The organism is Streptomyces sp. NPDC005866 (genome assembly GCF_040629895.1).
In the GTDB taxonomy this organism is placed as follows: Bacteria; Actinomycetota; Actinomycetes; order Streptomycetales; family Streptomycetaceae; genus Streptomyces.
The window spans coordinates 172303-229973 of sequence record NZ_JBEXWP010000009.1; the positions used below are offsets into that span (position 1 = coordinate 172303).

A 57671-nucleotide genomic window follows, 5' to 3' on the forward strand; every position below is an offset into this window, starting at 1 on the left:
GCGGCGTTCGGGTCCCTGCTGCTGAACTACTTCTACACCCCGCCCCTGCACCGGCTGACCATCGCCGATCCGAAGAACATCGTGGCCATCGTGATCTTCTTCGGGGTCGCGCTGTCCGTCGCCTCGGTCGTGGACCTCGCCGCCCGCCGCACCCACCAGGCCGCCCGGCTGCGCGCCGAGTCCGAGATCCTCTCCTTCCTCGCCGGCAACGTGCTGCGCGGTGAGACCAGCCTGGAGGAGCTCCTTGAGCGGGTACGGGAGACCTTCGGCATGGAGTCCGCCGCCCTCCTGGAGCGGGCGGGCGACGTCGAGCCGTGGTGCTGCGCCGGGCGCGCCGGATTCGGGCCCGCCCTGGAGCGGCCCGAGGACGCCGACGTCGACATGCCCATAGGCGACCACATGGCCCTCGCGCTGACCGGCCGGGTGCTGCCCGCCGAGGACCGCCGGGTGCTCGCCGCCTTCGCCGCCCAGGCAGCGGTCGTACTGGACCGCAGGCGGCTTCGGGAGGAGGCCGACCAGGCCCGCGCGCTCGCCGAGGGCAACCGGATCCGTACGGCCCTGCTGGCCGCCGTCAGCCATGATCTGCGCACCCCGCTCGCCGGGATCAAGGCGGCGGTGTCGTCGCTGCGCTCGGACGACGTGGCATGGTCCGAGGAGGACCAGGCGGAGCTGCTGGAAGGCATCGAGGAGGGTGCCGACCGGCTCGACCACCTCGTCGGCAACCTGCTCGACATGTCCCGCCTGCAGACCGGCACCGTCACCCCGATCGTCCGTGAGATCGACCTCGATGAGGTGGTCCCGATGGCGCTGGTCGGCGTGCCCGAGAACAGCGTGGAGCTGGACGTCCCCGAGACCCTGCCCATGGTCGAGGCCGACGCCGGACTCCTGGAGCGGGCGGTGGCCAACCTGGTCGAGAACGCCGTCAAGTACAGCCCGGCCGGCCGGCCCGTCCTCGCCTCCGCCAGCGCCATCGCGGACCGCGTCGAGCTGCGGATCGTGGACCGCGGGCCCGGCGTGCCCGACGACGCCAAAGACCGCATATTCGAGCCCTTCCAGCGTTACGGTGACGCTCCGCGCGGTGCCGGGGTCGGTCTGGGGCTCGCGGTCGCCCGGGGCTTCGCCGAGGCGATGTGCGGCACCCTCAACGCCGAGGACACGCCCGGCGGCGGCCTCACCATGGTCCTCAGCCTCCGGGCGGCAGGATCGGTCGCCGCAGCAGCGGAACCCGTGGCGGAAGCCGTGGCAGAACCGGAAAGGCAGGCCTCATGACCCGTGTGCTCGTGGTCGACGACGAGCCGCAGATCGTGCGCGCCCTCGTGATCAACCTCAAGGCGCGCAAGTACGAGGTCGACGCGGCCCCCGACGGCCGTACCGCCCTCGAACTGGCCGCCTCCCGCCACCCCGACGTGGTCGTCCTCGACCTCGGCCTGCCCGACATGGACGGCGTCGAGGTGATCAAGGGACTGCGCGGCTGGACCCGGGTGCCGATCCTGGTGCTGTCCGCCCGCCACTCCTCGGACGAGAAGGTCGAGGCGCTCGACGCGGGCGCCGACGACTACGTCACCAAGCCCTTCGGCATGGATGAGCTGCTGGCCAGGCTGCGGGCCGCCGTCCGCCGTGCCGAGCCGGTCGCCGGGGGCGGCGAGGACGACGTGCTGGTGGAGACCGAGGGGTTCACCGTCGACCTGGCCGCGAAGAAGGTCAACCGGGCCGGCAAGGATGTCCGGCTGACCCCCACCGAGTGGCACCTGCTGGAGGTGCTGGTCCGCAACACCGGCCGGCTGGTCAGCCAGAAGCAGCTGTTGCAGGAGGTGTGGGGGCCGTCGTACGGGACGGAGACCAACTACCTGCGCGTGTACATGGCGCAACTGCGCCGGAAGCTGGAGGCCGACCCCTCGCACCCCAAGCACTTCATCACGGAGCCGGGCATGGGGTACCGGTTCGAGAAGTGAGCTGGACTACGACGGTGTCTGTGAGCCCCGGTACGCTTCAGACATGAGTGCTGTTCCTCGTTCCGAAAAGCCGGCCGGCCGGTTCCGGCGCATGCTCGGCCGGCTGTCCTCGTCGCAGGAGGACCTGGAGTCCGAGGAACTGCGCGAGGACGCCGACACGGCGGGCTGCATCCGGATCGGCGACTGCCAGGACCGGCAGATCGTCACCGTAACTGGTACCTTGCGCACGGTCACCCTGCGGCCGCGTGCCGGAGTCCCCGCCCTGGAGGCCGAGCTGTTCGACGGCTCCGCCGCGCTGGACGTGGTCTGGCTGGGCAGGCGCTCCATCGTGGGCATAGAACCGGGGCGCAGGCTGATCGCATCGGGCCGGATCTCGATGAGCCGGGGCCGCCGGGTGCTGTTCAACCCCAAGTACGAACTGAGACCCCTCGGTAGGGAGTAGCCGGTGACGTCGCTCGACAAGCCGACCGAAGACACTCAGGCGGAGAACGATGCGCGGGCGGTGACCGAGGCCGCGCTGTTCGAGGCCTTCGGCGGCGTACGCGGCATGGTCGAGACGGTGCTGCCCGGCCTGCTGTTCGTCACGATCTTCACCATCAACAAGGACCTGCACTGGTCGGCGATCGCCGCCCTCGCCGTCTCCGTGGTGCTGGTCGTGGTGCGCCTGGCCATGAGGGGCACCGTCAAGCACGCCTTCAGCGGTGTCTTCGGCGTCGCCTTCGGTGTCGTCTTCGCGATGATGACCGGCAACGCCAAGGACTTCTACCTGCCCGGCATGCTCTACACGCTGGGCCTGGCGCTGGCGTACATCGTCACCACGCTGTGCGGGGTGCCACTGATCGGCCTGATCCTCGGCCCGGTCTTCAAGGAGAACCTCTCCTGGCGTACCCGCAACCCCGGCCGCAAGAAGGCCTACGCCAAGGCCAGCTGGGCCTGGGGCCTGATCCTGCTCGCCAAGTGCGCGATCCTCTTCCCGCTGTACTGGTGGGCCAACACCGCCCAGCTCGGCTGGGTGCTGGTCGCGCTGAAGATCCCGCCGTTCCTGCTCGCCGTCTGGCTCACCTGGGTCTTCCTGGCGAAGGCGCCGGCGCCGATCGATGTCTTCGCCGAGATGGAGGCGCAGGAGAAGGCCGAGGAGGAGCGCAAGGCCGCGCCGGCCGAGGAGAGCGGCGAGGCCTCGGGCGGACGCCACCGCAAGTAGCCGGATACGGGAGAAGGGCGCCCTCCACAGCGGAGGGCGCCCTTCTCTCTGTTCCGTGTGCTCCCGTCAGCCGTCTTCCCGCCGTACCGACAGCAGGTCCTCCAGCTGTTCCTCGCGGGCCTGGGCCGCGACGAAGAGGAGTTCGTCGCCCGCCTCCAGGGAGTCCTCGGGGGAGGGGGTGAGGACCCGGGTGCCGCGGATGATCGTGACCAGGGAGGTGTCCTCGGGCCACGCCACATCGCCGACCTGGGTGCCGGCCAGGGCTGACTCCTCGGGCAGGGTCAGCTCGACCAGGTTCGCGTCGCCGTGGCTGAAGCGCAGCAGGCGGACCAGGTCGCCGACGCTCACCGCCTCCTCGACCAGGGCGGACATCAGACGAGGCGTCGAGACGGCGACGTCCACGCCCCAGGCCTCGTTGAACAGCCACTCGTTCTTGGGGTTGTTGACCCGGGCGACGACGCGCGGAACGCCGTACTCCGTCTTCGCGAGGAGCGAGACGACCAGGTTCACCTTGTCGTCGCCCGTCGCGGCGATCACGACGTTGCAGCGCTGCAGCGCCGCCTCGTCCAAGGAGGTGATCTCACAGGCGTCGGCGAGCAGCCACTCCGCCTGCGGGACCCGCTCGACCGAGATGGCGGTCGGGGCCTTGTCGATCAGCAGGACCTCGTGGCCGTTCTCCAGCAGCTCGCCCGCGATCGAGCGGCCGACGGCGCCGGCTCCGGCAATGGCGACCCTCATCAGTGACCGCCCTCCTCTTCCGGACCCCCGGCGAAGGCGGCCTCGACCTTGTCGACGTCGTCCGTCCGCATCATCACATGCACCAGGTCGCCCTCCTGCAGCACCGTCTGCGAGGTGGGCAGCATCGCCTCACCGAGCCGGGTGAGGAAGGCGACCCGGACACCGGTCTCCTCCTGCAACTCGCTGATCTTGTGGCCGACCCACTTCGGGGACACGTGCACCTCGGCCAGCTGGACCCCGCCGGTGGGGTCACGCCACAGCGGCTCCGCGCCCGAGGGCAGCAGCCGGCGCAGCATCTGGTCGGCGGTCCAGCGGACCGTGGCGACGGTGGGGATGCCGAGGCGCTGGTAGACCTCGGCGCGCCGCGGATCGTAGATACGGGCCGCGACGTTCTCCACACCGAACATCTCGCGGGCCACCCGGGCCGAGATGATGTTCGAGTTGTCACCGCTGGAGACGGCGGCGAAGGCGCCTGCCTCCTCGATGCCCGCTTCGCGCAGCGTGTCCTGGTCGAAGCCGACTCCGGTGACCCGGCGGCCGCCGAATCCCGGGCCCAGCCTGCGGAAGGCGGTGGGGTCCTGGTCGATCACGGCGACCGTGTGCCCCTGTTGCTCCAGGGTCTGGGCGAGAGCGGAACCCACTCTGCCGCAGCCCATGATGACGATGTGCACGACCGTCCTTCCGGTGTCCAAAAGTTACTGCTCAGCCCCATCAGGGTCTCAGACCGACGCCCAAGCTACACACGCACCGTCCGGCCCGGGCACCCCTGTGCCACGCTCATCGCCGAGTGATGCTGCGCACGCTCCAGGCAGTGAGGACTCCGAGGCCGACGAGGGCGACCGCGGCACCGATCAGCTCTGCGGTCGCGGGCATAAGACCTCCGAAGTGCGATGACAGGCGGGGTCTGCCATCTAGGCACGAATGACGCGAAGGCAACGGAATCCGCAGTTCCAGCCGTCACCTTTTTCACTCGGGAGGCAGATCCAGTACTGCGGCTGGAGGGTTGGCAGGCCGAAGGCCTACGATCCTTTCTCGTGTCCAAACTGACCGACGTGCCCAAACGGATCCTGATCGGGCGCGCACTGCGCAGTGACCGGCTGGGCGAAACACTCCTGCCGAAGCGCATCGCACTCCCCGTCTTCGCCTCCGACCCGCTGTCCTCCGTCGCCTACGCGCCGGGGGAGGTCCTGCTGGTCCTGTCCATCGCGGGCGTGTCGGCGTACCACTTCAGCCCCTGGATCGCGGTCGCGGTCGTCGTGCTGATGTTCACCGTGGTCGCCTCATACCGGCAGAACGTGCACGCCTACCCGAGCGGCGGCGGCGACTACGAGGTCGCCACCACCAACCTCGGGAACAAGGCCGGCCTGACCGTCGCGAGCGCCCTGCTCGTCGACTACGTCCTGACCGTCGCCGTCTCCATCGCCTCCGGCATCGAGAACCTCGGCTCGGCGGTCCCCTTCGTGGTCGAGCACAAGGTCTTCTGCGCCGTCACCGTGATCGTGCTGCTGACGCTGATGAACCTGCGCGGGGTGAAGGAGTCCGGCAAGCTCTTCGCGATCCCGACGTACGTGTTCGTCGGCGGCGTCTTCATCATGATCGCGTGGGGCGCGTTCCGGGGCCTGGTACTCGGGGACATGATGCGGGCCCCGACCGCCGACTTCCACATCAAGGCCGAACACCAAGGCCTGGCCGGCTTCGCCCTGGTCTTCCTTCTCCTCCGCGCCTTCTCCTCAGGCTGTGCCGCGCTCACCGGTGTCGAGGCGATCTCCAACGGCGTCCCGGCCTTCCGCAAGCCGAAGTCGAAGAACGCGGCGACCACGCTGGCCATGATGGGCCTGCTGGCGGTCACCATGTTCTGCGGCATCATCGCGCTCGCCGCCGTCACCAAGGTCCGCATGGCCGAGAACCCGGCCACGGATCTGATCCACAACGGCGTCGGGGTCGGCGCGGGGTATGTCCAGAACCCGGTGATCTCCCAGGTCGCCGAGGCCGTCTTCGGCAAGGGCAGCTTCCTGTTCATCCTGCTCGCCGCCGCCACCGCCCTGGTCCTCTTCCTGGCGGCGAACACCGCGTACAACGGCTTCCCCCTGCTCGGCTCGATCCTCGCCCAGGACCGCTACCTGCCGCGCCAGCTGCACACCCGCGGCGACCGCCTCGCCTTCTCCAACGGCATCGTGCTGCTCGCCGGCGCCGCCGCCCTGCTGACGGTCATCTACGGCGCCGACTCGACCCGCCTCATCCAGCTCTACATCGTCGGCGTGTTCGTGTCCTTCACGCTCAGCCAGACCGGCATGGTCCGGCACTGGAACCGCCACCTGGCGACCGAGAAGGACCCGGCCAAGCGCAGCCACATGATGCGCTCCCGTGCGATCAACGCGTTCGGCGCCTTCTTCACCGGCCTGGTGCTGGTCGTCGTCCTGGTCACCAAGTTCACGCACGGCGCCTGGGTGGCGCTGCTCGGCATGTGCATCTTCTACGCGACGATGACCGCGATCCGTAAGCACTACGACCGGGTCTCCGAGGAGATCTCGGCCCCCGAGGAGCCGGACGACGACCTGGTACGGCCGTCCCGAGTCCACTCGGTCGTCCTGATCTCCAAGATCCACCGCCCCACCCTGCGCGCCCTCGCCTACGCCAAGCTGATGCGCTCGGACACCCTGGAGGCGCTCACCGTCAACGTCGACCCGGCCGAGACGAAGGCGCTGCGCGAGGAGTGGGAGGGGCGCGGGATAGACGTACCGCTGAAGGTCCTCGACTCGCCCTACCGCGAGATCACCCGGCCGGTCATCGAGTACGTCAAGGGCCTGCGCGCCCAGTCCCCGCGGGACGCGGTCTCCGTGATCATCCCGGAGTACGTCGTCGGCCACTGGTACGAGCATCTGCTGCACAACCAGAGCGCCCTGCGCCTCAAGGGCCGGCTGCTGTTCACGCCGGGTGTCATGGTGACCTCCGTGCCCTACCAGCTGGCGTCCTCGGAGCTGGCGAGGAACCGGGCCCGCAAGCGGCAGGAGTGGAACGCGCCGGGCGCGGTGCGACGCGGTCCGGCCGAACACCGGCCCAAGGAGCACAGCGCGGGCTGAGCGGGACGGGTACCGGTGCCCCTGCGTGGAGTCGGGGCGCCGGTGGGCCTGCGTGGAGTCGGGGCGCCGGTGGCTCTGCGTGTGGAGTCGGGGCGCCGGCGGCGTAGGCCGCGGGGGAGGGGGCTTTCGGCGACCGCGTGTGGGTAGGGGGGCTTCGGCGACCACGTAGACTGGTGGGCTGTCGTCGGCCCATGAGCGGCCGGTCCCCCTCTCGCTGATCTGGAGTCACCCCGCCATGCAGGCAGAACCGAAGAAATCTCTGGTGGGGACGGAGTACGAGGTCGAGGTGGGCCCGGTCGCACACGGCGGCCACTGCATCGCCCGGACCGCCGAGGGCCAGGTGCTGTTCATCCGGCACGCGCTGCCCGGCGAGCGGGTCGTGGCCCGGGTGACCGAGGGCGAGGAGGGGGCCCGCTTCCTGCGCGCCGACGCGGTCGACATCGTGGACGCGTCCAAGGACCGCGTCGAGGCACCCTGCCCCTACGCCGGCCCCGGCCGCTGCGGCGGCTGCGACTGGCAGCACGCCAAGCCGGGCGCCCAGCGCCGGCTCAAGGGCGAGGTGATCGCCGAGCAGTTGTGGCGGCTGGCCGGCCTGACACCGGAGGAGGCGGGCTGGGACGGCACGGTCATGCCCGCCGAGGGCGACAAGCTGCCGGCGGGTGAGGTGCCGCAGTGGCGCACGCGCGTGCAGTACGCGGTCGACGCCGACGGCAACGCGGGGCTGCGCCGGCACCGCTCGCACGAGGTGGAGCCGATCGAGCACTGCATGATCGCCGCGCCGGGTGTCAGCGAACTCGGTATCGAGGAGCGCGACTGGTCGGGCATGGCCTCGGTGGAGGCGATCGCCGCGACCGGCTCCCAGGACCGCATGGTGATCCTGGAGCCCAACCCCGGCGCCCGGCTGCCCCTCGTCGAACTCGACAAGCCGGTCTCGGTCCTGCGGGTGGACGAGAACGACGGCGGCGTCCACCGCGTCCACGGCCGCGCCTTCGTCCGCGAACGCGCCGACGGCCGTACCCACCGCGTGGGTAACGGCGGCTTCTGGCAGGTCCACCCGAAGGCGGCGGACACCCTGGTGACGGCGGTGATGCAGGGCCTGCTGCCGCGCAAGGGCGAGATGGCGCTCGACCTCTACTGCGGTGTCGGCCTGTTCGCCGGCGCCCTCGCCGACCGCCTCGGTGAGAAGGGCGCGGTCCTCGGTATCGAGTCAGGCAAGCGCGCGGTGGAGGACGCCCGCCACAACCTGGCGGACTTCCCGCGGGTACGCATCGAGCAGGGCAAGGTGGAGTCGGTCCTCCCGCGCACCGGCATCACCGAGGTCGACCTCGTCGTCCTCGACCCGCCCCGCGCGGGCGCGGGCCGCAAGACCGTGGAGCACCTGACGTCGCTGGGCGCCCGCAGGATCGCGTACGTCGCCTGCGACCCGGCCGCACTGGCACGGGACCTGGCGTACTTCCGGGACGGCGGGTACCGGGTGCGGACGCTGCGGGCGTTCGATCTGTTTCCGATGACCCATCACGTGGAGTGTGTCGCCATCCTCGAACCGGCCGCAAAGGGCTCCTGACCTGCGGTTTTACCTGTGCGCATTATGTGCGGTGTGGGCGTTACGGGCGATATCTTGACGCTGAAATGACGCTCGTGACGCTCATTTGACGCTCGTTCTGATGGGGTGTCAGGCGAACTATTGGGCAGGTCAGGCCCTGTCGGGTGGCGTATATCGATGGGGGGCCGAGGGCGGGCGACGTTCTGCGCGGAGCTGCTGGTTCCTGATGATCACTTGTCCCGGAAGAGACCAGTGAACGCGGTGACCTGCCCCGATAAGTTGCTAAGGGTCGCTGACCTGCGCGAATGGCCTTTCAGCTGTTTCACGTTCGTGCCGGTTTATGGAGCCGGAAGTCCCAGAAAAGTCCCAGAGGGCTCCCAGCGCTGACGGATGCTCTTTCGGCTCTATACGCCAATGGGGGTTCGTCGATCGCCTCCGCTGTCGACGAGGGTGCTGGAACCTTGGTGTCGGGTGACTGGCGCTCGGCGGATGCCTTGCGGGATCGTAGGTTCCTGATGACCAACGATGACTCTGCGGTCGCCGGTGGCGGTCAGCCGGCGGTGCCTGCCAAGCCTCGGGCGCCCTACAGCGAGCGGCCCGTCGCGCGGGCCCGACGGGCGAAGGTGCAGGAGCTGATCGACGGCTCGTTGCCGAGGGGCGTGTGCGGATCACTGATCCTGATGCCGGCGAGGTCGCGGAGTGGCGGCGTGTCGTCAACTACGCGAAGCGGCACGGTCTGGAGCCGGTGGGCAAGCGCATCGAGAAGGTTCCCTACGGCGGGCGTGGTCTGGAGTTGTTTCTCGCGGAGGACCCGCATCCCGACGCGCGGAGTCAGCGGCCGACGGAGGGCGGGGGTCTTGTTCCCGTACCCACGCGGTTGGGGCACCTCCAGGTCCGCGAGTGTGTGCATGGCGGTGCGCAGCCTGCCCATGGTCGCCGCGGCGTGGATGCCCTGACCGACCACGTCGCCGACGACGAGGGCCACTCGGGCGCCGGACAGCTCGACCACGTCGAACCAGTCACCCCCCACGCCCCGGTCGAGGTCGGCCGGCGCATAGCGGGAGGCCACCTCGACGGCGGCGCCGCCTCGCACGCGCTGGGGGAGCAGGTCACGCTGGAGTGTGAGGGCGGCGGTGCGCTCGCGTGCGTATTGCAGGGCGTTCTCCAGACAGAGCGCGGCCCGGGTGACGAGCCCCTCGGCGAGCAGCAGGTCGTCCTCCTGGAACGGCGCCACCCCGACGCGCGCCTGCTCAGTTGGATCTCTTCGCCCTCCCGGTGCGCGGTTCGGTCTTGTCGCCCTTGGGCTGAATCATCCGGAATACTCCTGTTATTCACCCGGTTGACATCAGGAGCGACGCGGATCCCGGAGACGAAGACGGAAACAGCGACCCAGGCGCTGGAGCCCGGTGACCACCCGACGGGCCGTCACCAGCCTGGCTGCGCCGCCACACCCGCAGTCGTTCACCCTGGCGGAACCGGGGGCCATGATCCAGCAGCATGCACGGGAGCAAGAAGTGAGCGTTGCGACCACCGCGAAGGCGAACAGGACCCTGCGGGCCTGGTGGCGCGCAGCACCGCGCCCGCTCTGGGTGGTCGCCCCGCTGCTCCTGGTCATCTGCGTCCCGGTGGCCGACGCGTTCCTTCCGCCGGACATCCACCTCGCCCATCTGCTGGTCGTCGCCACCGCCGTGACCGCCATCGGCACCGGTCCGCGACCCACGGCAATGATCGGTGCTCTCTCCGTACTCGCGCTGATCGCCGCTGGGGCGGAGCGGCGGGTCCTGAGCACCGAGAGCGTCCTGGTGGAACTCGTCTCACTCGCCACGCTCTGCATCCTCCTGGTCGCCTTCACCCATCTGCGGGACCGGCACCAGCGGGAACTCGTCCGGGCGCGGACCGTCTCCGACACGGCCCAGCGCGTCGTCCTGCGACCGCTCCCGGAGCAGGCCGGAGCGGTGTCGCTCGCAGCGGAGTACCACAGCGCCGAAGCCGACACCTACATCGGCGGCGACCTCTACGCCGCGGCCCGTACTTCCGACTCCACCCGACTGATCATCGGAGACGTCCGCGGCAAAGGCCTCGCCTCGATCAGCGACACGGCGATCGTGCTGGGCGCCTTCCGTGCCGCGGCCCACCGTCAGATCCCGCTGACGGAACTGGTCGCCTACGTCGAGGACGCGGTCTCCTGGGGCCTCGCGGAGTTCTCGGAATCCGACCCCGAGGCCGCCGAACGCTTCGTGACTGCCGTGCTGCTCGACATCCCGGACGACGAACCGGTGGTCCACATGATCAGCTGTGGACATCCACCGCCCCTGCTGCTGCGCCGGGCAGCCCAGACCGCCGCCACCGCTCTCCATGTGACGCAACCCGCCCCACCACTCGGCCTCGCCGCCATGTCCGAGACCGTGTACACGGCGGCGACCTTCCCTTTCCAGGACGGGGACAGGATCCTGCTCTACACGGACGGCGTCACCGAGACGCGCGACAGCGAGGGCACCTTCTATCCGCTCGCCGAACGTGTACAGAGGTGGGCCGAACACGCCCCCGGGCCGCTTCTGCGGCAGATCACCGCCGACGTTCGGGCGTACGCGGGCGGTCTGCTCAACGACGACATGGCCATGATCGTCGTACAGCGGGGCGGGGTACCGGCGCCCGCCTGAATAGAGCCGAGAAGTTCCGCCCAGGCGGCCCGAGCGTTGGCCCCGCGCAACCAGGTCGACCGGGCTGGCGCCATGCCAAGGGAGCCGGCATCCGCCACATCGACGGCCTCGGCGGGCTGGTGGAGCGCCGCCGATTCGAGAACAGCCTCCGGACCTGAGGCTCCCCCCCACAGCACAAGCGTGGAGCGCCACGAGCTTGATGCTCTGGGGCCAGCACTGGATTAAGGTGGGACATCGATACCTGGCTGGACGCTCTATCGCGCTTGATCCGGTCCAAGGCGGATGTGGCGACCGCGGATGCGTGCGCCAACTGTTCTGGTGCCATCCGGGCCGGGAACGTCCTCGTTCCCTACCGCACCACCCGCGAAATCCTGAACCGGGCCATGGAAGTGGTGAACCCCAAGAGCGACCAGATCACCTTCGACGACCTCGACGACGGTACCGACACCCTCGACGGCTACCGCTCGGTTCTGCGCGGTCCGGCCCCTGAACTCGTCCGCTGCGAGAGCTGGGACGACGAACTCGCCCAGCTCGCCACCACTCTGCGGGCCTGGCGCGAGGAACTCGCCACCGGTGGAGCCGACGGCAAGGTCCGCGACCCCCGCGGCACCATCGCGGTGTGCGTCGCCGACCGTGAAGCCGTCAACCAGGTCATGTACTACCTGGCGACCGAGGCCGAGCTGACCGTCGCCTAATCACCAAGGAGGGCGTCAAGGGAGACGGCGACATCCACGTCGGCACCATGCACCGCTTCAAGGGCCTCGAATACCAGAGGCTCGCCATCGTCGGTGCCCGCGACGGCGTCATCCCCCGGGCGTCCGTCGTCCAGCGTTATCGCGACACGGACCCCCGGCGCCTCGCCCGCGAGGAACTGAAAGCCCGGTCACTGCTGTTCGTCGCGGCCACCCGTGCCCGCGACACCCTGCGGATCAGCTGGTACGGGAAGCCGAGCCCGTACCTGCCCAAGTAGAGGTGTGCGTGAGCCCTGCCGTCCTTGATCGGGCGGCAGGGCTCTCGCTTCTCGTACGACCGTCAGGCCTGCCTGACGAGTCCCGCCCACGCTTCGCGGCGCTCGCCACCCGCTGGGGCTGGCACCTCCGGCTCGGAGGCCCGGGCAAGACCGTCTGGGCGGAGTGCGTGTTCACAACTCAGACGTGAGCCCGTGGCCGCGGTGGAAGAATGTGGCGAGATGACCTCCAGCGACTACAGCCCGTTCGCCCACCTCACCGCCCCAAACGCCCCCCTCTACCGCAAGGTCGTGCGGGCGTTCCTCGCCGCCAAGGAGCGGTTCGCGGTGCATCTGCGGCCGGAGGACGTGTACGCGGCGCTGGACGCGGAGAGCCGACCCGGCGACCTCGAAGCGGTGACGCAGGCGCTGGACAAGCTCGTCGAGTGGGGGAACCTGCGGGCCGATCCCGACCACGCGCGGGTGACGGCGGTCGAGGACTTCTACCGCAGGCGGTTCATTTATCAGCTCACCCGGGCCGGTGAGGCGGCCGAGGCGGCGCTGGGGACGTACGACGAGGTGCTGGGGCGGCGCGGTGAACTCCAGGCGGTCGCGCTGCACGACATCGTCACGCAGCTGCGGGCGCTGCTGGTGATCACCGCCGAGGACGAGCCCGATCCGGCCAAGGCGTACGTCGCCCTGTCCGTGCTGACGGCGCGCTTCACCGACCTCGCCGACAACGCCCGTGCCTTCATGGGCTCGCTACAGCGCACCATCGACCTGCACGACATCGACGTCGAGGCGTTCCTCGCCTACAAGGACCGGCTGATCCAGTACCTGGAGCGCTTCATCCAGGACCTCATCACCCTCGGCGGGCGCATCGCCCTGCTGATCGGGGAGCTGGAGGAGCAGGAGCGGGTCGGTCCGCTGCTGCGGCTCGCCGCCGCCCGCGAGGCCGCCGACGCCGCTCCCGAGGACGCCGAGCGGGCGGAGGCGGTGGCGTACGAGCGGTGGGCCGCGCGGTGGTCCGGGCTCGCCGAGTGGTTCGTGTCGGGGGAGGGACGGGAGTCGCAGGCCAGGCTGCTGCGCGGGCGGGCGCTCGGTTCGATCCCGCAACTCCTGGCCGTCGTACGGCAGCTCAACGAGCGGCGGACCGGACGCTCGGACCGCTCGGCCGACTTCCGCACCCTGGCGCGTTGGTTCGCCCAGGCGCCGGACGACGAAGCACGGCACCGGCTGTGGCGGGTGGCGTTCGGGCTGCACTCCTCTCGGCACCTCACCGTCGACGCCGACACCCTCACCGAACGGACGGCCTCCCCGGAGCCGGCCTCCACCCCGTGGAGCGAGGCGCGACCGCTCAAGATCAGCCCCCAGCTGCGCCGCACCGGCAGTTACGAACGGCGCGGCAGGCCGCGCCGGGTGACCGACCGGGGCGAGGCGAAGCGCCGCCTCGCCGAGATCGCCGCCCGGCAGACGGAGGAGACCAGGCGGGCCCGGGACCGTCTCGTCACGGGTGGGCCCGTGCGGCTGTCCCGACTCGGTGAACTCGACCCGCTCGCGTTCCAGTTGTTCCTGCGGCTGCTGGGCGACGCGCTGGCCACCTGGCGGCCGGGCACGACCACCACCACGGCCACCAGCGGGGACGGTGCGATGGAGATCCGGCTGACCGCCCTCGACGACGGATCGACAGCCGAAGTGCGCACCCCTGACGGCGTGTTCAGCGGTCCCGACCACCTGATCGACATCGTCGACCTCACGGTGGGGCGCGGCGACCCCGCCGCACCGGCGTCGGCACCCGTCCCCATTCCCGTTCCCCGACGGGTCACCGCTCCCCAGCTCACGGAGGACCGATGAGCGGCCCCCTCGCCGAGGTCCTCGACGGCCAGCGGCAGGCCGACCTCCGGAAGGCCGCACGCGCCCTGCTGAAGGAGCCGCTGCTCACCGTCGACGGACCGTACGCCGACGAGTTCCGGCTGGTGCGCCGGCACGCCGCCGAGCTGCGGGAGTGGTTCGAACGCAACGTCGGCTGGACGCTGCGCACGGACGCCGACGCCGCACGGCTGCGCAAGACGCCGGGCACCCTCACCGACGCCACGCACCCGGCGCGCGAGGCCGCCCGCAGCGCCCTGCCCTTCACCCGTCGCCGCTACGTCCTGCTCTGCCTGGCCCTGGCCGCGCTGGAGCGGGGCGAGTCGCAGGTGGCCCTCGGACGCCTCGCCGAGCAGGTCGTCCTGGCCGCCGCCGATCCCGAACTCGTCGCCGCAGGGATCACCTTCACTCTGGAGCGGCGCGACGAGCGCCTCGACCTCGCGGCCGTCGTCCGCCTGCTGCTGCGGCTCGGGGTGCTGCGGCGGGTGGCCGGCGACGAGGACGCCTACGTCAGCGGATCGGGTGACGTGCTGTACGACGTGCGGCGGCGCGTGCTGGCCGGGATGCCGGCGTCCCTGCGGGGTCCCTCCATGGTCGAGGCCGAGGGCTTCGAGGAGCGCCTGGTGGAGATGACGGCGTGGACCGCGCTCGACAGCGACGAGCTCAGGTTCCGGGCGGTCCGCTGGAAGCTGACCCGCATCCTCCTGGACGACCCGGTGCTGTACTACGACGACCTGACCGACGACGAACTGGCCTATCTCACCCGGCAGCGCGGCTTCATCACGGCTCGCATCAACGAAGTGACGGGACTCGTCCCGGAGGTCCGGGCCGAGGGCATCGCCATGGTCGACCCGATGGACGACCTCACGGACGCGCGCATGCCGGAACAGGGCACCCACGGTCACATCACGCTGCTGCTGGCCGGGCACCTGGCACGGGCGGACGGGCCCGTGCAACCGGCGGAACTGGCGGCCCGCGTACGGGAACTGGCCGTCGAGCACGGCGGATTCTGGTCCAAGTCGGCGAGGGAGCCGGGAGCGGAGCCCGAACTCGTCGAGCAGGCGCTGACCAAGCTGGTGGCGCTGGGCCTGGCCGAGCGCACCGAACGGGGCGTCGTACCGCGGCCCGCCCTCGCGCGGTACGCGGTCGGCGAGCCCGTCGTCAGGGAGCCCGGACGGGTCCGCAGGCCCCCCGCCACGACCGTGCAGCCCGTGCAGCCCGTGCAGGACGAAAGGTGAACCACCCCGTGACCGCGCTCCCCGGCTCCGAGTTGCCCGGCCTCGCGCTGCCAGCTCCCGCACCCGGCCGCTGGCGGCCCTTGCGCATCGGACTCGTCGATCTCTTCCACTACGACGTCGAGGAGTTCTGGTTCCGCGACGGTCGGCTACTGCTGCGCGGAAACAACGGCACCGGCAAGTCGAAGGTGCTCGCCCTCACCCTGCCGTTCCTCCTGGACGGCGACCTCTCCGCCCGCCGCGTCGAACCCGACGGCGACCCGGGCAAGCGCATGGAGTGGAACCTGCTCCTGGGCGGCGCGCATCCGCATCCCGAACGGCTCGGTTACACCTGGATCGAGTTCGGACGACTCGACGGCACCACGGGCGAGGCTCACTTCCGTACGCTGCTGTGCGGACTGAAGGCGGTCGCCGGACGAGGCATCGCCCGCCACTGGTTCGCGGTCACCGACCAGCGGATCGGCGCCGGCCTCGACCTGCTGGACGCGACCGGGACGGCACTGTCGCGCGACCGGCTCGCCGAGGCCGTCGGTGGCCACGGCATGGTGTACGACACGGCGAAGGCCTACCGCAGGGCGGTCGACGAAGCCCTGTTCGGGCTCGGAGAGCGACGCTACGGCGCCCTCGTCGACCTCCTGATCCAGCTGCGCCAGCCCCAGCTGTCCAAGCGCCCCAGCGAGGCCGCCCTGTCCCGGGCACTGACCGAGGCGCTGCCGCCGATGGACCAGGCAGTCGTCGCCGACGCTGCGGAGGCCTTCCGGTCGCTGGACGAGGAGAAGGAGGAACTGCGGGCTGCCCGCGAGGCCGAACAGGCGTCCTCGGCGTTCCTCGACCACTACCGCCGCTACGCCCGCCTCGCCTCCAGGCGACGCGCCCGCCTGCCCCGCCGCGAACACGCCCGGTACGAGAACCTGCAACGGGAACTCGCCAGGGCACAGGCGGACCGAGACCGGGCCTTGGCGGAACGCGAGGAGGCCGCGGCGAGGGGCGCCGCCCTCGACGAGCGGGCCGCGCGGCTGGCCGCCCAGGAAGCCGCGCTGCGGTCCCGTCCTGAGATGCGCGACGCCCGTGCGCTCGATCGGGCGGCGGACGACGCCTCACGCACGGCCACGGAGCTGAAGCGGGCCGAGACGGACCGGCGTACGGCGGCCGAGGCGCACACCCGGGCCCTGGGCCGGCTCGCCACCGCGGACAACCGGCTCACGGCAGCCCGGGAGGCGCTGGACGGCATCCGGGACCGGGTGGCCGAGAGCGCTGCGGCCGCCCGGCTCGACCTCCCCAGGACGGAGGGAGCCCCCGACGCGGTCCTGCGCCGGCAGGCGGACGAGGCGACCGCGAGCAGGCGGCGCGCCGTCGAGCACGTGGTGGAGCTCGTCACGCGGGCCGAGCAGGCCGAGGAGCGGCTCCGGGCCGCTCGGCTGCGCGTCGACGAGGCCGACGAGGAGGTCGTGCACGGGGAGGAGCGGCTGGCCGAGGCGGAGGAGGTCGTCGCCCTGGCAGGGCGGGCGCTGGTCACAGCCGTGCGTGAGCGTCTTTCCGGGTTCGTCGAGCTGCGGGTGCCCGGGCTGCCCGCGGTCCTGGACGCCGTACAGGACTGGGCGAGCTCACTGGACGGGCCGCTGCCGGCCCGTACGGCGGCGAGCGAGGCGCATCGCGCCGCCGCTTCCCGCCTGGCCGACCGGGCGGCTGCACTGGCCCACCGCGCGGCGGCGACGGCGGAGCGGCAGCGGCTGGCGGTGGAGGAACTGACTGCCCTCGAAACGGGTGGGGAGCGCGGCCCCGCGGCTCCCCCGACGCGCACACCCGGTGTGCGGGACCGGGGCCCCGGTGCTCCGCTGTGGCGGCTGGTCGACTTCCGTCCGCACCTCACCGAGGCCGACCGCGCGGGGTTGGAAGCCGCGCTGGAGGCGTCCGGACTCCTCGACGCCTGGGTGCGGCCGGACGGCTCCGCGGTCGCGGCGGACGGCCACGACGTGCTGCTCGACCCGGTCGGGCTGCACGGCGGAACCGGCCTCGGCCGCGCGCTGTGCCCGGCGGTCGACCCCGCGGACGCGGGGGCCGCGGCCGTGGGGGAGGAGACGGTCGGGCGCCTGCTCGCCTCGATCGGGCTGGCCGCGGGCGACGGCGACGGGCCCGGCGAGGCCTCGTGGGAGGCCGGTGGCCACGACACCTGGGTCTGCGCGGACGGGCGCTTCCGCGTCGGGGCGCTCACCGGAAGCTGGGCCAAGGACAGCGCCCAGTACGTGGGGGAAGGAGCGCGGGAGCAGGCGCGTCGTGTCCGGGTCGGAGAACTGCGCGCCGAGGTCGACGGCTTGGCGGCGGAGCGGGAACGACTGGCCGAGGAGTCCCGCGCCGTGGCCGGGCGCCGTGCCGTGCTGGACGCCGAACTCGCCGCACTGCCCGGCGACGACGACCTGCGGCACGCCCACGCACGCGTCACCGCCGCGACCGAAGCGGTCCGTCGCGCCCGCGCCCGGCGGGACGAACGGGCCGCGGAACTGGCTCCGGCGGCGCAACGGGCCGACCGCGCGGCGGCCGAACTCGACGACACCGCGGCTGCCCTGAACCTCCCCACCGACCACACGGCACTGGGTGCCGTTCGCCAGGCGCTCGCCGACCACACCGCCCTCCTGGCGGCCCTGTGGCCCGCACTGCGCGAACGCGCCGATGCCGAACGCGCGGTGACCGGCGAACAGGAGGAGACCCACCGGGCCGGGCTCCTCGTGTCCGAACTCGCCGAGCGCGCCACGGAGGCGGCTTGGGCGGCCGCGGCGGCGGACGAACATCTCACGACGCTCCGCTCCACTGTCGGAGCGGCCGTCGCCGAGCTGCAGAGGCAACTGGAGGAGACGGCCGAGGCGGCTCGGGTCTGCGAGCACGAGCAGCGGCAGGCCCGGGCGGAGTACGGTGACGCCGACCGGCGGGCCAGCCGCGCCGAGGGACGCATCGAGCGGCTCGCCGAGGACGTCACCGAGGCGACCGCCGCGCGTGAGGAAGCCGTCGCGGCGCTCCGGCGGTTCGCCGCGACGGGGCTGCTCGCTGTCGCGCTGCCCGACATCGATGTACCGGACGACGGCGGAGGGACGTGGGCGGCGACCCCCGCCATCGCCCTCGCGCGGGCGGTGGAGTCACGGCTCTCCTCGGTCGACGACACCGACGCGGCCTGGGAACGCGTGCAGAAGCGGCTGAGCGAGGAGTTCGGCAGGCTCCAGGACGCGCTGTCGCGGCACGGTCACACCGCCACCGCCCGCCCGAGCGAGGACGGCATGCGGGTCGACATCGTCTACCAGGGCCGGGAACGGGCCGTACCCGAACTCGCCGAGGCACTGGCGGCGGAGGTCGCGGAACTGACCCGCATCCTGTCCGCACGCGAGCGCGAGATCCTCCAGACCCATCTGATCACCGAGGTCGCCGGGACGCTCCAGGAACTGATCGGGGCGGCCGAACGGCAGGTGGCCGCCATGAACAGGGAACTGGAGGAGCGCCCGACCTCAACGGGCATGAAGCTGCGGCTGGTGTGGCGAGCGTCCCGCCGAGCCCCGCAGGGACTGGCCCAGGCCCGCGAACGGCTGCGTCAGTCCGCTGACGCGTGGTCGCCCGAGGACCGGGCCGCGGTCGGCACGTTCCTCCAGGAGCAGATCGCCCGCCGGCAGGCCGACGACAGCGCCGGCAGCTGGCTGGAGGACCTCACCGCCGCCCTCGACTACCGGTCCTGGCACGAGTTCGGCGTCGAACGCCACCAGCACGGCAAGTGGGTGCCGGCCACCGGACCCGCCTCGGGCGGGGAGCGGGTACTGGCCGCCTCCGTGCCCCTGTTCGCCGCCGCATCGTCGCACTACGCGAGCGCGGGCGGCGCGCACGCCCCGCGCCTTGTCACCCTGGACGAGGCGTTCGCCGGCGTCGACGACGACTCGCGCGCCAAGTGCCTCGGTCTGCTGCGCGCCTTCGACCTCGACGTCGTCATGACCAGCGAACGCGAATGGGCCTGCTACCCCCAGGTACCGGGCATCGCCATCGCCCAGCTCTCCCGCGTCGACGACATCGACGCCGTACTGGTGACGCGGTGGGAATGGGACGGCAGCGAACGGCAGCGCGGCACGGAGCCCGGTGCCCGGGCGGACGCGCTCGCGGCGGCTGCCAGCGCCGGCGGCTCCGGCGAGGGGGCCGACGGGCCGGTGCGTCCTTCCCGTGAGCCAGGGCAGCCCGCCGTCGTCGACAGCGTCGGCGGACAGGGGGCCCTGTGGACGTAACCCATTCTGCGATCCCGCCCGACCGCGACGGCGGCCGGGCGGCGGCCGGACGCGCGACACCGCCGGACGCCACCGCGGACGCGGCGCCGACCGGGCCGCCGCCGGCAGAAGCCCGGACCGACATCGACACCGAGCGCCTGGGACGTCTGCTCGGCGATCCCGGCCTTGCCTGGTTCGTGGACCGCGTGCGGCATCGCATGGTCCGCGGCCGGCCGCTCACCGGCTCCGTCACCTTGTCCGACCCCGAGGAGTCCCAACGGCGCGCCGCCGATCGCCTGTTGGGACGGGCACCACGATCCAGTGGCTCCCTCAGCATTCGCCTCGCCACCGTGGATGAGATCCTGCGGCGCTCCGGTGTCAGCCCCGACGGACTTGCGGTGGCCGTCGTCGCCCTCACCGGCCCGGTCGTACTCCACGCCGAGACACGGACCAGGGAGGAACGGGCATGGGAGGAGGCGTACGCCCCGCTCGGCATCCTCGACGCGGAGCTGGCCCGCTGGGCCGAGCGAATCCGCGGGGACGGTCTCGTACGGCGCCTCGCTCGGACACCGGAGACCGCGGGCCCCCTGGTGGAGGCTGCCGTGCGCGCGTTGCGTGCGCTGCCCGCGTCACCCCCGACTTCGCGGGCGACGTTCGCTGCACGCAACCTCTCGGGCGCCCATGCCCTGGACGAGGGGACGCCGCTCGCCACTCTCGTCCTGTCCGGCATCCGTTGCCTCACCGGCTTCCCTGACGGCTCCGGTGCGCAGTGGCGGCGGGAGGCGTGGGCCTCGGCGGGCTTGCTCAAGGACGACCTGTCATCGACCGTCCTCACTCTCAACCTGCGCGGTACTCCAGCCCTCGACTGGATGGCCGACGCCGGGGAGCCGGCCGTCCTGACGCTCCGCTCCCTCACCCGTCTCGCACCGGTCGCCTCCGTTGCGGCGGTGGGAACCGTGCACATCTGCGAGAACCCGGCCGTGCTGTCCGCCGCCGCCGACACCCTCGGCCCGGCGTGCCCGCCGATGGTATGCCTCCAGGGGCAGCCGTCGGCCGCCGCGCTCACCTTGCTGCGCGACCTGTCCATGCGGGGAGCCCGCCTCCTCTACCACGGCGATTTCGACTGGGGCGGTGTGCGCATCGCCGCGGCTCTGGCGCGAAGCGTCCCTTGGCGGCCGTGGCGCTATACGGCCGCCGATTACCGGGCGGCGGTGACCGAAGTGGCCGAAGCCCCGGACCTGACGGGACCGCCCGCCGCAACTCCCTGGGACCCTGCCCTGGCCGTCGCTCTCGCCGAGAGCGGTGTCCGGGTCGAGGAGGAAACGGTGCTGGCCGACTTGCTCACGGACCTTGGATCGGGGCCCCGCTGAGCCGCATCCCGAGAGCGCGGTGGGCGCAGATCCGACAAGGACCAAGCATTGGCGAGCACAGCTCTGTCGTCCTGGGAGTCATGACGCTCGTTCGACGCTTCAGGACCCAGCAGCCCACTCGAAGGAGCGATGAACGCCCTCTGAGCTGGTACTTTTTCAAGCCCTTTTCATGGACATGTTCTCGATGACGCATCATGTGGAGTGCGTGGCGATTCTGGAGCCGGTCGCGAAGGGCTCCTGACCTGCGGCCTTGCGCGTACGCGTGATGTGAGGTGCGGGCGTTACGGGCGATGTTTTGACGCTGAAATGGCGCTCAATGGCGGTGAGCGGATGAGGAGCGCACTGCATCGACCTCGTGAGGGCGGTTGGGCAAACGTCTTGACGCTCGTTCGACGCTTTTGTGCCGGGGGGCGGGCTGAAATCACGCGGAGGGCGTGCCAGCCCTCGTCGACGCACCCAACGACTTGGCCTCGCCACCGACCGGTCTGCCCGCCGGCACGGAGCCACTACGTCACTTCCCGTCGGGCCAGTGCCCTCGGACTTCTGACCGGACGGCGTCGATGAACTCGGCAGGTGGTCCGTGGAGGTGGTCGAGGATGGGTGTGGTTCGACCTGAGGGACCGTGATCACGCCGCGAGTTCGAGGCCGTCGCGGTTCCGGACCGCATGCACCCGCAGGTGCTCTCGCTGCACGTGGTACTCCCAGTACGCCTCGAAGTCGCCGTTGCTGATCCCCGCGCGGAGCTTGAGGACGGCCTCGGCGCCTGCCAGGCCCCAGCGGGCGCCGGTGATGTCCATCCCCAACTGGGACTCACCCCCAACCGCCTACGTCGCACGGGGTACGGCTGGAGGCGGCCAAGGCACTGATCCTGTCAGGAGAGAGCGTCACCGCCGCCCGGCGCAGCGGACTGGGCAGCGACGACACCCTGAGGCGGGTCCTCAACAGTTCGGCTGCCAGGGGCTACTGACCGGCTTCTCCGCCCCGTGAGATTCAGTCCCCCGGGATTCAGCCCCGGCAGTGAACCTCTTCGGCGGCGAGCACGTCCGGTCTCGGCCCCTTCGCCTTCGGTTTTGCCGTCCCAAAGCTTTCGGTTACCGCGCCAGGGGCGGGGTGCTGCGCGGAGGCTTGCGGGTCTTCGCGGCCTTCTCGTAGGCATAGGCGAGTGAGAGGAGCAGCGGCTCGTCGAATTCACGCCCGAGCAGCTCCGCGCCCACCGGCACGCCGATCGGAGCTGTCGAGGTGGGGCTCGAGAAACCGCCGGGGAAGCAGACGGCCGGGAAGCCGGAGCCGTTCGACAGGGTGCCGTTGCGCTCCGGCTGCGGCACGCCGACCGGGGAGACGAGCACCTTCTGCAACGGGTAGAGGATCGCCTGGATGTCGAGCTCGGCCATCTTGGCGGACACCGCCAGCCGAAGCTTCTCGCGGTTGACGAAGTGGTCCTTGTACGTCGGGTTGTTCAGGCCGTCGACGATGGCGAGTTCCTGCTCCATCGCCGACTGCGCCTCGGGCGTCGCCGTCTTGGAGGTGACCAGTTGGTCGAAGGTGTGCACCGGGGCGTCCGGGCCGAGGGTCGCGAAGTACGCGTCCATGGCCGTGTGGGCTTCCCAGGTGGAGGTCACCACGATGCTCTGGAGGGTGTCGTACTCCGGAAGGCTGAACCGGACGATGGTCGCGCCCTGTGCCCGCATGATGGAGATGACCTCCTCCATCACGCGGTTGACCTCCTCGTGGCGCGCCTCGGTGCCGAACATGTTGGCCATCACGCCGATGCGCGCGCCCCGGAGCGCGTGCCGGTCCAGGTGGTCCGTGTAGCTGTGCGAAGGACGGCTGACGCCGTAGCCCGTGACGGGGTCGGCCGGGTCAAAACCCGCCATGACGTCGAGCATCCGGGCCGCGTCCTCCACGGTGCGGGTGATGGGGCCCAGCTCGTCCTGGGTGATGCTGGCCGGTATGACACCGCTCCGGCTGATCAGGCCCCTGGTGCAGCGCACCCCGACGAGGCTGTTGGCGGAGGCGGGGGAGCGGACCGACTGGCCCGTGTCACTGCCTGTGCCCAGGACTGCGAAGTTCGACGCGATCGCCGCCCCGGTTCCACCGCTGGAACCACCCGGGGTACGGGTGAGGTCGTAGGGGTTGAGGACCTGTCCGCCCAGTGAGCTGAGCGAGTTGCCGCCCCGCGCGAATTCCTGAAGGTTGGCCTTGGCGAGGATGATCGCGCCGGCCTTGCGCATCTTGGCGACCGTGAAGGCGTCGGTGGGCGGCACGGAGGTACGCATCGCCGTGTTGCCGCCGGTGGTCGGCATGTCGAAGGTGTCGTAGTTGTCCTTGAGGATCACCGGGATGCCGTGCAGCGCGCCGATCAGGCCCGAACGCCGGTACTGGCGGTCGAGTTCGTCGGCGATCTCGAGGGCGCGCGGATTGACGGTGATGAGCGCCTTCAAAGTCGGGCCCTGCTTGTCGTACGCGGCGATCCGGTCGAGGTACTGCTGCACCAACTGGCGACACGTCAGCCAGCCACGGCGGTAGGCGTCGTGGATGTCGGCGACGGTCGCTTCTATCAGCTCGAAGCCGCCTGTGCCGGACCGCGACCCGGACGTACCGGCTGTGGCTCTCGATGCGGCGGACCCCTGCGCGGCGGCCGGGCCCGCGGTCTCGCCGACGATGCTCAGCGCGCCGACGGCGCCCACGGCGCCGATGAAGCCACGCCTGTTCAGATTGCTGTGCTCGCTCACGCGTCCACTGGTCCTCTCTGGTACCGCCGTTGGCGGCGGCAAGGAATGTGCGAGGTGTCGAGTCCGCGGCGGCGAGCGCCGCGGACTGCGGGGCACGGGACGACCGACAAGGTTTCGGCGGTGTCCGATGCCCACGGAATGCCGGCGCGTGAGTCCCGCCGGCCTAGGAGGGGGCGATGTGCGCCCAGCACTCCTACTTGCGGTGCCGAGCGGGGAAGTGCGCCTTCTCGATGACGCCGTGTACTCCGACGGTGCGGTCCACGACCTGGGACACCTCGAAGTCGGCGGCCGCCGACAGATACGCGTACGCCACGGCCCGGTCCATGCCGAGGTCGTGCTCGAGGAAGTCCAGCGCGTTGACCACCGCGCGCCGCATGGCGATGTTCAGGTCGTTGACCTGGCCGTTCAGGCCGCCGTCGGGATCCGACAGGCCCACGGCCACCCAGGCGTCCTGGGTCTCGGCGAAGGGGTAGTGGAAGGCGACGGAGGGGGCGTCGCCGGAGCCCTGTTGGCACACGGTGAGGCGGAAGGTCGTGCGCAGGGAACCCTCCATGGCCGTGAGGGCCACTTCGCCGTTGCCCATGGCCATGTGCGGGTCGCCGGTGTAGAACAGCGCGCCCTCGGAGAAGACGGGAAGGTAGAGCGTCGAGCCCTGCTGGAGCCGGTTGATGTCGATGTTGCCGCCGCCGAGGGTCGGCGGGATCGAGTTGAGCGCCGGGGCCGTGAGGGCATCCGCGGAGGTGAAGGCGACGCCCATCATGCCCATGTGGGGCTTGAGCGGGAAGGCGACCTCACCCGAAGTGCCCAGCGGGACCACGCCGTTGAGCGCGCCGGCGCCACCGTGGCGGACCGGAGTGAAGACCGAGACATTGCCGTAGTGCAGGGGGTCACCCGTGGACCGCCCGTCCGTCGCCACCGGAGGCATGACCTCGTCGGGCGTGATCCCCGCCGGGGCGGAGCCGCCGGCCTGGCGGGCGAGCGCGCCCTTTCCATGGCGACTGGACACGACGCCATAGGGCACCCGCGGCAGCAGCGAGAGAATCTCGATCTTCAGTACGTCGCCTGGTCGCGCCCCCTCGACGTGGATCGGGCCGGTGACCACGTGCGGGCCGTCGACGTCGAAGTTGCGGGTCGTGCGGTCATAGCCCCGGGCGATGGCGACCGCGTCGTCCAGCACCTGATCGGCCGGCACACCGTGGCTCTTGAAATAGGCGGCGGGGTCGCGTCCCTGGTCCTCCAGGAGGCCCTCGTGGGAGACAGTGTCGACGGTCACCGACTCTCCGGACCGCATCCGCAGCACCGGCCGGCTGCCGACCGAGGGAACGTAGCCCCAACGGACCTGTTCCGGAAGGGACGGCACGTAGTGCTTGCCGTGGATGGGTCCCTTGCCGGGCTGGAGGATCTCCTTCGGCAGCGCGACCGTCGGTTGCGCTGCCTGCGCCGGGCCGCTCGACAAGAGTGTCGCGGCGGTGCCCGCCGTGGTCACGGCGGTGGCGGCGCGGAGGAAACTGCGGCGCCCGAGGCCGGCGATGAGCATCTCGCGGGCGTCGCCCGGGTCCATGGCGGAGGTGTTCACGGGTACTCCAGAGTTCGTGTCGTTGGATCGGGTCTGCCGTCGGGTCCGGGCCCGGCGTGGCTGGGAACACGTCACAGCGCCGTGTCGGGAAGCACGCGAACGGAACCGGTGAAAGCAGGACTTGCGGGGGAAGCGCGCTGCCCTGTGGCGGGGCGTAGCGGTTGAGAGGCGGGCCAGGCCCGGACGGGCCGTCATGCCCGGTCGGCGCTGGGGTAGGCCCGGGTGGGGCCGAAGGTCAGGCCTGGTCGGCGGAGGGTGCGCTGTCGTCGCGCGAGCGCCGGATCAGCTGGTCGACGTCGGCGAGGTGAAGGCTCATGGCACGGGCCGCCGCGGCCGGATCACGGGCCTCGATCGCGTCACGGATCGCCTGGTGGCCGGCGAGCGATGCCCGGCGCCCTTCCCGCGTGCTGTGGGAGTCCTTGCGCACCGGGCTGGTCCAAGAACTGACCATCGTGGTGAGCGCGGTGAGCAGCGGGTTGTGGCTCGCTCTGGCCAGCGTCAGGTGGAACTGGATGTCGAGTTCGAGCGACTTGGCGCCCAACAGGTTCTCGTCCGTGGCGTGCAGGATGTCGTCCATCTGCAGCAGGTCGGCGCTGGTGGCGCGCAGTGCCGCGAATTCGGCGATCTTCGGTTCGATGACCGTCCGCAGTTCGGCCACGTTCGTCAGTTCCCGGTCGGCCTCGGCCAACTGGGCCAGATTCGTGTAGAGATCGTCGACCTGGGTGGGCGGGGCCAGCACCACGGTGCCGCGGCCCGGCCGCCGCTCGATGAGGTGCTTGGCCTCCAGCTGGTGCAGGGCTTCCCGCAGGGAGGTCCGCGACACGGACAGCGACTCGGCCAGTTCGCGCTCCGACGGCAGCCTGTCGCCCGGGGTGATTTCGCCCAGCGCGATCATCTGTTCCAGATGCGCGACCAGGGCGTCGCTGACGCTGTGAGCACGGGTCCGCAGCGGCGGTACTTTCGCTACTCCCACGCCCCTTGCCTCCTCGCCGAATGTGCAGCCAGCGTACCGTGTCCGATCACCTCGGCCCTGGGCTTCAACCCACGGCCGGGTCCGGCTCCGACAGCCTTCCACGATCATGTCCACGCGCCGAAGTCGCTCTTGCGGATCAGGCAGTGGACGCCCTTGACGTCGTCCACCACCTGGCTCACGACGAAGTCCGCGGCGGCACTCAGATAGGCGTACCCGATGTCCGTCGGTACCTCGTACAGATCGGCGAGCACCCGGAGGGCCTCGCGGACCGCTTCGCGGAACGCCTCATTGAGGTCGCGGTGCAGCCCGAGCGCGATCCAGTGCTTCGGCGTCTCACCGAAGGGCCGGCGCAGCAACCCCAGCAGAGCGCGGCTTTGCGCCGCGGGAAGCACCGTCGCGCGCAGGTTCGCGCGCAGCGGGGCCTCCAGCGCGGTCAGCGCCACTTCGCCGTGCCCCTGGGCATAGTGCGGGTCTCCGACGTAGAGCCCAGCCTCGTCCACCTGCACTGGCAGATAAAGGCTGGTGCCGGCGACGAGGTCCTTGACGTCCATGTTCCCGCCGAAGGGGCCGGGCGGCACCGAGTTGAGCGGGGTGGCACCGGTGTTCGTCACCCCGACGAGCCCGAGGAACGGTGCGAGGGGGAAGCGCAGTTCCCGGCCTCCCGGCACCGCGATGCTGCCTGTCAGGTCCTCCGAGGCCCGGCAGAACGTGGAGACGGAGCCTGCCTTCCGCGGGTCGCCCGGGTCGGGCACGAAGTCGGGGTGCGGCAGAGGGGGGAGCTCCCCGGCCAGGGCGCCGTACCCGTGCCTGCTGGAGATGACGCCGTACGGGGCGCGCGGCACGAGTTCGAGGAAGTCGACCCGCAGTACGTCGCCGGGTCTCGCCCCGCTGACCGCGATGGGACCGGTGGTGACATGCGGTCCGTCGCCGACGGCGTCTCGGACCGGGTGACCGGCCGCGATGTCCACGGCGTCGCGCAGCACGTCCCCGGGGTCGATCCCGAATTCTCCGAAGAAGGCCACGGGATCCCTGCCCTGGTCTTCCATGATGCCCTCGTGCGACACGGTGTCCACGGTGATGGTCTCCCCGGAGCCGATCCGCGCGACCGGTGCGGCCCCCTCGGCGGGAAGCCATCCCCAGGTGACCGTGTCGCCGGTCGACGCCAGGTAGTGGCGGCCGGGGAGTGGCCCCTCGTGGGGCTGAAGGAGGGGCAGGCTCATGAGTGGTTCCTCTCCGGGATGCCGGCGATGAGGTCGATCTCGACGGTGGCCCCCACGGCGAGGCCGGTGACGCCGACGCATGTACGGCTCGGAAGGGGGCCGTCGAACCAGGTTTCGTAGGCCGTGTTGAAGGCGTCGAAGTCGGCGAAGTCGGTCAGGTAGACCCGGACCATCAGCACGTCGTCGAGCGTGAGGCCGAACTGGCGGAGTACGGCGTTCAGATTGCTGCGTACCTGCTCCGCCTGGGCGAGCAGGCCGCCCTCCACCAACCGGTCGGTGGCCGGGTCGGTGGGCATCTGGCCGGTGACGAAGAGCAGCTGCCCGAAGCGGGTCGCGTGCGCGAAGGGACCGACTTGCGGGGGCACCCCGTCCTCGGGCGAGAAGACGAAGGTCTCCTTCACCGCCGGGGTGTCGGCCGGGACTGTCATGCCACCCCTCCTATGGTCTGCGCGCCCATGACCTGCAGGAACCGCGCGGTCGCCGGATGCCTGGGACGCGTGAGGAGCTCGTCGGCGGGCCCCTCTTCGGTCACGGAGCCGTCGCTCATGAACACCACCCGGTCGGCCACCTCCTGGGCGAAGCGCAGTTGGTGGGTGGCGATGAGCATGGTCAGACCGTCCTCTCTGGCGAGTCGGCGGATCACGTCGAGTACTTCGTGGACGAGTTCCGGGTCGAGGGCCGACGTCGGCTCGTCGAGCAGCAGCACCCGGGGACTGGGCGCGAGCGCACGGGCAATGGCCACCCGCTGCTGCTGCCCTCCCGAGAGGTGCCGCGGCAGTGCTCCCGCCCGGTGGGTGAGACCGACCCTTTCGAGCAGCTCGGCCGCCCTGCGTTCCGCCTCCTCGGCCGGCAGCCGGTGCACCCACCGCAGGGGCCCCGCCACGTTCTCGAGGGCGGTGAGGTGGCCGAAGAGATTGAAGTGCTGGAAGACCATGCCCACCCCCACTTCCGCGCGGGCGTTCGCGATCTTCGCGGGGGAGAGCGGCTTGCCGTCGTTGCGGTAGCCGATGCGGCGGCCGCCGAGCAGGACCGCTCCCGAGTCCGTCTCCTCCAGGTGGTTGATGCTGCGCAGCAGGGTGCTCTTGCCGGATCCGCTGGGACCGAGCAGGGCCACGACCTCGCCGGTACGCACCGTCATGTCGAGCCCGTCGAGGACCACGTGGTCTCCGTACGACTTGTGCAGGGAGCGGACCTCGACCGCGGCCGGAGCGCCGTCGAGTGCGGCCACACGGGCTTCCCGCTCCCACGGCTCGGGCGGGGCCGATGGCTCCCATGGCTCGTCGTCGGCGACGGCGTCCTTCACCACTGCGGCCACCGGTGCGGGAGCGGCGGCGGGCCGCCGGACCGGCAGCAGCCGTTGCGCCCACGACCGGGAGGCGGGGCGGTCCAGATCGAGCGCGCGCTCGGCTGCCAGCTGGATGGCGCTGATGCCGCCGGTGAGGACGAGGTACATCACGCCGGATGCGAAGAATATGGAGAAGAAGTCGAAGGTGGACGAGGCGAGTTGGGTGCTGCGAAGGGTGAGTTCTTGGACGGCGATGAACGAGGCGAGCGAGGAGTTCTTCAGCGTGGTGACGGCTTCGTTGCCGAGAGCCGGGACCATGAGTCGTATCGCCTGCGGAGCGATGACCCTCCTCATGATCACGAGTGGTGTCATGCCGAGCGCCTGCCCGGCGACGACCTGGCCCTTGTCCACCCCGAGCACGCCGGACCGGAAGACCTCCGCGATGAAGGTGGCCTCGTTGGCCGCGAGCGCGAGCCCGGCCGCCGTCAGGGGGCTGAGTGTCAGACCTGCGTGCGGCAGGGCGTCGTAGGCGAAGACCAGCTGGAGGATCAGCGGGGTGCCCCGGAAGATGATCGTGTATCCGCGTGCCACCGCGGACAGCGACCGGTGCCGGGACAGCTGCATGCTCGCCAGTACGAAGCCCAGTACCAGACCGCCGAGCAGGCCCAGCGCTGTCAGCTCCAGGGTGATCAGGATGCCCTGAAGCAGGTACGGCAGTTCGAGGTAGTGGAGGAACTGGGACATCAGCCGGTCACCAGCCGCGGCGCCTCCAGAGTGCCCGTCTCCAGCGACCACTTCTTGAGCAGCTTGGTCTGGGTGCCGTCCTTCTGGATCTCCGCGAGAGCGGCCTTGATGGCGTCCCGGAACTGCGTCTTGTCCTTCGGCACGGCGATGCCGATGGAGTAGGGCAGCGTCACGGCGGTCGCCTTGCCCAGCTCGTTCGGGTGCGCCTCGACCGCCTGCGTCACCGTGTTCACGTCGTTGATGTAGGTGTCGGCGCGGCCGGCGAGGATCGCCTGGATGCACTGGGCGTTGTTGTCGTACAGCTGGACCTGCGCAGCGGGACGACCGGCTGCTTTGCACGCGCCTGCCAGGCCCTGGACGAGGGGCACCTCGACGAACCCGGTGTTGAGCGCGGCGGTGGCCCCGCACAGCGAGGTGTTGATGCCGGTGAGCTTCTTCGGGTTGCCCTTCTTCACCAGCACCCCGTCGTAGACCTTCGAGTACGTCACGAAGTCCGCGGCCTTGGCGCGGTCCTTGGTGGCGTAGATGTCGGAGATGACGAGGTCGGCCTGGCCGCTCTGTAGCGTGGGCAGCAGCGCCGGGAAGGCCACCGGCTTGTAGTTCAGCTTGAAACCCAGACACTGGCCCAGAGCGGTGCCGAGATCGATGTCGAACCCGACGTATCTGCTCGGATCATTGGGATCGAGCGCCTCATAGCCGGGCGTGTGCGGGTTGATCGCGTTGGTGAAGGTCTTGCCAGTGAGATCCGGGTGGGCGGACTGCAGCTGCTTGCAGGCGGGCGAAACCGTGGTGGTCGAGGCGGCGGCGTTCGACGTCGACCCGGCACCGCAGGCCGTCAGGAGGGCGACGGAGGCGGCGGACACCGCGGCTGTCGGCAGAAGAGGGCGCATGGAGGCATTCCTCTCGTTCGCTGGGGATGGAGGAGGAATCTGGTCCGATGGTCCGACCAAGTGCGCTCACCTTACGAACGGCCCGCAGGCCAGTCAGCAGTCCCGCGTAAACGTCATGGCGTTCTTACGGGGACGCAACAAATCGCGGTTGTCACCGGGCTCCCGGACACGTGGGAGAAACCGGACGGCCTTGGGCGGTGAAGTTCAGGAAATGATCGATGGCCGAGCTCGGCCGCCGCGGTACCACCGTCTTCGTCCACCCCGCCGAACTGCCCGGCCCGCTCGTCCCCGGTGTTCCGCCCTACGCCGCCGACTTCCTGCTCGACACCACCCGCGCCGCGATGAACCTCGTCCTGTCCGGCACCACCACCCGCCACCCGGACATCCGATTCATCCTCTCCCACGGCGGCGGCTTCGTCCCCTACGCCGCCCACCGCATCAGCTTCACCCTCCAACTCCACCAGCAGGTCATCAGCGGCATTCAGCCCGTCATGGACCACGAAACGGTCCTCGCCGAACTGCGGCGCTTCTACTTCGACACCGCCCTGAGTGCCAACCCCGACACCCTCCCCACTCTCCTCGCCTTCGCCGACCCCACGCACATCACCTTCGGCAGCGATTTCCCCTACGCCACCCCCGAAGTCTCCGCCGACTTCACCCAGCAGCTCGACACATACCCCCTCGACGACCACCAGCGCACCGCCGTCAACCACGGCAACTCCCAAGCCCTCTTCCCCCGCCTGCGCGACAACTCGTGAGGGCCCCTGGGCCCCGCTTAATGTCCGGGCCGTGTCCCGAACTGCCGCTCCTGCCCCGGGCCCGGGGCTTCCTCACTCCTGCGCGGCCCATACTCACACCGGCCCGGTCGTGTACGAGCGCCTCGCTGAAACCGGCTCCACCGGCCTGGGCGTCACGGGGCGTCGTGGAAGATCACGCCGAGGACGTGCCGTTGGCCGTCGTGCACCCCACTCACCCCGTGGCGCAGCATGAAACGGCTCCAGCCCCGCGTCGACGGGACCGGACGGTCGTGCACGGCGAAGATCAGCCCCTGCCCCTGGCCAGGCCGCTTCACTATCGGACGGGACTGGGCGCGCGGACGCTGCTCGACGAAGACGCTCTCACCACCGGTGAAGTCGACGTCTGGACGGTCCAGCATCACTGCCACCTGTAGCGGGAACGTCAGCTCCCCGTAGACGTCCTGGTGCAGGCAGTTGTAGTCGCCCGGGCCGTAGCGCAACAGCAGGGGCGTGGGCCGCAGCTGTCCGGCCGCGGCGCACGCCGCCGTCAGTTCGGAGTGAGTCTCGGGGAAACGGGGCCGGTCCAGACGCTCCGCCCACTGGTTGGCGATCCGGGCCAGCGGCGGATACAGCTGCCTGCGCAGGGCGGTCACCAGCGGAGGCAGGGGGGCGGCGAAATAGCGGTAGCGGCCGCTTCCGAAGCGGTGGCGGCCCATGTCGACGGTGCTGCGGAACACGTCGTCCCGGTCGAACAGCGCGCGGACCTCCTCGCAGGCGCGCGGCGACAGCAGGGGCGGGGTGACGGCGACGCCCTCGGCGTCCAGTGCCGTGGTCAGCGCGGGCCAGTCCAGAGCGTCCACGGCGGGCAGTTCGATCGTGTCGCCGGTGCCGGTGCCGGTGCCGGTGCCGGGCGCGGCGGGGTTGCGGCCGTGTTCCAGGCCCGGCAGCTGAGGGGTGTCGTAGCTGGTCAACGTTGGCTCCGCGGTCGTGGAAGGAGACGGGCGCCGGAGGCGGGGGATGTGCTCCGGCGCCCGCCGGTTCAAAGGGAGGCCGCGGGTGTGCGGCCGGACTCCAGGTCGAGCAGGAACTGCTTGGCCGCGACACCGCCGGCGTAGCCGGTCAGGCGACCGCCCGAGCCAACCACCCGATGGCAGGGAAGCACGACGCACAGGGGGTTCGCGCCGAGTGCGGTGCCCACGGCCCGCGCGGCTCGCGGCCGTCCGAGCGCGGCGGCCAGCGCGGCGTAGGTGCCCGTCACCCCGTACGGAAGGAGTTCGCCCAGTCGTTCCACGGTCGTGCGGCTGAATGGTGTGGCCAGGCGAAGGTCCATTGGTACGGTGAACGAGCGGCTGCGGCCTCCGAGGTATGCGTCCAGCTGGCGGCGCGCCTCCTCGATCATCCGCAGCTGGGCGGGGGCGGCGACGTCGGCGTCCACGACGGTGAGGCCACCTCGGGTGACCCGGGCCACCGCCTGCTCGCGGTCGTCGAAGGCGCACAGCACCAGCGCGTCGTCGGTGGCCGCGAGGGTCAGGGGGCCCAGTGGGGTGTGGTGCGAGGCGAGTGCCGCGGTGGATGGGGTGCGCATGGGGGAACCTCTCTGCGCTGCTCTGTGGCGCGCCGGGTCAGACGGTGATGGGCCGGCAGCTCTTGCAGGCCCGGTAACCCGCCTCGCGGGCGTCCTGCGCGGTGCGGAAGTGCACCCGGTGCCCAGGGGTGATGCGGCGGGCGTGGGCGCATGTTGGGTGGCAGTAGATGAAGGTGGTGTCGCTGCCGAGGAACACCGCGCCGGCCCGGGACAGCTCCGTCACCCGGCGCATGTCGATGTGCTCGGCCCGGCGCAGGGCCGCGCCGGCCTTCGGCAGGTATGCGGCGTCGCACGGCGATCCGTTGTCGTGCGTGACCCGGTGGCACGGTATGAGCACGACGACGGGGTTGGCCGCCAGCGCGCGCAGGACGTCGGAGGCCGAGGGCGGAATCTCGGTGTCGGCCTCGCGGGCGATCCAGCTGAGTGGCCGCAGCTGCCCCGCGGGGATGTTGCGTACGGCCTCCAGGACCGCGCGCTGCTCCTGCGGCAGATCGGACAGGTCGATCGCCAGCCGGTTGGCCCGGCCCGTGCGCAGCGCGGGGATGAGCCCGGGCAACGGCTTGCTGCCCGGGATCGCCGAGCGGCCGGTGCGCGCGCGGTGCAGTTCCTCGAAGGCGGTCCCGGTCAGGCCCGCCGAGTCCAGGCAGGCACCGGTCACGGCCTGAGGGCTTGCGGCCACGAACAGCCCGCCCGCGGCCGTGTCGAGGCGCACGTAGCTGTCGTAGCGGTCCGCGGAGATGCCCACACGGCGCAGCACGCGCAGCGCGAAGTCCTCCGGTGCGGCCGATGCGAGATCCGGCAGACGCCGCGTGACGGCGTCGCCGTTGCTTTCGTTCACATCGTCACCTCCTTCAGCGCCGTCGGCTCCAGTTCAAGCAGGCGTCGCAGGCCGGCCAGCCCGCGGGAGACCTGAGCCTTGGCGGTGCCGACCGCGCAGCCCTGCACCTCGGCCACCTCTGCGTAACTCATCCCGATGACATGGTGAAGCACGACCGGTATGCGATGGTGCTCGGGTAAGGCCGACAGCGCCGTCACCAGGCGCGACCGATCCTCCGTTGTCGCCGCACGCTCCTCCGGACCGGGGCTGTGGTCCGGCCAGACGTCCATGGTCTCCTCGACGGGCAGCCCGGCCGTGACCGGACGTCGTTTCCGTGTACGGACGTGATTGCGCCACACGTTTGCTGCGATGGTCATCAGCCACGCACGGGGACGCAGCTCACGTCGCCGTGTGGGGGCGTACTCCTGCAGGGCCGTGTAGGCGCGCAGAAACGTGTCCTGTCCCAGGTCGTCCGCCTCGGCGACGGAGCCGGAGACCCGGTACAGGAACGCGTGCACCGCCCCGGCGTGCACTCGGACCAGCTCGGTGAAGCCGGCTTCGAGGTGCGCCGCCAGGAGTTCGGTCAGCTGCTCTGCCTTGTCGTCCATCACTGAAACAAACACCGTCCAGGGGCCAGGTGTTGCAGACGTCCAGGAGCGGTCATCGATGGGTGACCGGAGCGTCCAGCGCCGAGCTGCCGACCAGGACCGCCTGATGCAGGCGCCGCATCCGGGGGACGGGCTCGATCCCCAGGGAGTCGCCGAGCGTCCGGCGCAGGCGGTGGAAGACATCACTGGCACGTTTGGGCTCGCCCGAGCGGTACAGCGCCACCATCAACTGGGCGTGCACGTTCTCGTGGGTGGGGTGGCGTGCGGCGAGATCCCTCAGCTCGTCGACCAGCTCACGATGCTTGCCGAGTGCCAGATCGGCTTCTATGCGCTGTTCCAGGACCACCTGCCGGGTCTCCGCCAGTTCCGCCAGGTGCGGTGAGCTGAGGGGGCCCGCGCTGACGTCGGACAGCGCAGGCCCGCGCCACTGCGCGAGGGCCAGGTTGAACATCTCCGACGCCGTCCGGTGGTCGCCGGCGGCGGCTGCGAGGCGTCCCAGCCTGGTCAGCTCCGTGAACCGGAAGCGGTCGAAATCGGTCGTTTCGAGGGTGAGCTGATAGCCCTGGTTCCTGGTCAGCAGCAGATGGCTGCGGTCCCTGCGGGGGCCGCGCAGGGCTTGCCGTATGTGGAGCACGTAGGTCTGGAGCGTGGACATCGCGCTCTTGGGGGGCGTCGAACCCCACAACTCGGTGATGCAGTCGCTGGCCCGCACCATCTGCGGCGTGTGCAGCATCAGGAATGCGAGGAGCTGGCGCGGTTTCGGTGCGCTCGGTACCAGATTTTCCTCGGTATCGGACAGTAAGAGGGAGCCGAGAATACCTGAGTTCATGAAGAGTTTCCATCCCCGTAAATGCCGTGACGCTTCGAACTGGCATTCGATCTTTTTCGAGTGAAGTCCGGCGAGTGCAGTATCGCGGTCAAACCATTATTCGGACAACGAAATCTGGCGGCTATGAGTTCCGCGGCTGCCGCCGGTGCGCACCCGGGCTGTGCCCCCCGCTCGGCGCACCACTCCCGGACGGCACCTGTCGGAAAGCCGGCGCAGAACGCCTGGGAGGTCCCGGCGACCCGGGTACCGACGTCAGCTGCTCTGCCTCGTCCATCACTGAAACAAACACCGTTCAGGGGCAGGGTGTTGCAGGTGTGCAGGAGTGTTCATCGATGGGTGACCGGAGCGCCCGGTACCGAAGCCGACCGGGACCGCCTGACGCGGGCGCCGCATCCGGGGGACGGGCGTGATCCCCAGGGATTCGCAAGCCCGGCGCAGGCCGTGGAGGACGTCACGGGCGCGCGGCCGGATCACTCGGCTCATTCGTACCGGTGTCAAGCCGAAGGGGCAGGGAAAGTGAATAAGGTCGACTGGCCGGTTCTTTTTTCAATTATTCAGGAAGGTAATTTGGCGGCTATTTGTTCCGCGGCGGCGGGGCCGTAGGCGCACTGTATGCGGGCCGTCAATCGCTCCCGCACCAGTGGGTAGCCCTGGGCGTCGGGTGACTCGAGCGCGGCCGCCGCCAGGGCGCACCCCAGCTGCGCCCCGCGTTCGGCGCACCACCCCCAGGCGGCACCCGCCAGAAAGCCGGCGCGGAACGCCTCGGAGGTCCCCGACGGATCGCCCCCCTGCTCCGCGTACACCGCCTCGACACGGGCCACGGGGCGCCCGCGCCGCACGATGGCCACTCCCCGCAGCCCGCGTGTGACGACCCAGGTGCCCACCCGGCCGAGCAGTTCCGCCTCGTCCCACCCGGTGAGTTCGAGCAGCAGCGGCACGTCGAACTCGTCCGTGAACGCGTAGCGGGCTCCGTCGACGAGTCTGCGGGCCTGGCGCCCGGTGAGGCGGGACAGACGGTCGCCGGGGTCGGCAGCGAAGGGGATGCCGAGCCGTCTGCATTCCTCGGTGTGCCGCACCATGGCCTCCACGTCCCCCGCCGCCACCACCACGAGCCCCAGCCCGCCGATGCGGCGTGCGGCAGGCAGCAGGGTGATGCGCCGGGACTCCGGCTGTGCGCCGTCGTACGACAGCCTGAGCCGGGCGTTCCCGGCGTCCCTGATCTCCACCGCCGCCGCCGTGTCCAGTTCCTCGCTGACGCGGACGAGTTCGAGGTCCACTCCGTACGACAGCAAGGAACGGCCGTAGTCGGCGAAGTCCTTGCCGACCGCCCCGGCCAGGAGGGGGCGCAGGGCGAGCCGGCCCAGTCCCACGGCGATGTTGGCGCCCGCCCCGCCACGGCGCATTCGCAGGGTCTCGGCAGGCACCGCGGCGGGGCCGCGGCCCAGCGCCGTGCCGTCGGTGAGCCGGCCCGCGACGGTCAGCACCTGGTCGGTCGCGATGGCGCCGGTCACGGCTATACGCATGGTGATCAACTCCTAGGGAGCGCGGGCCCGGCAGGAAGCGACGACGCGGCCCCGGACCACGAGGGTCCGGGGCCGCGTTCGGGCGGACGGTTACCGCCCGGCGGCCCGGCGCAGCGCGTCGACGCGGTCGGTCCGCTCCCAGGTGAAGTCGGGCAGTTCGCGGCCGAAGTGCCCGTAGGCGGCGGTCTGGGCGTAGATGGGGCGCAGCAGGTCCAGGTCGCGGATGATGGCGGCCGGGCGGAGGTCGAAGACCTCGGCCACGGCCTTCTCGATGGTGGCCTGCGGGACGGTGGCGGTACCGAAGGTCTCGACGAAGAGACCGACGGGTTCGGCCTTGCCGATGGCGTAGGCGATCTGCATCTCGCAGCGGCCGGCCAGTCCCGCGGCGACGACGTTCTTGGCCACCCAGCGCATCGCGTAGGCGGCGGAACGGTCGACCTTGGAGGGGTCCTTGCCGGAGAAGGCGCCGCCGCCGTGGCGGGCGTAGCCGCCGTAGGTGTCGATGATGATCTTGCGGCCGGTGAGGCCGGCGTCGCCCATCGGGCCGCCGATCTCGAAGCGGCCCGTGGGATTGACCAGCAGGCGGTAGCCCTCGGTCTCCAGCTTGATGCCCTCCTGGGCAAGCTCGTCCAGGATGTGCTCGACGACGTGTTCGCGCACATCGGGGGTGAGCAGGGAGTCCAGGTCGATGTCACCGGCGTGCTGGGAGGAGACGACGACGGTGTCGAGGCGCTTGGGCTTGTTGCCCAGGTACTCGATGGTGACCTGGGTCTTGCCGTCCGGGCGCAGGTAGGGCACGGTCCCGTCGCGCCGCACCTCCGACAGACGCCGTGACAGGCGGTGGGCCAGGTGGATGGGCAGTGGCATGAGGCTGGGCGTCTCGTCGCAGGCGTAACCGAACATCAGGCCCTGGTCGCCGGCGCCCTGGTGGGCCAGCCGGTCCTCCTCCGCCGACGAGGCGCCGTCGAGCCGCCGCTCGTAGGCGGTGTCGACGCCCTGGGCGATGTCGGGGGACTGGGATCCGATGGAGACGGACACGCCGCAGGAGGCGCCGTCGAAGCCCTTGGCGGAGGAGTCGTAGCCGATCTCCAGGACGGCTTCGCGGACGAGGGCGGGGATGTCGGCGTACGCGCTGGTGGTGACCTCGCCCGCGACATGGACCTGACCGGTGGTGATCAGGGTCTCCACCGCGACGCGGGCCGTGGGGTCCTGGGCGAGGAGGGCGTCGAGGATAGTGTCGCTGATACGGTCGGCGATCTTGTCGGGATGACCTTCGGTGACCGATTCCGAGGTGAAGAGCCGGGCAGACATGAGAACTCCTGGTGTCGGGACGACGAGGCGTGCATCAGGATGTGCGGTGACGTTCCAGGGCGTGGTCCACCAGGGAGGCGGCCGCGCCCGTGTAGGTGGCGGGATCGAGCAGATCCGCCAGTTCGCCGGGGCTGAGTGCGGGGCCGATCCGGGGGTGTTCGGCGAGGACGTCGGCCAGGGGCCGTCCGGTGCGCGCGGCCGTCTCGGCCGACTCGGACAGCAGCCGCTTCGCCGCGGCCTTGCCGAACGTGGGCGCCAGGACCGCGGCGATCCGCTCGGACGACATCAGGGCGCCGGTCACGGCCGCGTTGGCCCGCATCCGCTCCTCGTGGACGACGAGCCCCTCGCACAACTCGACGGCGGTGTGCGAGGCGCCCCCCGCCAGCCGCAGGCACTCGCGGAGCAGCAGCCACTCCGCGTGCCAGACACCGGCCGAGCGTTCGTCCTCGGTCACCAGGCACTGCGTCAGCGCACCTGCCAGCGCGGGAACCTGGAGCGCGGCCGAACGGATCAGGGTGGCCAGCACCGGATTGCGTTTGTGGGGCATGGCCGAGGAGGCACCCCGCCCGGCCACGGGAGGCTCGGCCACCTCACCGACCTCGGTGCGGCCCATCGACTGCACGTCCACGGCGATCTTCCCGAGCGCCCCGGTCACGAAGGCCAGGGCCGCGGCCGCGTCGGCGACGGGGCCGCGCAGCGCGTGCCAGGGCAGCGGGGCCGTGGCCAGCCCGGTCTCGGCCGCGAATGCCCTCGACAGCGCCGCCGAGTACGCCGCCGCGTCCGCGGCCGGGGCGCCGGCCACCGCCGAGTACTGCAGATATCCGGCCAGAGTGCCCGCCGCACCGCCGAGCGAGACGGGCAGTCGGCCGTCGAGCAGCCGGCCCGCGCGGTCGGCCGCCTCGCGCACCAGCAGCCCCCAGCCGGCCGCCTTGAGCCCGAAGGTGGTCGGAACGGCGTGCAGGGTCAGCGTCCGCCCGGCCATCAGCGTGTCCCGGTGCCGCGCCGCCAGCCGGTCCAATGCCGCCGCCGTGCGCAGCAGGTCGGTGTGGACCAGGCGCAGCGCCCGGTCGCAGACCAGCATGGCCCCGGTGTCGAAGATGTCCTGACTGGTCGAACCCCGGTGCACGAACTCGGCGGCCTCCGGGTCCTCCTCGGCGACGACCGTGGCGAACGCGCGGACCAGGCCCACCACCGGGTTGGCGCTCTCCCGCGCGGCGACGGCGAGCCCGCGCAGGTCGAGCCGCTCCGCGCGGGCGGCCCTGGTGATCGCCGCGGCGGCCCGCGCCGGCAGCGTGCCCAGCCCGGCCTGGGCGCGCGCCAGCGCCGCCTCCGCGTCCAGCATCGCCTGGAGCCAGGCCTCGTCGCCGACCGCCTGCTCCACCGGGGTGCCCGCCCGCACCGGGGAGAGCAGCCCGGAGTCCAGCCCCGCCGGGTGTGCCGTCATGCCGGTGCCTCCGTCAGCGTCATGCCGGAACGCCGTCGGGAGGCGTCCGCGGTGGGGGCGAGGGCCAGTACCGCCCGGGCGATGGCGTCGGAGTCGACGAGGGTCACCGAGTTGACCCCGGGCCTGATGCCGGCCGCGGTCACCCAGTGCACCGCCTCCGTCGGCACCCCGTACGCGAAGCGCCGTGGATGCCTGCGGCCGTAGGCATCCACCAGGTGGTACGGGCGCTCGGTGACCTCCAGCCCGCCCGTCTCGTAACTCGTGCCGCACGCACCGGGGATGCGGAACGGACGGCACTGCCCCGTGGACAGCAGCCCGCGCAGCAGCGGATCGGAGGTCCGGCGCAGGTCCGGTGCCGGCAGGCGCGCCTCGACCAGCACCCTGGCGCGCACGGGGGCGTCCCCCACACCGTCCGACTCTGCGACGAACGCTCCCGCCGTACCGTCGATGCGCACCCGCATGCCCGGACCGATCAGGTCAAGGACACCCGCCTCGAGCAGCCCGATCAGCTCCTCGATGCGGGAGATGGGCGGCCCGATCGACAGGAAGGCGTTGAGCGGGGTGTACCAGCCCTCCACCTCGTCCCGGTAGGAGTTGCCGTCGAGGCCGCCGTGGTCGAGAGCCAACCGCACCTCGTTGCGCAGGTCGCGAAGCACGTCCAGCGCCGCCTTGAGAGGCCCGCTCACGTTGCCAGCCCGGGCCTCGCGCACGTCCTGGCGCAGATGCTCCAGCATCCAGCTGCGGAACTCCGCCCCGTCGGCGAACTCCCCGTCGCCGTGTGGCCGGAAGACCCGGTCCCATTCCCACCGCTCATCGCGTGCGATGCCGTACGCGTCGAGCAGCTCGTCCTTGTGGGCCAGGCCTTCGGGCAGCGAGACGAACCGGTCGACGAACTCCTCCCGTTCGGCCTCCCTGCCCCGGGCGGTCAGCAGCGCCCCGTAGTAGACGCTCTCCACCTCCCGGGTGATCAACGGCCACAGGTCGATGCCGAAGTACACGCGCTCACCGTCCACGGCGCGTTCCCGCAGCGCCGATACCACCTTCTCGGTCAGCACACGCGGCTCGTGACGGCCGTGCGCGCCCTTCTCGTTGGCGCCGCGGGCGTGGTAGGGGATGCCGCGCCGGGAGCCCGCGACGATGCGCGGCTCACGGCCGGAGGGGCGGTAGACGAGACGCTCACCGACACGGTCGAAGCGGCCGCCGCGCCCCACGGTGAGCAGTGCCATGTGGTCGAAGAAGTTCAGGCCGAGCCCGCGCAGCAGCACGGTCTCGCCGGACCGCACGTCCGACAGGTCCAGGTCGGCCGGGTTGGACGGCAGGACGTGCAGCAGCCCGTGGGCCCGCGCGCGCTGCGAGAGCTGCCGCTCGGCGGGGGAGACGTCGGTCGGCACGTGGCCCTGGGAGAGGACGACCGCGTCGAGGCCGTCGAGGACCTGCCCGTCGGACAGGACGACCTGCTGCGCGCCGTCCTCGGGCCGCTCCCGCAGGGCGACGGCCCGGGCTTGGTGTACCCGTACCCGTACGTGCGCAGGGGCGTTGGACACCAACCGGGCGAAGACGTCCTCCAGGTAACGGCCGTAAAAGGCACGGGACGGGTAGTCGTCCGGGCCGAGCCGGTGCGCCTCGGTGAGCACGGCCTCGTCGTAGAGCGTCACCTCGCCGGGCCCGTCGCCGAGCGTGCGTGCCCACTCGTACAGACTGGGCCCCGGCTCCACGGGACCGTCTATCTTCACGCTGTCGTCGGTGAACACGGTCACCTGTGAGGCGACGGTGTTCATCAGCAGCACACGCGACTGTCCGGTGCGCCACACCCGCCCGGCTCCGGGGCGGTAGGGGTCCACGACGTGCACGGTGACCGCCCGGTGAGAGGGCGCGGCGCGTTCGTTGGCGCACAGCCGCTCCAGTACCGACAGACCGCGCGGTCCCGCACCGACAAGGCACAGGTCGAGGTCACCGTTGAGCATAGGTGTACTCCATGGGTGTCAGAGAGGGCTGGGACGGAGGGGGTGCCTCATACCGGTGCGGCGACCAGCAGACTCGTCTCGAGGGCGAGGGAGTGCACGCTCTGCAGGCGCAGGCCCGCGGCGCCCAGGACGGAGCGGTATCCGCCGAGGGTGCGCTCGCGGCCGCTCGCGGCCATCAGCAGGTGCAGGTCCCACAGCAACGGCAGCACCGGTGCCGTGCCGTCGGTGGCGACGACCCTCTCCAGCACCAGCAGTCGGCCCGTGTCCGCCATGGCCTCCCGGATGTTGGCGAGGAGCGTCACACATCGTTCGTCGTCCCAGTCCTGCAGCACCCGGGACAGCAGGTACACGTCGTTGCCCGCGGGGACCTTGTCGAAGACGTCGCCCGCGACGGTGTCGTAGCGGTGAGCGTCGACGGTGGCGCTCAGGTGCCGCTCGGCCACCGGCAGCATGTGCGGCAGGTCGAAGACGGTCCCGGTCAAGTGCGGGTGGGCCTGGAGCACGGCCGACAGCAGCATGCCGCTGCCGCCCGCCACGTCGACCACGGTGTGCGCCCGCGTGAAGTCGAAGGCCGACGCCGCCTCGGGGAAGAACACGTTGCCGGCGTTCATGGCGCGCAGGAACCGCGGCCCCGCGTCGGGCTCCTCGCGCAGGTAGGCATGCAGCGAGGTGCCGAAGGCCTGCTCGAAGCCAGAGGTTCCGGTGCGGATCGCGGGCACCACCGCACCCCACGCACGGTGGAACTCCTCCCCGTACAGCAGCACCATGTCGCGCATGGACTGTTCGCCGTCGGCGACGAGGAGTGCGCCCACATCGGTGAGCCCGTAGCCTTCCTCCTCGTCGCCGGTGAACACGCCGAGTGCCGCGAGCAGCCGCAGCAGCCGCGCGAGGCCGTCCTCGCTGGCGCCCGTGCGTTCGGCCAGCGCCGGGACGGTGCCGTGTCCCGCAGCGATGTGGTCGGGCAGGGACAGGGCGGCCGCGGCGTGCAGGGCCTGGGCCCGCCAGGTGCCGGTGATCAGATCAACCACCTGACGTGCCGCCGTCGTCTCGGTACCGGGCATGATCAGACCTTCCGTACAGGGGCGGACACGGCGAGCGCGGGGTCGCCGGTGCGGGACAGGGCGGTGCGCAGGCGGTCGCGCAGCAGGCGCTTGAGGACCTTGCCCGTGACACCGACGGGGAGTTCGGAGCGCTCGGCGGCCAACAGCAGCCCGCCGAGCGGTGCCAGGCCCTCGCGGGCCAGGGCCGCGTTGCACGTCCTGAGCAGCCGGGTCGCGTCGCGCTGGGTGCCGTCGGTGAACAGGGCGACCGCCAGGGGACGGGAGTGACCCGGGGAGTCGGGATCGTCGACCGCGACGACCGCCGTGTCCAGCGCCTGCGTGGCGAGCAGGACGACCTCCTCCACCGGGAGACTGTGGACCGGTCCCTCGACGCTGTGGATCACGTCGGGGGTCCGGTCGAGGTGGTACCAGGTGCCGTCGTTGTCGCGGCGCATGATGTCACCGGTGAGGAAGTACCCGTTGACCGTCGATTCCGCGGTGAGGTCCGGCTCGTCCAGGTAGCCGGCGGTGATGCTGGGGGTCTGCACACCGAGCCGGCCGGCCTGCCCGTCGGGCAGTTCACGGCCCTGCTCGTCGAGCACCGCCGCCTTGCGCACCACTTTGGCGGGCTGTCCGATGTGGCGTGCGTACCGGGTCGTCTCGGGTGTGTAGGCCTGTTTGAACAGCACCATGCCCATCTCCGACGACCCGAGTCCGTCGAGGTAGCGCGAGCCGTTCAGCACCTTGCCCTTCTCGGTGCGCCGGCCCAGGGCGATCAGCGGGCGTATGTGCCGTTCGTGGGAGGCGTCGCCCATGCCGTGCCAGGTGTGGATGTGCCGGGCGGCCTCGGGGCTGATCTCCTCGGCGGGCACCTCGGCCAGGGTGAGCGGGAAGGCCAGCACGGTGGTGGGGTGGAACAGGTTGACCGCCCGCGCCACGGCCTGGCCACTCGCGTCGTCCAGGACCAGCGTCGGGATGCCGAGCAGGATCGCCAGGCTGAGATAGCTGATGCCCGCCGAGTGGCTGTGCGGCAGTGCCGTCAGCAGCCGGTCCGAGCGCAGCGAGGGAAAGGACCACAGCCGTTCCCGCTTGCCCGCGAAGAACGAACCGTGGTGGAACACGGGGGCCTTGGGCCGGCCGGTCGTCCCCGACGAGTGCGAGATCATGATCAGGTCCTCGTCGGCGTGCCGGTGCGGGAAGCCGGGCATCGGCCGGGGCGGCAGGGGAGCGGTGACGGCGAACGAGGCGATGTCCGCGACCTCGGGCGTGGCCTCCCCGGGTGCGTCCGACTCCCAGGCGTCCGCGAGGCCCTTGAGCAGGTCGCCGTCGCCCACCAGCACCGTGGTCCGGGTGCGCAGGAAGTACTCGGCGGCCGTCGCCGGGGCCATCTTGGGGTTGCAGTGCACGGCGGCGGCACCGAGTGACGTGATGGCGATGTGATGGATCAGGCCGAGCAGCCCGTCGCGGGTGTGCAGGCCCACATGCGCCCCGGCCCGCACCCCGCGGCCGCGGTACCAGTGGGCGTAGCGGATCACGGCGACGCGCACGTCGTTCAGGGACATCGCCCGAGGCTCGTCCGTTGCCCAGGTGGGGGAGGACACGTCGGGGTGGAACAGCAGCGGACGGTCCCGGTCACGGGCGATGCGCCACGCGTGCCAGAAGAAGTTCCCCGCCCCCAAATCCCGGTCGGCGTGGAGGCGCAGGCGTTGCGCGACGGACCTGTGTGTGCCGAACAGGAACATAGGAATACCTCACACTCCGCAGTGATGCGCCGATTTCTTCGGTCACCGGTGAGACATCGCGGCCCGTGACACCCCAGCGGTTCGGGAAAGGTTCGTGGCGGAGTCTCCAACCGGCTGCTAAAGGGCCGAGCGAGAGCCGTCCCGGTGGCCGATCTTGCTCCGTTCTTCAGAGCGGGTTGCAACGATCGAGCCAGTTCGATCCAGAGAAGGCTGGAGGCCGCGTCGGATGAACGACCCGCTGACAACCCCGGTCGCCGTGGTCGGAGGCGGTCCGGTCGGATTGATGCTCGCGCTGTTGCTGGACCGGCAGGGAGTCCCCTGCGTGGTCCTCAACTCCCACCAGGGCGTGCCCGATCAGCCGCGTGGCAGCACCCACAACGCGCGGACCATGGAGCACTACCGCACCCTGGGACTGGCCGAGCGGATCCGCGGGCTCGGTCTTCCCGCCGGTCACTCGGCCGGTATCTCCTTCTTCACCCGCTACAACGCGTACGAACTGGCCCTGCTGCCGTGGCCGGGCAGCGGCGAGGTGCTGCGCCGACGGGCCGCGGCCGACCGCACGGACCCGTCCCCCGAACCGATGCACCGGGCGAACCAGATGTACGTCGAGCGGCTGCTGCTCGACCACGCCCGCACCCGGCCGCGCATCACCCTGTGCTACGGCTGGACGGTCACCGTCCTGCGCGAGAGCGCGGAACACGTCGACGTCGTGGCCGAACGCGACGGCGCACGGCGCACGTTCCGGGCGGCGTTCGTCGCGGGCTGCGACGGCGGGCACAGCCTGGTCCGACGCCACCTCGGCATCCGATATCAGGGAGAGGGCACCCTCGACCAGGACATACTCGGGCGCCGTTCCACCGCCGCCCACCTGCGGGTGCCCACGCTCTACCGGGACTTCCTGCGCGGCAGCGGCGCGTGGAGCAACTGGGTCGTCAACGCGGACCTCGCGCTGAACCTGATCGCGCTCAACGGCGTGGACGAGTTCTTCCTGCTCACCAGCTCCGTCGACCCGGGCACGGCGACCGACGCCGAGTTGGTGCGGCTGGTGCGGCGGGCGACGGGGGAACCCCTGCCGGTCGAGGTGCTCAGCCGCCGGCCCTGGACCGCGGGCGCGGCGCTGGTCGCCGAGTCGTTCGGCACGGGCCGCATCCGGCTCGCCGGTGACGCCGCGCACCTGTTCACGCCCAACGGCGGCTTCGGCATGAACACCGGTGTCGACGACGCCGCCAACCTCGCCTGGAAACTCGCGGCGGCCGTGCAGGGCTGGGCGGGCCCGGATCTTTTGGACACCTACGGCATCGAGCGCCGGCCGATGGCCCTGCGCAACACCTCGGCGGCCCGGACTCTCGGTCAGGGACTCGGCGCCGTCGACCGGCCCGCCTGGCTGGAAGCGGACTCGGCCGCCGGCGAGGCCGCCCGGGCCAAGACCGGAGCGGAACTCGCCGAGTACGGGATGCGCACCCTGGACACCCTCGGGGTACAGCTGGGCGCGCGCTACGACGGCTCCCCGCTCGTCGCCGGGGACGGGTCCGGGCCGGTGCCCGACTCCTTCGCCGCGTACTCGCCCTCCGCCGTACCGGGCGGCCGTGCACCCCACCTGTGGCTCGACGACCGTCGCGCGGACGGCAGTTCGCTGTTCGACCGGTTCGGCCCCGGGTTCACGTTGCTACGGCTCGGCCCGCGTCCGCCGCGGACCGGACGGATCGAGGCCGCGGCCCGTGCCCGTGGCGTGCCGCTGCGGACCCTGACGCTCGACGATCCGCTCGCGCGGGAGCTGTACGAGCGCGATCTGGTGCTGATCCGCCCCGACCAGCACGTCGCCTGGCGCGCCGACCGGGAGCCCGGTGACCCCGGGGCGCTCTTGGCGCTGGTCACCGGGGGGCCGCACGAGACGGCGTCGAGACCGTCACCGGCCAGTGCCCGCGGGCGGTGGTAGCCGAGCGCAATCCAGGTCCCCGAGCCGGGGCCGGCAAAGCCTGAGTGACGGTAATATCCGCGCGGATCGGGACGTTTGACCGGGTTTACCAGAGAGATGACCACTCGCTGGCCCGCCTGGGCGACGATGGGGGAGTCACATGGAATTTCGCGTTCTCGGCCCTCTGGGAGTGTGCGACGACGAAGGCCGCCACAGAACTCCGACCGCGCCGAAACAACGACAGCTGCTGTCGCTCCTGGCGCTCAACGCGAACCACGTCGTGTCCGTGGCGCAGATAGTCGAGGAGATATGGGAGTACCGGCCGCCGTCGAGCGCGGTCGCGGCGGTGCACACGTACGTCATGCAGTTGCGCCGTTCCCTGCACGGAGCCCGGCGTGGCCCGGGCCGCGGCCCCGGCCGGCTGGAGACCCGCGACCAGGGATACGTGCTGAAGCTGAACGCCGGGGAACTGGATCTGGACCGTTACGAGCAGCAGGTGCGGGCCGCGCGCGCCACGCTGGACGCGGGCGAGTACGCCGAGGCCGCCGAGCAATTGCGCGCCGCCGAGATGATGTGGACCGGGCCGATGCTCGTCGACGTGCCCACCGGTCCGCTGCTCAGGGCCGCCATCGAGGTGGTCGAGCGCGACCGGCTGGACGCCGTGCCCAAGCGTCTGGGCGCCGAGCTGCGCCTCGGGCGGCACCATGAGATCCTCGGTGAACTCACCGCACTGGTGCACCAGTACGGGACGCACGAGGACCTCGTCGCACATCTCATGCTCGCCCTGTACCGGTCGGGCCGGCAGGTCGATGCGCTGACGGCCTACCACCGGCTGCGGGCCCGGCTGCGGGAGGAACTCGGCACCAAGCCGTCGGCGCGGCTGCAACGCCTGCACACCCACATCCTCTCCGGGCACCCTCTGCTGGAGCCTCCGTCGAGCACGCGCTCCCGGCAGTCGCTCAACCTGCTGGCCGAGCGCCGAGCGCACGGTGTCCGCGCCGCGTGACCCGGTCCGCGACGCCGGGCTGGTCAGGGCCTGACGTCCGGGTGGCCGGCGCCAGGCCGGCCGAGGCGTGCGGGCGTCGGCCGGGCAGCCAGACCAGGGCGCCCACCAGCGCCGGCCCCATCAGCAGAGCCGCCGCCCCGAACGCCTGCCCCGCCCCGGCGGCCACCCCGGTGCCACGGCCGCACACCGCCACCGCGAGCACCGTGCCCAGCGCGGTCCCGAACTGCCCCGCGCACTGCACCAGGCCCGCCGCCAGCCCGGCTCCTGTGCCCCGGAACCGGGCCAGCGCCACGACCTCGCACGACATCCAGATCAACGGCAGTCCCGCGCCGGCCAGGATCAGCCCCGGCAGCATGCCCGAGACGTAGCCCGGGGCATGCGAGCGGGCGGCCAGCGTCCACAGGCCGACTCCCAGGAGCAGACAGCCGACCGCGCACGGCAGGCGGGCACCGTACCGGGCGAGCAGCGCGCTGCAGGCCCGGCCCACGACCAGGATGCCACCGGCCATCGGCAGCAGGGCGACTCCGGCGGCCAGCGCACCGAACCCGTAGGTGTCGCGCAGCCGCATGCCACCGAGGAAGGCCAGGGGCGCGGCGGCCGTCGACACGAGCAGGATGCCGGCCGCGCCGCACACCAGGTTCCGGTCGCGGAGCAGGGACGCGGGCAGCAGCGGGTGGGGACATCTGCGTTGCCGGTGCGCGAAGACGGCTGCCAGCGCCGCCGCACCTACCGCGGCGTATGCCGTGTACCGGTCCGTGCCGTGAGCGGCCAGCCGCACCAGGGCGTACACGGCCACGAGCAGAGCACCGGTCAGCGCCGCGGCCCCGGCCAGGTCGAGGCGGACACCGCGGGTGCGGGGCGGGTCGGGCAGCGGGGTACGACGGGACACCGCCAGCGCGACGGCGATCACGGGGACGTTCAGCCAGAACGCCCAGCGCCAGTCGAGGCCGCTGACCACGAGACCGCCGCACAGCACACCGGCCACCGAGCCGACGCCGCCGGCGCCCGCCCACAGCGCCAGGGCCCGGGCGCGCTGCTGCGGTGCGGCCGCCGTCACCAGCAGCGCCATCGCGGCGGGCACGAGCACGGCGGCCGCCAACGCCTGCCCGGCGCGGGCGGTGACGAGGAGCGGGCCGCTGGGTGCCGCGCCGCACATGGCCGATGCCACGGCGAAGGCGCCCATGCCGTGCAGGAACAGACGCCGTGCCCCGGCCAGGTCCGCCAGCCGGCCGCCCAGCAGCTGGAGCCCACCCACCAGTAGTACGTACACGTTGGTCACCCATTGCACGGCGTCGAGCGACATCGACAGGTCGCGCCGGATGTCACTGAGGGCGAGCGTCACTATGCCCGTGTCGGCGTTGGCGAGCAGGGGTGCGAGGACGGCCAGGGCGAGCAGTCGGCGGTCCAGCGGGGGCGCTGTGTCGCTTCGCGGGCGGGCAGGGGCGGACAAGGCCATGACGGCTCCCGGGAGTTGGCACCGATGCCGCCGCGCGGGCCCCGGTGTGGGGCGGACGAGGAAGAGCAGCCCGCGGCCTGCCGTTCGGATCGGTGCGGAGCAAGGGTGCGGGTCCTGGCGCGGGCCGGCGCGGGGCACGGGAAAAGGCCCACGCGGTGCGGTGGTGGCCGACGGCGACACGGCAGGCGTGCATGCCGTGGCACGCGAGCCCGGCGATCCGAACGAGTGGCCCCGGGGCCGCGCGACGGCACGGCGGAGGCAGGACGGGAAGAGCGGGAGGCGAGCCGGGCCCGCGGCAGGGGGCGCCCGCGACGGCGGGACGCTGCGGAGATCCGCGGGAAGACAGTGGTGCCGTTCGGCACGCTGGTCCGGGAAGAAACGGAACTCCGGCCAGTCGCCCAAGGGGGCGACAGTCGCGGAAAGTGCTGTCGGCGTCGCCGGCAGCGTGTGCGGGCCAGGTCACCGCACGCCGCCGGCGGGCCGTTCTACGTCATACGTCCGGCCGCCGTGCGGCGGCCGGACACGCGCGGAGGGGCCGGGGCTCGCCGGCCCTCCCGCACGGTGGTGCTCAGAGCTCCTTGAGGAGCCCGCCGTCCACGACGAACTCGGCGCCCGTGGTGCTGCCGGAGCGCGGCGACGCCAGCAGCACGACGGCGTCGGCCACCTCCTGCGGCTCGACGAAGCGGCCCGTGGCCAGGTTCAGCATCTCCGGGACGACGCTGTTGATGACGTTGTCCTTGTCGGTGCCGGCCTGGGAGGCGATCATGTCGGCGACGCCGCCCTCGTCCGTCCACCACGGCGTGCGCACCACACCGGGCGACACCGTGTTCACACGGATGCCCTGGGGCGCGAACTCGCCCGAGAGCACCTTCGTGACGTTGCTCAGGGCGGCCTTCGCGGCGCCGTAGTCGACGTTGATCGGCGAGGGCTGCCGGGCGTTGCCGGAGGAGATGTTCACGATCGCGCCGCCGCCGCGCTCCAGCAGGTGCGGGATGGCGGCACGGACGGCGCGCACGGCCGAGAACAGGTTGAACTCGAACATGGCACGCCATTCCTCGTCGGAGGCGTGCAGGAACGAGCCGCGCGGAAGGGTCACACCGGGCGGCGGGCCGCCGGCGTTGTTCACCAGGATGTCGAGCCCGCCGAACTGCTCCACGGCGCGGGCGACGACCTGCGCCGGCGCGTCCTCGTCCATGAAGTCCGCCGGGACGTGCACGAGGTTCGGGCCGGCCAGCGCATCCAGCTCCGGGGTGCTCTTGCGGGACGTGGCCACGACCTTGGCGCCCTCTTCGAGGAGCGTGCTGACGACGGCCAGGCCGATGCCCTTGGAGGCGCCGGTCACGACGGCGACCCGGCCGGAAAGCTGCAGATCCATAAGGTTCCTTCTCGATGGTCGGCCCCGCCCTGAGGAGGGGGAGGAGCGCGGTGCGATGTGCTCTCGTCAACGGAAACACCGCCGTGCGCCAAGGTGTTGCAGCGCGGTGTTCATCGGGCCCGCGGGGTCAGCGGTGCCAGCGCATGACCTCCTCAGGGAGGTCCTCCAGCTCCGCGATCTCGGACGGCTTGCGGTCCATGTAGCGGGGGTCGCAGCCCTGGTGCCCCAGCAGCCGGGCGACCGGAGCCAGCACGGTGAACAGGGCGCGCTGCAGCGCCCACGGGGGCGAGGTGAACCGCACAACGTCACCGAACTCCAGCGTGGTCACCGCCTGCTGCAGCAACCGGGGCATGCCCTCGGGCGTGGTCTTGCCGTCCTGCGCGAGCCCGAACAACTGGCGCAGCACCAACTGCTCGAAACGGTCGCTGTTCTTGCGCACCTCGCATATGTGGAAAGCCTGTTCGCCGCTGCAGTTCCACCAGCGGTGCTTGATGCCGGGCTGGATGAGCACGCTCTGCCCGGGCTCGTCCAGGGTCACCTGGCGCCCGCCGATCAGGAACGCGACCTTGCCCCGCACCAGCGTGAAACGTTCCTCGCTCACCGGGTGCAGATGCTCGCCCGACACCGCGCCGCCGGGCTCGGAGTACACGTCCATCACGGTGCGCGCCCCGCCCGTGTGCGAGGACGGCGTTCTGATCACGACCCGCTCCCTGCACCGCGGGTTCTCGTACACCTCACCGACGCTGACCGTCACCGGCCCGCCTCCTTCCACCATGCGAATTCAGCCTGAACTCCGATGGTGGCGATCGGTACGCAGTCCGACACTCCCCATCTTGCGGTCGTATCCCGGAATCCGCCGTTCAAGGATTCGACCGCAAGATCCGGAGTGTTTTCCGAGATGGCTGATTCGTACTGTCGCGGCGCAGGAAAGCGCGTGAAGCGGTGCGTCGAAAATGGCGAGAACGGGAGACGTAAAGTGCGCGACAACAGTGGGATAGGCCGTAGGCGGTTCTTCACGACCGCCGCGGCGCTGGGCGGCACAGCGGCCGTGGGCGGAGCCTTCGCCGGTCAGGCGGCAGCGGCGGGGCAGGACACCGCGACCGTCACGTTCGCCCCGGTGACGGTGACCCCTGCGGACGCCCAGTACGGCGAGCTTGTGCACGGCATGAACAACCGTTACGTCGGTAACCCCGAGGCCGTCCGGATCGTGGACGACGTCTCCCAGGTGGCGGGCGTGGTGCAGGCGGCCGTCACCGCCGGCAAGCGACTGACCGTGCGCTCCGGCGGCCACTGCCTGGAGGACTTCGTCTTCAACCCCGAGGTCCAGGTGGTGCTCGATCTGTCGCAGCTCAACAAGGTGTACTACGACGCCGGGCGGCGCGCGTTCGCCGTCGAGACGGGCGCCCAGCTCCTGGATGTCTACACCCTGCTGTACCAGGTGTACGGCGTCACCGCGCCCGGCGGCATCTGCTACTCGGTCGCGGCCGGCGGCCATGTCAGCGGCGGCGGCTGGGGCCTGCTCTGCCGCCAGCTCGGCCTGATCATCGACTATCTGTGCGCCGTCGAGGTGGTCGTCGTCGGAGCCGACGGCAGGGTGCGCACCGTCGTGGCGACCAACGATCCGGCCGACCCCAACCGCGAACTGTGGTGGGCCCACGCGGGCGGTGGCGGTGGCAACTTCGGCGTCGTCACGCGCTACTGGTTCCGCACGCCCGGCGCCACCGGCACCGACCCGAAGAAGCTCCTGCCCAAGCCGCCCCGTGAGGTGTACCTCGTGGCACAGGCGTGGCCCTGGGAGAGCATGACGGAGGCGAAGTTCTCCCGGCTGACGCAGAACTACGCGCGCTGGTTCACCGCGCACAGCGCCCCGGGCGCCCCCGAACTGGCCCTGGCCAGCTTCCTCGTGCTCACCCACAAGTCCGCCGGCCAGATCGCCATGGTCACCCAGGTCGACGCGACCGTTCCCAACGCCCGTCGGCTGCTTGACGGTTACCTCGCCGCGATCGGCGACGGCGTCGACGTGCCGACGGGTGCCGTCACCCGCCAGTTCGCCGAGTTCGGCCCGATGGCCGCTTACGCCGAGCCCCGCAAGCTGCCGTGGCTGGAGGCCACCCGGTACCTCGGCACCACCAACACCAACCTCACCGACCCGACCTTCCGGCAGGAGTACAAGTCCGCGTACATGCGCGCGGCCTTCCCCGATCGCCAGCTCGCGGCGCTGTACAAGCACCTGACGCGTACGGACGTCACCCTGCCCGGCGCCTCCATCACCCTCAGTTCCTACGGCGGCGAGGTCAACCGGGTCGCGCCGTCGGCCACCGGCTATCCGCACCGCGAGTCGTTCTTCAAGATGATGTGGATGTCCCTGTGGAACGACCCGGCCGAGGACCCCGCCTACATCTCCTGGAACCGGCAGTGCTACGCGGAGGTCTACGCCGACAGCGGCGGTGTGCCCGTGCCCAACGACGTCACCGACGGCTGCTACGTCAACTACCCGGACAACGACCTGAACGACCCGCAGTACAACACGTCGTCGACGCCCTGGTACTCGCTCTACTACAAGGGCAACTACCCGCGGCTGCAGCAGGTGAAGAAGACGTACGACCCGACGAACTTCTTCCGCCACGCCCAGTCCGTCCGCCTGCCGTGACCCATGCGTGAAGGCCGCCCCGGGAGTACCGGGGCGGCCTTCACGCGTGCGCGGTGCGGACCTCAGCGCTTGACGGCGAACGTCAGGCCGTCCGCGTAGGGGATCACGCTCAGCTCCACCCGCTCGTCGTGGTGCAGCCGCGGGTTGAAGTCGCGCAGCGCCCGGGTCTCGGTGTCCTGGGCGGACTCGTCGAGCAGGGCGCCGTGCCACAGCACGTTGTCGACGACGACGAGGCCGCCCGGACGCAGCAGCTCGAGCGCGTACTCGTAGTACGCCGTGTAGTTCTCCTTGTCCGCGTCGATGAACACGAAGTCGAACGTGCCGGCGGCGTCCTCCTCCTTCGACAGCCGCTCGAGGGACGCCCGGGCGTCGCCGATGCGCAGGTCGACCTTGTCGGCGACGCCGGCCCGCTTGCAGTAGTCGAGCGCCATGGCGCCCCACTCCTCGTTGATGTCCAGCCCCACCACCCGGCCGTCGGCGGGCAGCGCGAGCGCCGTCGACAGCAGGCTGTAGCCGGTGAACACGCCGACCTCGAGAGCCCGCCGTGCCCCGGTCGCCCTCAGCAGGGTCCGCATGAACTGGCCCTGCTCCGGCGAGATCTGCATCAGGTGCAGAGGAAGCTGCGAGGTCTCCTCGCGCAGCTTCCGCAACAGGTCGGGCTCGCGCAGCGAGACATCGGCGACGTAGTCCTGGAGTGCTTCGGTCAACTCGACCTGGAGTCTCATGATTGGCCACCTCGTGTCGGTTACTCGAATCCGAGAAGGAATTACAGGCGCCCAAACGCACCGGTGTCAATCATTTCCGGCCTCCTGGATGTTGCGCAGAAATGCCCGCCGTTCCCCTCGACCGATCCTTCAGCGGCCACCGGCACAATGCCCCTGAGAGAGCGCCGAATTCGAGGGCTCATTTCCTTTTCGAGGAGTGCCGATGGGCGACAGGCAACGCCGCTTTCGTGACTGCCTCGGCCGGTTCGCCACGGGTGTCACCGTGGTCACCGTCGAACACAGCGGCGGCGTGCACGGCGCCACGGTGGGCTCGTTCACCTCCGTCTCCCTCGACCCCCCGCTGGTGATGGTGTCCCTGGACCGGCGCAGCCGGATGTGCGACCTGCTCACGGGCGCGTCGTCGTTCGGCGTGAACATCCTCGCCGGACACCAGAAGGACCTGGCCCTGCACTTCGCGGGCCGGCCACTGCCCGCGGACACTCCCGTGTCCTGGGACCCCGATGCGGCGGCGCCGCGCCTGGCCGGTTGCGCCGCCCACCTCGACTGCGTGCCATGGGCCGCGCACGACGGCGGCGACCACGTGCTGCACATCGGACAGGTGCGGGGCTTCACGACCTGGGACGCGGAGCCGCTGGTCTTCCACGGCGGGGCCTTCCGCCACCTGGACACCGCACCCGGCCACCACGCGTGGGCGGGCACCCTCGACGGACCGGCGGACGGCGCGTGGTCGTCGGGAACCGCGGCGCTCCACATCCCGCTGGGTCACTGACCGCCACGACCGGACAAGGACACACCATGACGCTGCAGCAGGGCGAGGCCTCCGCCTCCGCACCGGCTCCCCGTACCACCCGCCCCCTGACCGGCGACGAGTATCTGGAGAGCCTGCGCGACGACCGCGAGGTCTACATCTACGGCGAACGTGTCGACGACGTCACCAAGCACCCGGCGTTCGCCAACCCCGCCCGGATGACGGCCCGTCTGTACGACGCCCTGCACGATCCGGGCCGCCGCGACGTGCTGACCACGCGCACCGACACCGGGAGCGACGGGTACACACACAAGTTCTTCCGCACCCCGCGCAGCGTCCAGGACGTCGTCGAGGACCGTGAGGCGATCGCCGAGTGGGCCCGCCTCACCTATGGCTGGATGGGCCGCAGCCCGGACTACAAGGCGGCCTTCCTCGGCACGCTCGGCGCCAACTCCGACTACTACGCGCCGTTCCAGGACAACGCGCGGCGCTGGTACCGCGAGTCCCAGGAGAAGGTGCTGTTCTGGAACCACGCGATCATCCACCCGCCGGTCGACCGGCACCGCCCGTCCGAAGAGGTCAAGGACGTCTTCGTGCACGTGGAGAAGGAGACCGACGCCGGCCTCGTCGTCAGCGGAGCCAAGGTCGTGGCCACCGGCTCGGCCATCACGCACTACAACTTCATCTCGCATTACGGACTGCCGCTCAAGCAGAAGGAGTTCGCGCTCGTCGCGACCATCCCGATGGGCGCGCCCGGCCTGAAGCTGATCTGCCGTCCGTCCTACGCGGCGACGGCTGCCGTCATGGGCAGCCCCTTCGACTACCCGCTCTCCTCGCGCCTGGACGAGAACGACACCATCTTCGTCCTCGACAAGGTCCTCATCCCCTGGGAGAACGTCTTCCTCTACGGCGACGTCGACCAGGTCAACGGATTCGCCCCGAAATCGGGCTTCATCCCGCGCCTGACCTTCCACGGCTGCATCCGCCTCGCGGTGAAGATCGACTTCATCGCCGGGTTGCTGGCCAAGGCCGTCGAGATGACCGGCACCAAGGACTTCCGCGGCATCCAGGCCCGGGTCGGCGAGGTGCTCGCCTGGCGCAACATGTTCTGGGCTCTGAGCGACGCCGCCGCCCGCAATCCCGAGGAGTGGATGGACGGGGCCCTGCTGCCGCGCCTGGAGTACGGCATGGCCTACCGCTGGTTCATGACCATCGGCTACCCGCGCATCAAGGAGATCATCGAGCAGGACGTCGCCAGCGGCCTCATCTACGTCAACTCCAGCGCCGAGGACTTCAAGAACCCCGACGTGCGCCCGTACCTGGACAAGTACGTGCGCGGCTCCAACGGCTACGACGCCGTCAGCCGCGTCAAGCTGATGAAGCTGCTGTGGGACGCGGTCGGCACCGAGTTCGGCGGCCGGCACGAGCTGTACGAACGCAACTACTCCGGCAACCACGAGTCGGTGCGCAGCGACATCTTCATGACCCAGATGGAGACCGGCCAACTCGACGCGTACAAGGGATTCGCCGAGCAGTGCCTCCAGGAGTACGACCTCGACGGGTGGACGGTTCCCGACCTGGACTCGTTCCAGGGGCTGCGCGCCGCCAGGAAGAACTTCTGGCACTGACATGACGTCCGTTCCCCCCGCGGTGCGGCGGCGACCGGGCCCGGCCCTCGCCGCACTCTTCCTGGCGACCTTCGTCATGGGCAGCGCCGAGCTCGTCGTCGTAGGCCTGCTGAAGCTGGTCGCCGGGGACCTCGCCGTGTCCGTGGACACGGCGGGCACCCTGGTCACCGCGTACGCGCTGGGCATCTGCGTCGGCGGTCCGCTGCTGACGGCGCTCACCATCCGGATCCGGCGCCGCGCCCTGGTGTCAACGTCCCTGGCCGGCTACGTCGCCGGGAACCTGCTGGCCGCCCTGGCCCCGGGCTTCGGCACGCTGCTCGCGGCCCGGGCTGTGACCGGGGCACTGCAGGGCCTGTTCCTCGGGACGGCGTTCACGCTGGCGGCCGCCCTGGTGCCGCCCGAGCGGACCGGGCGAGCGATCTCCGTGGTCTTCGGCGGCATCGCCGTCTCCACCGCTCTCGGCGTTCCGCTCGGCACCCTGGCAGCCCAGCACCTGGGCTGGCGCGCGGCGTTCACGGCCATCGTGGTCCTCGGCGCGCTGGCGCTGCTGGCGACGGCGGTGTGCGTCCCGCCGGTCGACGGCTCGGGCACGGGCGGCCTGTGGGCGCAGTCCCGGCATGCGCTGGCGCCCCGGGTCCTGGCCGTGCTCGGCGTCGGATTCCTGCTGATGGGAGGCCAGTTCGCGGCCTTCACCTACATCACGCCGTTCCTGGAGGACGTCACCGGGGTGTCCGGCACCTGGCTGACCGTCTTCCTGTTCGCCTACGGGGCCGCGACGGCCGTCGGCACGTTCGTGGGCGGCTGGGCCGCGGACCGGGACGCGGCGCGCACGCTCGTCGCGGCGAACCTCGCTCTGGTCGCGGCGCTGGCGGTGCTGCACGTCGCCGGTGCCTCCCGGGTCCTGGTGGCTCTCGCCCTCGTGCTGTGGGGAGTGGTCGGGTTTGGCCTGGTCCCCTCACTGCAGTACCGGGTCGGGCTGCTGGCCGGCCCCGGACGCGACCTGGCGGCGACGCTGCCGGCGTCCGCGGTCAACGCAGGCATCGCGGCCGGGGCGGTAACCGGCGGCGCCGCCGTCTCGCACGGCGGTGCGGCGGACGCGGTGCTCACCGCTCTCCTGGTGTGCGTGGCGGCGCTGCCGGCGACCTGGGCGTCGGGGCGGTTGCGCCCGGCGGCCGGACGGCAGCCGGCCGTCGCCGTGGCAGAGCCTCGCTCGCAGGGCTGAGCGCGCTCCCGGGCCGGATGAGTCCGCGCGTGATCCCGGCCCGGGCGGCCCGGCCGGTGGCGGCGCGGTGGAGCAGGACCGGCCGCGTGCACGCCGGCACGCCAGTCGGGCAAACGGTGCTCCGGCCGGGCTACCTGCTCGGGACGGGGGCCGTCGGCACGGTGCATCGTATGCGCACGGCGAGCGCCGCCGGTACCGCCCGCCGTACCCGCACGGTGAGGGCCGAGCGCCTTATGCGCAGGGGCAGTTCCCGGGCGAGCTGCGGGGGCTCAGCTTCGCTCACGGCCGCGGCGACGGCGGTGGCGAAGTCGTCGTCCGCGCGGACGAGCCGGGCGTGCCGGAACATCGTGTGGAGCTGGTGCAGCAGAACCGGAACCTCGTTCCCCGTCAGCACTCCGCACACGCCCTTGTCCGTCGCCGCGACGAGCACCGGCCCCAGCGACGAACCCGCCACCGTGTACCGGATGTCCGTGCCGTCGCCGCCTGCGCGGTACGCCTTCGGTGTCATGCCGAGGATCTCCGTCGCCGCAGCGTAGAAGTGACCGCCGGAGTTGAACCCGGAGCTGTACATGGCGTCGGCGATGGTCCCGGACAGCGGCAGCGCCTCGCGTACCCGGCGGGCACGCGCCGCCGCCAGGTAGGCGTGCGGCGTAATGCCGGTGAACGACTTGAACAGGCGGTGGAAGTGGAAGCGGCTGTAGCCGACCTCGCGGGCCAGCTCGTCCAGGCTCGGCGGCAGCGGCGCCTCGTCGATGATCCGGCAGGCCCGGGCGACCGCCTCGGCCGCCGCGGCGTGCCGGCGGGAGTCGTCGGGGCAGCAGCGGCGGCACGGGCGGTATCCCTCGGCGCGGGCGTCCTCGGGGGATGGGAAGAACCGCACGTTCTCGCGTCGGGCCAGCTTCACCGTGCACGAAGGGCGGCTGTACACGCCTGTTGTGACAACCACGTAGCAGAAGTGGCCGTCCGCGCGGGCGTCCCGGTCCCGCACGGCCTGCCAGCGTGCCTCGTCACAGGTGTACAGCGTTGCGGCGGTCGTCGTCCCCGTCATGCTCCGTGCCTTCCACTCGTCCAGGAGGTCGTTTCTCAGGGCATTTCGGCGGGTG

General features: G+C 71.2%; 45 protein-coding genes and 3 pseudogenes (1 of these 48 running past the window's edge). 20 read left to right on the forward strand and 28 right to left on the reverse strand.

The window, feature by feature from the left end; translation table 11 throughout:
• The 4 genes in view from ABZ396_RS16040 to ABZ396_RS16055 are tightly spaced (at most 43 nt apart) and all read left to right on the forward strand, a layout consistent with a single transcriptional unit that may run on beyond the window.
• A protein-coding gene (locus tag ABZ396_RS16040; RefSeq protein WP_358923185.1) for a sensor histidine kinase KdpD crosses the window boundary here: on the forward strand, positions 1-1269 show its end. 1290 nt of this gene lie to the left of the window's left edge; only the last 1269 of its 2559 coding nucleotides appear in the window; its start codon lies beyond the left edge, outside the window; its stop codon occupies positions 1267-1269.
• Positions 1266-1952: a response regulator gene (locus tag ABZ396_RS16045; protein WP_358923187.1), complete on the forward strand. Its 687-nt coding sequence runs from the start codon at positions 1266-1268 to the stop codon at positions 1950-1952. The genes ABZ396_RS16040 and ABZ396_RS16045 overlap by 4 nt, the downstream gene beginning before the upstream one ends.
• Before the next feature lie 43 nt (positions 1953-1995).
• Positions 1996-2394 carry an OB-fold nucleic acid binding domain-containing protein gene (locus tag ABZ396_RS16050; RefSeq protein WP_358923189.1) on the forward strand — a complete coding sequence of 133 codons (399 nt, stop codon included), beginning with the start codon at positions 1996-1998 and terminating at the stop codon, positions 2392-2394.
• A 3-nt stretch (positions 2395-2397) separates the two neighbouring features.
• Positions 2398-3153, forward strand: coding sequence for a DUF3159 domain-containing protein (locus tag ABZ396_RS16055; RefSeq protein ID WP_358923191.1), 756 nt, complete (start codon positions 2398-2400; stop codon positions 3151-3153).
• Between the two features lie 66 nt (positions 3154-3219).
• On the opposite strand, the gene ABZ396_RS16060 is transcribed toward ABZ396_RS16055, so the two are convergent.
• A complete protein-coding gene (locus ABZ396_RS16060; protein WP_358926825.1) occupies positions 3220-3891 on the reverse strand; it encodes a TrkA family potassium uptake protein in 672 nt (223 codons plus the stop codon).
• A complete protein-coding gene (locus ABZ396_RS16065; protein WP_358926826.1) occupies positions 3891-4562 on the reverse strand; it encodes a TrkA family potassium uptake protein in 672 nt (223 codons plus the stop codon). Before ABZ396_RS16065 ends, ABZ396_RS16060 begins: the two co-directional genes overlap by 1 nt.
• A gap of 363 nt (positions 4563-4925) precedes the next feature.
• On the opposite strand from ABZ396_RS16065, the gene ABZ396_RS16070 reads away from it, so the two are divergent.
• Both ABZ396_RS16070 and ABZ396_RS16075 read left to right on the forward strand, forming a co-directional pair.
• Positions 4926-6971, forward strand: coding sequence for an APC family permease (locus ABZ396_RS16070; protein ID WP_358926827.1), 2046 nt, complete (start codon positions 4926-4928; stop codon positions 6969-6971).
• 235 nt (positions 6972-7206) lie between these two features.
• Positions 7207-8535 carry a TRAM domain-containing protein gene (locus ABZ396_RS16075; RefSeq protein WP_358926828.1) on the forward strand — a complete coding sequence of 443 codons (1329 nt, stop codon included), beginning with the start codon at positions 7207-7209 and terminating at the stop codon, positions 8533-8535.
• Positions 8536-9394: 859 nt separating this feature from the next.
• On the opposite strand, the pseudogene ABZ396_RS16080 reads toward ABZ396_RS16075, so the two are convergent.
• Positions 9395-9742, reverse strand: a pseudogene (locus ABZ396_RS16080) (SpoIIE family protein phosphatase); the annotation flags it as partial.
• Between the two features lie 286 nt (positions 9743-10028).
• Here ABZ396_RS16080 and ABZ396_RS16085 point away from each other — a divergent pair.
• From ABZ396_RS16085 to ABZ396_RS16115, 7 genes are all read left to right on the forward strand, one after another.
• Positions 10029-11174, forward strand: coding sequence for a PP2C family protein-serine/threonine phosphatase (locus ABZ396_RS16085; protein WP_358926829.1), 1146 nt, complete (start codon positions 10029-10031; stop codon positions 11172-11174).
• Between the two features lie 263 nt (positions 11175-11437).
• Positions 11438-11869 (forward strand): hypothetical protein, encoded by a 432-nt coding sequence (locus tag ABZ396_RS16090; RefSeq protein ID WP_358926830.1) that lies wholly within the window; start codon positions 11438-11440, stop codon positions 11867-11869.
• A gap of 47 nt (positions 11870-11916) precedes the next feature.
• Positions 11917-12144: a 3'-5' exonuclease gene (locus tag ABZ396_RS16095; RefSeq protein ID WP_358926831.1), complete on the forward strand. Its 228-nt coding sequence runs from the start codon at positions 11917-11919 to the stop codon at positions 12142-12144.
• Positions 12145-12363: 219 nt separating this feature from the next.
• Positions 12364-13974 carry a TIGR02677 family protein gene (locus tag ABZ396_RS16100; RefSeq protein ID WP_358926832.1) on the forward strand — a complete coding sequence of 537 codons (1611 nt, stop codon included), beginning with the start codon at positions 12364-12366 and terminating at the stop codon, positions 13972-13974.
• Positions 13971-15227: a TIGR02678 family protein gene (locus ABZ396_RS16105; protein WP_358926833.1), complete on the forward strand. Its 1257-nt coding sequence runs from the start codon at positions 13971-13973 to the stop codon at positions 15225-15227. Before ABZ396_RS16100 ends, ABZ396_RS16105 begins: the two co-directional genes overlap by 4 nt.
• Positions 15228-15235: 8 nt before the next feature.
• Entirely contained in the window at positions 15236-19474 is a 4239-nt protein-coding gene (locus ABZ396_RS16110) for a TIGR02680 family protein (RefSeq protein ID WP_358926834.1), read from the forward strand.
• Positions 19465-20823 (forward strand): TIGR02679 family protein, encoded by a 1359-nt coding sequence (locus ABZ396_RS16115; protein WP_359184801.1) that lies wholly within the window; start codon positions 19465-19467, stop codon positions 20821-20823. Before ABZ396_RS16110 ends, ABZ396_RS16115 begins: the two co-directional genes overlap by 10 nt.
• A gap of 626 nt (positions 20824-21449) precedes the next feature.
• On the opposite strand, the pseudogene ABZ396_RS16120 reads toward ABZ396_RS16115, so the two are convergent.
• From ABZ396_RS16120 to ABZ396_RS16160, 9 genes and pseudogenes are all read right to left on the reverse strand, one after another.
• A pseudogene (locus ABZ396_RS16120) lies at positions 21450-21620 on the reverse strand (ISKra4 family transposase); the annotation flags it as partial.
• Between the two features lie 294 nt (positions 21621-21914).
• Entirely contained in the window at positions 21915-23555 is a 1641-nt protein-coding gene (locus ABZ396_RS16125) for an amidase family protein (protein WP_358924252.1), read from the reverse strand.
• Between the two features lie 193 nt (positions 23556-23748).
• Positions 23749-25131 (reverse strand): acetamidase/formamidase family protein, encoded by a 1383-nt coding sequence (locus ABZ396_RS16130; protein WP_358924254.1) that lies wholly within the window; start codon positions 25129-25131, stop codon positions 23749-23751.
• A gap of 235 nt (positions 25132-25366) precedes the next feature.
• On the reverse strand, positions 25367-26104 hold the full coding sequence (locus ABZ396_RS16135; protein WP_358924256.1) for a FadR/GntR family transcriptional regulator: 738 nt from the start codon (positions 26102-26104) through the stop codon (positions 25367-25369).
• Between the two features lie 104 nt (positions 26105-26208).
• Positions 26209-27324, reverse strand: a complete 1116-nt coding sequence (locus ABZ396_RS16140; protein ID WP_358924258.1) for an acetamidase/formamidase family protein — start codon at positions 27322-27324, stop codon at positions 26209-26211.
• Positions 27321-27752, reverse strand: coding sequence for a Rid family hydrolase (locus ABZ396_RS16145; protein ID WP_358924260.1), 432 nt, complete (start codon positions 27750-27752; stop codon positions 27321-27323). Before ABZ396_RS16145 ends, ABZ396_RS16140 begins: the two co-directional genes overlap by 4 nt.
• Positions 27749-28552, reverse strand: coding sequence for an amino acid ABC transporter ATP-binding protein (locus tag ABZ396_RS16150; RefSeq protein WP_358924328.1), 804 nt, complete (start codon positions 28550-28552; stop codon positions 27749-27751). The genes ABZ396_RS16145 and ABZ396_RS16150 overlap by 4 nt, the downstream gene beginning before the upstream one ends.
• A 183-nt stretch (positions 28553-28735) precedes the next feature.
• Positions 28736-29353, reverse strand: a pseudogene (locus ABZ396_RS16155) (amino acid ABC transporter permease); the annotation flags it as partial.
• Positions 29353-30243: an ABC transporter substrate-binding protein gene (locus ABZ396_RS16160; protein ID WP_358924262.1), complete on the reverse strand. Its 891-nt coding sequence runs from the start codon at positions 30241-30243 to the stop codon at positions 29353-29355. The pseudogene ABZ396_RS16155 and the gene ABZ396_RS16160, both read right to left, overlap by 1 nt.
• A 218-nt stretch (positions 30244-30461) precedes the next feature.
• Here ABZ396_RS16160 and ABZ396_RS16165 point away from each other — a divergent pair, with 218 nt between their 5' ends.
• Positions 30462-31001 (forward strand): amidohydrolase family protein, encoded by a 540-nt coding sequence (locus tag ABZ396_RS16165; protein ID WP_358924264.1) that lies wholly within the window; start codon positions 30462-30464, stop codon positions 30999-31001.
• A gap of 152 nt (positions 31002-31153) precedes the next feature.
• Here ABZ396_RS16165 and ABZ396_RS16170 read toward each other — a convergent pair whose 3' ends face one another.
• The 11 genes from ABZ396_RS16170 to ABZ396_RS16220 form a co-directional block, all read right to left on the reverse strand.
• Positions 31154-31951 carry a 2OG-Fe(II) oxygenase gene (locus ABZ396_RS16170; protein WP_358924266.1) on the reverse strand — a complete coding sequence of 266 codons (798 nt, stop codon included), beginning with the start codon at positions 31949-31951 and terminating at the stop codon, positions 31154-31156.
• A gap of 68 nt (positions 31952-32019) precedes the next feature.
• Positions 32020-32565, reverse strand: coding sequence for a methylated-DNA--[protein]-cysteine S-methyltransferase (locus ABZ396_RS16175; RefSeq protein ID WP_358924267.1), 546 nt, complete (start codon positions 32563-32565; stop codon positions 32020-32022).
• Between the two features lie 37 nt (positions 32566-32602).
• Positions 32603-33403, reverse strand: a complete 801-nt coding sequence (locus tag ABZ396_RS16180) for an MGMT family protein (protein ID WP_358924269.1) — start codon at positions 33401-33403, stop codon at positions 32603-32605.
• Positions 33400-33990, reverse strand: coding sequence for an RNA polymerase sigma factor (locus tag ABZ396_RS16185; protein WP_358924271.1), 591 nt, complete (start codon positions 33988-33990; stop codon positions 33400-33402). Before ABZ396_RS16185 ends, ABZ396_RS16180 begins: the two co-directional genes overlap by 4 nt.
• A 52-nt stretch (positions 33991-34042) precedes the next feature.
• The gene (locus tag ABZ396_RS16190) at positions 34043-34819 is read right to left on the reverse strand and encodes an AfsR/SARP family transcriptional regulator (RefSeq protein ID WP_358924272.1); all 777 of its coding nucleotides are present in this window, start codon (positions 34817-34819) and stop codon (positions 34043-34045) included.
• A gap of 554 nt (positions 34820-35373) precedes the next feature.
• On the reverse strand, positions 35374-36342 hold the full coding sequence (locus ABZ396_RS16195; RefSeq protein WP_358924274.1) for a PfkB family carbohydrate kinase: 969 nt from the start codon (positions 36340-36342) through the stop codon (positions 35374-35376).
• Between the two features lie 90 nt (positions 36343-36432).
• Positions 36433-37653: a methionine adenosyltransferase gene (gene metK / locus ABZ396_RS16200; protein WP_358924276.1), complete on the reverse strand. Its 1221-nt coding sequence runs from the start codon at positions 37651-37653 to the stop codon at positions 36433-36435.
• Positions 37654-37687: 34 nt separating this feature from the next.
• On the reverse strand, positions 37688-39097 hold the full coding sequence (locus ABZ396_RS16205; RefSeq protein WP_358924278.1) for a lyase family protein: 1410 nt from the start codon (positions 39095-39097) through the stop codon (positions 37688-37690).
• Positions 39094-41061, reverse strand: coding sequence for an FAD/NAD(P)-binding protein (locus ABZ396_RS16210; protein WP_358924280.1), 1968 nt, complete (start codon positions 41059-41061; stop codon positions 39094-39096). Before ABZ396_RS16210 ends, ABZ396_RS16205 begins: the two co-directional genes overlap by 4 nt.
• A 47-nt stretch (positions 41062-41108) precedes the next feature.
• Positions 41109-42122 carry a methyltransferase gene (locus tag ABZ396_RS16215; protein ID WP_358924281.1) on the reverse strand — a complete coding sequence of 338 codons (1014 nt, stop codon included), beginning with the start codon at positions 42120-42122 and terminating at the stop codon, positions 41109-41111.
• A gap of 2 nt (positions 42123-42124) precedes the next feature.
• The gene (locus ABZ396_RS16220; RefSeq protein WP_358924283.1) at positions 42125-43843 is read right to left on the reverse strand and encodes a class I adenylate-forming enzyme family protein; all 1719 of its coding nucleotides are present in this window, start codon (positions 43841-43843) and stop codon (positions 42125-42127) included.
• 226 nt (positions 43844-44069) lie between these two features.
• Between ABZ396_RS16220 and ABZ396_RS16225 the strand changes: the two genes are divergently transcribed.
• Together ABZ396_RS16225 and ABZ396_RS16230 are read left to right on the forward strand one after the other, a co-directional pair.
• Positions 44070-45779 carry an FAD-dependent monooxygenase gene (locus tag ABZ396_RS16225; protein WP_358924285.1) on the forward strand — a complete coding sequence of 570 codons (1710 nt, stop codon included), beginning with the start codon at positions 44070-44072 and terminating at the stop codon, positions 45777-45779.
• Positions 45780-45918: 139 nt separating this feature from the next.
• Complete coding sequence (locus ABZ396_RS16230; protein WP_358924287.1) at positions 45919-46764, forward strand: BTAD domain-containing putative transcriptional regulator; 846 nt, start codon at positions 45919-45921, stop codon at positions 46762-46764.
• On the opposite strand, the gene ABZ396_RS16235 is transcribed toward ABZ396_RS16230, so the two are convergent.
• The 3 genes from ABZ396_RS16235 to ABZ396_RS16245 all read right to left on the reverse strand — a co-directional run bounded on the left by ABZ396_RS16235 (position 46718) and on the right by ABZ396_RS16245 (position 50349).
• Positions 46718-48220 (reverse strand): MFS transporter, encoded by a 1503-nt coding sequence (locus ABZ396_RS16235; RefSeq protein WP_358924289.1) that lies wholly within the window; start codon positions 48218-48220, stop codon positions 46718-46720. The two genes, ABZ396_RS16230 and ABZ396_RS16235, sit on opposite strands and share 47 nt — an antisense overlap.
• 568 nt (positions 48221-48788) lie before the next feature.
• A complete protein-coding gene (locus ABZ396_RS16240) occupies positions 48789-49595 on the reverse strand; it encodes an SDR family oxidoreductase (protein WP_358924291.1) in 807 nt (268 codons plus the stop codon).
• A 127-nt stretch (positions 49596-49722) separates the two neighbouring features.
• Positions 49723-50349 carry a cupin domain-containing protein gene (locus ABZ396_RS16245; protein WP_358924293.1) on the reverse strand — a complete coding sequence of 209 codons (627 nt, stop codon included), beginning with the start codon at positions 50347-50349 and terminating at the stop codon, positions 49723-49725.
• 222 nt (positions 50350-50571) lie between these two features.
• Here ABZ396_RS16245 and ABZ396_RS16250 point away from each other — a divergent pair, with 222 nt between their 5' ends.
• Entirely contained in the window at positions 50572-52245 is a 1674-nt protein-coding gene (locus ABZ396_RS16250; RefSeq protein ID WP_358924294.1) for an FAD-binding oxidoreductase, read from the forward strand.
• Between the two features lie 62 nt (positions 52246-52307).
• Here ABZ396_RS16250 and ABZ396_RS16255 read toward each other — a convergent pair whose 3' ends face one another.
• Positions 52308-52970: a class I SAM-dependent methyltransferase gene (locus ABZ396_RS16255; protein ID WP_358924296.1), complete on the reverse strand. Its 663-nt coding sequence runs from the start codon at positions 52968-52970 to the stop codon at positions 52308-52310.
• A gap of 202 nt (positions 52971-53172) precedes the next feature.
• On the opposite strand from ABZ396_RS16255, the gene ABZ396_RS16260 reads away from it, so the two are divergent.
• The 3 genes from ABZ396_RS16260 to ABZ396_RS16270 are packed head-to-tail and all read left to right on the forward strand — an operon-like array spanning position 53173 to position 56568.
• Positions 53173-53739 (forward strand): flavin reductase family protein, encoded by a 567-nt coding sequence (locus tag ABZ396_RS16260; RefSeq protein ID WP_358924298.1) that lies wholly within the window; start codon positions 53173-53175, stop codon positions 53737-53739.
• Between the two features lie 26 nt (positions 53740-53765).
• Complete coding sequence (locus tag ABZ396_RS16265) at positions 53766-55346, forward strand: 4-hydroxyphenylacetate 3-hydroxylase N-terminal domain-containing protein (RefSeq protein WP_358924299.1); 1581 nt, start codon at positions 53766-53768, stop codon at positions 55344-55346.
• A 1-nt stretch (position 55347) separates the two neighbouring features.
• The gene (locus ABZ396_RS16270; protein ID WP_358924301.1) at positions 55348-56568 is read left to right on the forward strand and encodes an MFS transporter; all 1221 of its coding nucleotides are present in this window, start codon (positions 55348-55350) and stop codon (positions 56566-56568) included.
• Positions 56569-56698: 130 nt separating this feature from the next.
• On the opposite strand, the gene ABZ396_RS16275 is transcribed toward ABZ396_RS16270, so the two are convergent.
• Positions 56699-57616 (reverse strand): Ada metal-binding domain-containing protein, encoded by a 918-nt coding sequence (locus ABZ396_RS16275; protein WP_358924303.1) that lies wholly within the window; start codon positions 57614-57616, stop codon positions 56699-56701.
• Between the last annotated feature and the right edge of the window lie 55 nt (positions 57617-57671).

Bases quoted from the DNA above. Each gene is read 5' to 3' on its own strand.
- ABZ396_RS16045 (WP_358923187.1), top strand. From the start codon at position 1,266: ATGACCCGTGTGCTCGTGGTCGACGACGAGCCGCAGATCGTGCGCGCC.
- ABZ396_RS16050 (WP_358923189.1), top strand. From the start codon at position 1,996: ATGAGTGCTGTTCCTCGTTCCGAAAAGCCGGCCGGCCGGTTCCGGCGC.
- ABZ396_RS16060 (WP_358926825.1), bottom strand. From the start codon at position 3,891: ATGAGGGTCGCCATTGCCGGAGCCGGCGCCGTCGGCCGCTCGATCGCG.
- ABZ396_RS16075 (WP_358926828.1), top strand. From the start codon at position 7,207: ATGCAGGCAGAACCGAAGAAATCTCTGGTGGGGACGGAGTACGAGGTC.
- ABZ396_RS16095 (WP_358926831.1), top strand. From the start codon at position 11,917: ATGCACCGCTTCAAGGGCCTCGAATACCAGAGGCTCGCCATCGTCGGT.
- ABZ396_RS16100 (WP_358926832.1), top strand. From the start codon at position 12,364: ATGACCTCCAGCGACTACAGCCCGTTCGCCCACCTCACCGCCCCAAAC.
- ABZ396_RS16105 (WP_358926833.1), top strand. From the start codon at position 13,971: ATGAGCGGCCCCCTCGCCGAGGTCCTCGACGGCCAGCGGCAGGCCGAC.
- ABZ396_RS16140 (WP_358924258.1), bottom strand. From the start codon at position 27,324: ATGAGCCTGCCCCTCCTTCAGCCCCACGAGGGGCCACTCCCCGGCCGC.
- ABZ396_RS16145 (WP_358924260.1), bottom strand. From the start codon at position 27,752: ATGACAGTCCCGGCCGACACCCCGGCGGTGAAGGAGACCTTCGTCTTC.
- ABZ396_RS16160 (WP_358924262.1), bottom strand. From the start codon at position 30,243: ATGCGCCCTCTTCTGCCGACAGCCGCGGTGTCCGCCGCCTCCGTCGCC.
- ABZ396_RS16165 (WP_358924264.1), top strand. From the start codon at position 30,462: ATGGCCGAGCTCGGCCGCCGCGGTACCACCGTCTTCGTCCACCCCGCC.
- ABZ396_RS16175 (WP_358924267.1), bottom strand. From the start codon at position 32,565: ATGCGCACCCCATCCACCGCGGCACTCGCCTCGCACCACACCCCACTG.
- ABZ396_RS16185 (WP_358924271.1), bottom strand. From the start codon at position 33,990: ATGGACGACAAGGCAGAGCAGCTGACCGAACTCCTGGCGGCGCACCTC.
- ABZ396_RS16190 (WP_358924272.1), bottom strand. From the start codon at position 34,819: ATGAACTCAGGTATTCTCGGCTCCCTCTTACTGTCCGATACCGAGGAA.
- ABZ396_RS16195 (WP_358924274.1), bottom strand. From the start codon at position 36,342: ATGCGTATAGCCGTGACCGGCGCCATCGCGACCGACCAGGTGCTGACC.
- metK (WP_358924276.1), bottom strand. From the start codon at position 37,653: ATGTCTGCCCGGCTCTTCACCTCGGAATCGGTCACCGAAGGTCATCCC.
- ABZ396_RS16205 (WP_358924278.1), bottom strand. From the start codon at position 39,097: ATGACGGCACACCCGGCGGGGCTGGACTCCGGGCTGCTCTCCCCGGTG.
- ABZ396_RS16210 (WP_358924280.1), bottom strand. From the start codon at position 41,061: ATGCTCAACGGTGACCTCGACCTGTGCCTTGTCGGTGCGGGACCGCGC.
- ABZ396_RS16215 (WP_358924281.1), bottom strand. From the start codon at position 42,122: ATGCCCGGTACCGAGACGACGGCGGCACGTCAGGTGGTTGATCTGATC.
- ABZ396_RS16220 (WP_358924283.1), bottom strand. From the start codon at position 43,843: ATGTTCCTGTTCGGCACACACAGGTCCGTCGCGCAACGCCTGCGCCTC.
- ABZ396_RS16225 (WP_358924285.1), top strand. From the start codon at position 44,070: ATGAACGACCCGCTGACAACCCCGGTCGCCGTGGTCGGAGGCGGTCCG.
- ABZ396_RS16230 (WP_358924287.1), top strand. From the start codon at position 45,919: ATGGAATTTCGCGTTCTCGGCCCTCTGGGAGTGTGCGACGACGAAGGC.
- ABZ396_RS16235 (WP_358924289.1), bottom strand. From the start codon at position 48,220: ATGGCCTTGTCCGCCCCTGCCCGCCCGCGAAGCGACACAGCGCCCCCG.
- ABZ396_RS16240 (WP_358924291.1), bottom strand. From the start codon at position 49,595: ATGGATCTGCAGCTTTCCGGCCGGGTCGCCGTCGTGACCGGCGCCTCC.
- ABZ396_RS16255 (WP_358924296.1), bottom strand. From the start codon at position 52,970: ATGAGACTCCAGGTCGAGTTGACCGAAGCACTCCAGGACTACGTCGCC.
- ABZ396_RS16260 (WP_358924298.1), top strand. From the start codon at position 53,173: ATGGGCGACAGGCAACGCCGCTTTCGTGACTGCCTCGGCCGGTTCGCC.
- ABZ396_RS16265 (WP_358924299.1), top strand. From the start codon at position 53,766: ATGACGCTGCAGCAGGGCGAGGCCTCCGCCTCCGCACCGGCTCCCCGT.
- ABZ396_RS16270 (WP_358924301.1), top strand. From the start codon at position 55,348: ATGACGTCCGTTCCCCCCGCGGTGCGGCGGCGACCGGGCCCGGCCCTC.
- ABZ396_RS16275 (WP_358924303.1), bottom strand. From the start codon at position 57,616: ATGACGGGGACGACGACCGCCGCAACGCTGTACACCTGTGACGAGGCA.